Here is a 56,820-nt window from a genome sequence, read left to right as displayed (position 1 = left end):
ACCGCGGGGCGCGGGAGGGCCGTGGACCGGCGACGAAGGCGTCCGCGCAGACCTGGGCGAAGTGCCGCACACCGGGCAGGTCGAGGGCCCAGCCGGTGAGCGCCCACCCCAGGTGGAGGTGCTCCAGGGCCCTGGCGACGGCGGACACTCCGCTCCACCGCGAGCCGTCGGGGGCCTCGTAGGTGAGGCGGTAGAGGACCTCGGCGTGCTCGGCGGCGGGTCGCAGGTCCAGGGCGACGGGCGAGCGGGCGGCGATCCAGGCGCCGACGCCCCGGCACACGGCGCAGTCCGCGGCGACGTAGAGGACACCGGGGGTGCGTTCCGGCCAGGGCCGCCACCGGGGCAGCCAGGGGCGCACGGCCGACCGGTAGTCGGTCCACCGGCGCCCGAACGCCGCGCGCAACTGCCCGTCCTCGTGCCAGTCGGCGAACCCGGCGCCGTAGATCAGCGCGCTCAGGGCCAGCAGGAGCAGCGCGGGTTCGCGCAGCAGCGCGGCGAGGACGACGTAGACGGCGACCATCGAGGTCTGCATGGGGTTGCGCAGGTAGGCGTAGGGGCCGCTGGTGACCAGGTGGACGGGCGGGTCGTAGGGCAGCGGGGTTCCGGCGCCCACGCGCGCGAACTCGCGTGCGGCGGCCAGGCCCGGCAGCCCGGCCAGGGCGACGGCCTGGGCGCCGGCGAACAGGGTCGAGCCGCTGGGGACGGCACCGAGGACGAGCACGGGCAGCACGACCATCAGCCCGAACGCCAGCCCGGCCTGGGCCCACACGCGCGCGTGGACGAGCTGTCCCTCGCGGGTCCAGTACGCGAGCAGCAGCGCGGGGATCAGGCACACGGCCGCTCCGGCGAACTCCCCGATCAGCCACAGCCGGCTCAGGTCCACCACGGGCGCGGCGAGCGGCATGAGGAGGATGTCGACCCAGACCAGCAGGGCGGTGAGCAGGGGGACGGGGAGCACGCGTAGCAGCAGGGCCGGCAGCGGACCCCAGAGGATGACCCACGCGACCATGAGGTCCATGGGCATCCCCAGCCACACGGCACCGTCGGTGTGGAAGGACCACCAGCCCACGCGCAGGGCGAGCAGGTTGAGCGGCACGAGGGTGAGCAGGGCCCAGGCGCCGGAGACGATCATCGCCGCGGTCTCGCGGCGGGACGGCGCCCGCCAGGCGCCCAGGGCCACGAGCGCGGCCAGGGGCACGAACAGGCCCAGGCCGCGGACCAGGGTGGTGTGGAGTTCGGGGTCGGGCATCACCGGGCCTCCTCCGTCGCGGTGGTCTCGAAGGTGGCGGCGAGGTACTCGGCGGCCAGGTCGGTGGCGTAGGCCTGGAGGGGACCGAAGTACCAGGAGGGCTCGTAGGTGCGCTCGTAGTCGATGGCCCAGCCGAGCCGGGTGCCGCCGTCGGCCGCCGACCAGGCCGCCTCGGCGCGGCGCATGTCCATCCAGCCGGAGAACGCGGTGTCCTCGACCACGTCGAAGACCACCCGGCCGCCGTCGGGTCCCACGTTGCTCTCGACCACCACCAGTTCCATGCGGCGCGGGGTGGGCTCGTCCCCGATCGCGAGGGTGGTACGCGGAGTGAAGTGGACGACGCGGGTGTCGCCGACGTCCAGGCCCTCGCCCGTGGCCCGGACGGGTTCGGGGAAGGGGACCGCGCGCAGGAAGAGGGCCTCGAAGGCGCCGTACTCCGGCGGCGCGGCCAGCGCGGCGGCGACCTGGGACGGCGGGGCGTCGATCACGCGCTCACCGGTGCCCTGGTCCTGCCTGGGCAGGATCGTGGTGCCCCCGACGCCCTCCAGCGTCAGGACGAACAGCACGGGCACGAAGAGCAGGGCGTGCCGTGATCCGGAGGCGCCCCGGGCGATGGCGGAGCAGAGCGCGGCGACCAGGGCGACGACCCCGAAGATCAGCGGTGCCGCCAGGAGCAGGCACACCATGCCCTCGGCGAGCAGGGGCCCGGCCATGGCGAGCACGAGCGCGGTGACCGCCATGGCCGCGCCGACGCCGGTCCTGGGTCGGGCGGTGAACACGATCAGCAGCGCGATGGTCGCGGGAAGCCCCAGGTAGAACAGCGCGGTCTGGTCCAGGCCGCCCCAGCTGGTGATGCGCAGGACCACCAGTCCGGCGAACACGAGTCCGACGATCGCGGCGAGGAGCCAGCGCTCCCGCGGACCCACGGGCCGCTCCGGTTCGGGGGATGTCTCCACGGGCGCTCCTTCATCACATGCTTGAACCACCTGGTTTAATCACTTGATTAAACCGTATGATGAACCACGACCGGAGAGCAAGGGGTGGGGATTCGATGGCCAAGGGCGGCGGCGGACGGCGCACGAGTGAGGAGACCAGGGAGCGGCTGCTCGCGGCGGCCACCGCGACGCTGCGCGAGGAGGGGTACTCCGGGGCGTCGGCGCGCGCCATCGCCACGCGCGCGGAGGCCAACTCGGCGCTGGTCTTCTACCACTTCGGCGGCGTCGACCAGCTGCTGCTGGCGGCGCTGGACCGCTCCAGCACCGAACGCCTGGCGATGTACCGGGAGCTCACCGCGAAGGCGCGCACGTTCGAGCAGCTGGTGGAGGCGGCGACCGAGATCTACCGGACCGACCTGGAGCGCGGGTACATGGCGGAGTTCACCGAGCTGGTCGCGGCCGCGGTGTCCAAGCCGGAGCTGCGCCCGGAGATCCGCGACCGCGCCGAGCCGTGGATCGCCTTCATCGAGGGCGAGTGGAACCGCGTCCTGGGCGGTTCGGCGCTCGGGCGGATGCTGCCCGCCCGCGAGGTGGCCTACGGGGCGATCACGTTCTACCTGGGGGTCAACCTGTTCTCCGTCCTGGACGAGGACCACTCGCGGACCGAGGCCGTGTTCGAGCTCGCCCAGGTGCTGTCGCCGCGCGCGAAGCTGATCACCCTCCGGCTGCCCGCGTGGGGGCGGCGCGACGACGCCGTAGGGTGGCCGACGGACGACGAGGAGGAGGACGCATGACGGGCATCACGGTGGCGCCGGGGATCGAGTTCCCGGACACCTCCGACGGCCGCGCCCACGTGGCGGGCGCGATCATCGCCGACCCCGGGGGCCGGATCTTCGCCCAGCGCCGCTCCCCCACCCGCAAGGTGTTCCCGCACTGCTGGGACATCGTCGGCGGGCACGTCGAACCGGGCGAGACCATGCTGGAGGGACTGGCCCGCGAGGTCGCCGAGGAGACCGGCTGGCGACTGGCCGAGGTGGTCGCGGAGCTGTACCGCCTGGACTGGGACCCGGGCGACGGGCTGACCAGGCACGAGGTCGACTACCTGGTCCGCGTCGAGGGCGACCTGTCCGCGCCCCGGCTGGAGCCGGACAAGCACACCGAGTACATGTGGGTGGACGAGTCGCTGGTGGACCGGCTGCACGACCACCGCGACCCGGGCGAGTACTTCATCACCGACATCGTGCGCCTGGGCCTGGCCGCCGCCCGGCCGGCGCCCTCGCCCTGACCGCACCGGCTCGGGTCACAGGGGGCTGAGGAGGTACACCGAGATCCCCAGCCACACCTGCCACAGGCCCGCGTCGGAGCCGGAGTGCGTCGCGGTGTCGCGGTACAACGGCCCCTCGGGGAGAGTGGCGCGAACCTCGTGGGCGAACGCCCGGATCCGCTCGGCCGCCTGCCGTTCGGCTCCGGCCGGCCCTCGGGGCAGCAGGACGGAGCTCTCCCGGCCGTCCACCATCCGCACCCGCACGCCCCGGTCGGCCTCGACCTCGTCGATGAGCTCGACGGGGATCGACAGCCGCTGCCCGCCGCCCTGGACGGTGACGTGCGTGCCGTCCAGCCGGATCCAGGAGAAGAGGCTCGCCCCCAGGACCTGGCCGCCGATCCACGGCAGGGCGACGAGCACGACGAGGATCCCGAGGGCCCTGGCCCCGTCCGCCGCGCTCTCCACGTCGCGGGGGATCTGCGCTCCGAGCCAGAACGTGCACCACAGCAGCACAGCGACGAGCAGGCACCCGGCGATGGTCAGGGGCCGGTTGCGCAGGGTCCGCGGCCGGGGCCGGGGCGCGTCCGGGTGCCGGGGGTCGAAGCGCCGGTCGGGGTCGCGTCCCCTGCGGTGCATGTCGAGCTGCCCGCCCGGCGTCCCCGCCAGCCCCCACACCAGCACGGGAAGGGCCGTGGTGATCTTGGCCAGGGTGACCGCCTCGAACTGGACCACCACCAGCAGAATGCCGCCGGTGGCCAGCCACCAGCGCGCGTAGGACCAGCCCATGGTGGACGCCACCAGGGTCTGGCGCAGCCGACGGGGGACGTCCTCCCGCCAGTCCTCGGCCCGGTCGCGGGCGATGCGGCGGAACTCCAGCCAGAGGGCGAGGGGAAGTGCCAGCAGGGCGGCGACGGCGACCGGGTGGATCGACCAGGGGAAGAGCACGGGGGATGCCTGTCCGAGGGGGGAACGGAGTACCACCCTCCCACGGTCCGGTCACGGCTCCTCGGCCGGACGCACCTCGGCCGGATCGTCCGCCTCCCAGCGGACCTCCAGGGTGTCATCGGCACCGAGGTCACGGAGCTCGCCGGTCCTGGCACGGATGGCGGTCTCATACGCGATCCCGTCGGCCTCGTACCGCAGCACGACGTACGGTTCGCAGGGCCCGCGGAACCTGCATCGGGACTCGGTGCCCGCCACCTGGGCGATGCCCTCCACCGGATCCTCCGGCTCCTGGTGCGCCGAGACGTACCGGAACCCGAAGGACACGACCAGAACGAGCAGCAACGCACCGCCGACCGCCCGTCCCACCCCGTATGGCAGCAGCCGGAATACACGGGGGAACCGCCGCACCGGAGCGGCCTTCGCGTACCGATAAGCGGCTCGGACCAGGACGACGACCGCACTGACCGCGCACGCGCCCGCGGGCATCAGTGCCGGCAACGGCACCGCATCGGCCAGCAGGGCGGTCCGGTCGTGGGCGGCCAGGAGCCACAGGGAGGGGACCACCGCCCCCACCGCCAGGACACCGCCGAGGACCACGAGCGGCCATGCGCGTCGGGGCTGTTCCGGAGGCCCCTTGACGTGCCTGCGGACCCGAAGGAAGAACCATTCCGCGCGCACACCGAGCCGGTGGTGAGCGAGGACCACCCAACAGGACACCAGCCCCAACGGCAGCAGGAGTGCCCACGGGCGCCACTCGTCGTCGATCCCCACCGCGTGCCGGGGCGCGTAGGGCAGGTAGAGCACCTCCACCTCGCGGCCGTCGGCGTGGCTGTAGGCACCCGGAAGGTCCGAGACCACCTCCGCGCCGCCCTCGGCCCGAAAACTCACCCGCGCCTCCCCGTCGACGACGGCGAGGACGGTGGCCTCGGCCCGGACCGCGTCGTGGGCGAAGGCGATCTGCTTCAGGGTGTGCTCGAACGCCTGTCCGGTCAGCATTCCGAGCACGGCGCCGAGGAGCACGGAGAAGAACCCGGTGAGAAGGACAGACGGCCAGGCGAGCCCAGGGGGCGCCTTCCGGGACCTGTCGTCCAGCAGGCGCTCCGTGAACTCGACGACGTCCTGGTCAGGCGCCTCCACGGGGCCCTCCGGCGCACGGGGTCGAACGCAGGAAGAGCCGGTCTGACTGTGGTGGTCGGGGCACGGGGGAGGCCCTTTCGGTGGTGGAACGGGGTTCCACCCTGCCACAGGTGCCGAAACTCCCGGACCGCGTGACGGCCCCCACGACGGCCCGACCCCGCGGACATCAGCGCCTGTCCCCTTCCTCCAGGGGACGGATCCGGGTGGGATCGGTCGCGCTCACACCGATCCGGACGTCATCGACGTCCCGGAGGCGACGGCTGTCGGAGCAGCCGACCCGGTAACCCTGCTCGTACTCCAGCCCGTCGAACGTGTACGCGACCCGGACCACCGCACGGCAACCACGGGAGGAGTTCTGTACTTCGACCACCTCGGCGTCGGTCCCGAGCACCGGGTCCGGAGCGATCATGTCGCTCATCAGCACGATCCCCCGGACGAGTACGACCGAGACGAATCCCACCAGCAGGGTCAGCGTCACCCGGCCGAGCGCCTTGTAGGTCAGGGCCCGGTTCCGGACTCCGGCCGGGCGCTTGCGGCCGCCCCGACGACGGACCTGCCCACGGTCGGCGTGGCGCACGACCGCCCTCCAGGCCGTGCCCAGGGCCAGCGAGAGGACCGCCGTGCCCACACCCGACCACAGGTACACACCCGCCACGTCCACGGCTCCGAACCGGATGGCGACGAACGGCCACAGGAAGCAGCCCGCGGAGGCCCCGAGCATCAGCACGGCCGGAACCGCCCACCTGGCGACCGGCAGGACGGTCTGCCGTTCCCGCTTCCGCCGCCACCTCTGGGCGGGGCTGTTCCTGCGCTCGTGCCACACCACGGCGAGAGCCCAGCCGACGGCCGCGGCGCCCCCCACCGAGAGCACCAGACCCCAGGGCATCAGCCGATGGCCGCTCACCATGGCCGTGTCGGGGTCCGAGGGCAGGTAGCGGACCTCCACCTCGCGAGCGCCGTCGTGCGCGAAGCGCCCCGAAGCAGTGGTTCGCACCGGCTGGTTCCGGTCGGTGACGAACTCGACCAGCGGTTCCTCGTCCACCGCCCCGACCACCACGGCCTCGGCGACCGCCCCGTGCTCGGCTAGGGCCGCGTGGCGGACCCGGGGCTCGGCCAGCTCGCCGAGCAGCAGACCTCCCATGACCGAGAAGAGGGCCAGGGCCAGAACGGCCGCGCCCAGCCCTTGGGCCACGGCACACCACATCCGGGGATCCGGCTCCTGCTTTCGGAGCGGGGACCGTGTGGCGTGTGACCGGTGAGAAGCCGGGAGTGGCGCCGGGGCGGTGCGCTCCCGCATCTTCTTCAGTCGCCACTCCGGCGTCGGCCTGGGCTTGTTGGACCTGCGTTTCCGGGTCACCGGCCACCGCCCGTCCGGAGGCCGGTCGAACGGGAGGTGGTGGCGCACGCCGGGGACGTTGGGGGCATAGGGGATGCCTGTTCGATCAGGGGATGGGGTCCCACCCTTCCACAGGCTCCCGGGCCGGCCTTGGTCAGGCGGCGACGGACCCGCCCACCATGTGGACGAACCTCAGCCCGGACCGAACATCACTTCCCGTAGTGGTAGCGACAGGCGGCGACACGCATCTCGTCCCCCGCGATCTTGTACGCCAGGCGGTGCTCGTCAGTGATCCGGCGGGACCAGTAGCTCTGAAACCCGTAACGCAGTGGTTCGGGCTTCCCCATGCCGTCGTTGCGGTGCCGGTCGATGTCCTTGAGCAGGGCATTGATGCGCTTGAGAATCGTACGATCCTGGCCCTGCCACCAGACGTAGTCCTCCCAGACGGATTCGGCCCACACGATCTTCACTCGACGACGTCCCGTTCCACGCCGTGACCGGCTTCGAGGTGCTCGATGGCGGTCACCAGGCGACGCGCGTTCTCCGGGCTCCTCAGCAGAAAGGCGGTCTCGCGCAGCGACTCGTACTCAGCCAAGGAGACGATGACCACCGGTTCGTGGCCCGCTCGGGTGATCACGACTTCCTCTCGGTCCTCGACCACGGAATCCAGTGTCGCCGCGTAGTTGGCACGTGATTCCGAGTAGGTCATGGTTCTTGAAACCCCTCCGTAGGCGCGTACAAGATATTGAACGTCCCGCGTCGGTGTCGTGGCGCGGCCAGCCTCGCACCGCGTCAGCCCGCTCGGAGAACCTCCGTGACGGCGAGGGGGAGGGCGTCCAGCAGGTCGCTCGCACTGATCGGCGCGCCGTCGCGGGCCAGGTGCGCCGCGCGCCCGTGCAGGTAGGCGCCGCACATGGCGGCCTCGTAGGCGGGCAACCCGGCGGCCAGGAGGGCGCCGACCGCCCCGGAGAGCACGTCGCCCGTCCCCGCGGTGGCCAGCAGGGGCGTTCCCGTGGGGTTGACCGCGAAGGGAACCCCCGGCTGCGCGATCACCGTGGTGGAACCCTTGAGCAGCACCGTGCACCCGAACTCCTCGGCGGCGCGTGCGGCGTACTCGGCCCGCCGAGCCTCGACGCCCCGGCGCTCGACACCGAGCAGCCGGGCGAGCTCCCCGGCGTGCGGCGTCAGCAGGGTGTGCGCGTCGCGCTCGCGCACGGAGTCGGCGAGCGGGCTGCCGCCGCTGCCGCTGAGGAGTGTGAGCCCGTCGGCGTCGACCAGCACCGGCCGGTCGCTCTCCAGCACGGCGCGGAGCTCGTCGGCGTTGGAACGGTGCGTGCCGCGGCCCGGACCGATGACGACCGCCGCGACCCGCCCGGGGGCGAGGTCGGTGGTGCTCTGGGGGTCGTGCACGCTGGCCACGGTCTCCGGCCAGCGGGCGAGCACCTGGTCGACCGCCTCCTGCGCACCGCCGTAGCGGACCATGCCCACACCCGTGCGCAGGGCACCGCCCACGCACAGCACGGCCGCGCCCCGGTACTGGTCGGATCCGGCCCGGACGTCGAGGACCCCGCGGCGGTACTTGTCGGAGTCGAGACCGGGGGTCGGCAGCACGGCGGCGATGTCCACAGCCTGTGGACGGACCGCGGCCGCACCCGGCAGCTCGGGGGCGAGCCCGATGTCCACGAACACCACCCGCCCGGCCCGGCCCGCGCCCGGGTCCACGAACAGTCCCGGCTTGTGCGTGCCGAAGGTGACGGTGACGTCGGCGCGGACGGCGGCACCGCCGACCTCTCCTGTGTCGGCGTCCACCCCGCTGGGCAGGTCCACCGCCACCACGGGGGCCGGGGAGTTCTCCGCCAGCAGCGCCAGGACGGCGTGGGGCTCGCGCAGCCCGCCGCGCCCGCCGATGCCCAGGAGGCCGTCGACGATCAGGTCGGCGTCGAACAGCTCGGTGTCGTCGGCCGTGGCGTCCGTGAAGCGGTGGATCCGGCCTCCGGCCGCCCGCAGGGCCGCGGAGCCGCCCTCGTGGGCGCCGTTCCCGGCGAGCAGGGCACGCACGGCCGCACCGCGCGCGGCGAGGAACGCGCCCGCGTACAGCGCGTCCCCGCCGTTGTCCCCGCTCCCCACCAGCAGGACGACGTTCGCCCCGTACACGCGCGGCAGCAGCCGGGCGCACTGCCCGGCCAGGCCCGTCGCGGCCCGCCGCATCAGCGTCCCCTCGGGCACGCGTGCCATGAGGGCGTGTTCGGCTGTACGGACGACGCTGACGGAGTGCGCGGATTCCATGTGGGACCTCCCGGGGTGGGTGCGCCTCCATCGTGCCGCACACCGGGCGCGCCGGGACGGGCGGACACGGACTCCACAGGTGATTGCCTCAGCGCGCTCGTGGGTCGATGCTGGCGCCAGGCCCGCCCACCGACCGACCGCGAGGACACCGCCATGCCCGATCATCACGCCCGCGCCCTGGCCACCCGTCTCACCCTCCTGCCCGGACGCTGGCAGGACGTCCGCTTCGACCGCCCCGGCGGCGGCGCGACCGGCGTCTCGGCGCTCGTGGAACCGGCCGCGGCCCACGAGGTGCTGTACGACCTCTGCGTGGGCGTGGTCCTGGAAGGCATCACGCCCGGGACCGAAGTCCAGCTCCGGGCGGTCGAGTTCGCCTCCGGCGGCGCGGACGGGGCGCCCGCCCGGAGGGAACGCCCGGCCAACAGCGCCGTGCACGCCACGGGGCACGGGCGGTTCACCCACACGTGGAAGGGGGTGCTCGCGCCCGGGGCGTCGGTGGGCGTGAGCGTGGCCCAGTTCGGGCAGGCCGACGCCCACCTGACGGGCGCCGAGGCCGAAATCCTCGTCTGGCCCCGGCGCCCGGAGGGCTGACGGAAACGGCGGTGGGTCAGGAGACCTCGGCGACGGCGACCGGATCGTTCGAACCGAACACGGGCTGCAGCTCGACCTGGGTGACGTCGACTTCGCCCACCAGGGCGATCTGGCCCGACACGGTGTCGCCGGGGGCGAGGGTGCCGGACTCGATCAGTTCGATGTCCGCGAACAGGGTCTCGCCCCAGTCGTTCACCGACGATCCGTCGTCCAGGGTCGCGGTGATGTAGAGCGGATTGACCTCGACGCCCTCGTCCGAGCCGTTCTCGATCGTGACGTCGATGACGGTGTACACGGCCTCCGGGTCCAGGGTGTCTCCCGTGGTACCGGCGTTCGAGGCGGTCATGGCGACACCGCTGTCGGCGGCCTCGGGCTCCTCCTCGGCCGGTGCGTCGGTGCCCTCCTGCGGGGCCGACGGCTCCGCGGCGGACGGCGGCGCCGAGGGCTCCGGGGAAAGCGCGCTCCGGCCGATCAGGAAGCCGGCGACCACGAGGACCACGAGGATCACCAGGCAACCGCCGCCGACACCGAGACCGACCTTGGCGCCGGTGGACATGCCCTGCTCGGGCGGTGCGCCGTACGGAGAACCGTGCGGATCGCCGCCGGGCGCACCGTAGTACGGGTCACCGCCGGGCGGGCCGTAGGGGGGCTGGCCGCCGGGCGGGCCGTACGGGGTCTGGCCACCGGGCGGGCCGTAGTTCGGGTCACCGCCGGGCGGCCCGTAGGGGGGCTGCCCACCGGGCGCACCGTAGTTCGGGTCACCGCCGGGCGGCCCGTACGGGGGCTGGCCACCGGGCGCACCGTAGTACGGATCGCCGGCAGGGGGACCGAAGTTCGGCTGTCCCCCGGGCGGGCCGTAGGGGGGCTGCCCACCGGGCGGACCGAAGGGTGGTTCCTGGGGACCCGACGGGTTCTGGGGAGAGGACACGGGCGTGCTCCGGGGCTCGGGGACGGGGGGCGTGGGGGACTCGCCGGACCGAACAGACATTACCTGGCGAACCGGACGCTCAACCGATCCTCGCGCTCGGTCGTGCCGCCGGGGGCCGTGGGGCGGCCGGCAGAGGAGATCGCGCCCGCGGCCACGGCTCTGCTCCTGGGCGCGATCAGCCGCACCGCGGGTCTTCCCAGTTCACGGGCATGACCGAAGGCCGGACGATCACGGTTGCAGGTTGTACTACGCTTTGTCGTAGACAGGTGTTCCGCCGCCACGGGCGGGACGTCGCGACTTTCCGGTGGAGGCGGCGTGGTCGACTGGCTGACCATGACGATTCAGATGGCGGCGCTGGGCATGGCCGGCTGGTGCCTGGTCTCGACCTTCCGGAACCAGCCCATGGTCGTCCCGCACCTCGTCGGCATGGCCGTGCTCTGGCTCCTGGTGATCGGCCAGGCCGTCGCCTCCGCGGTCGCGATGGCCGGCGGGGACCGCCCCGACCAGACCGCGATGTTCGTCTCCTACCTCGCCACCGTCGTACTCCTGCCCCCGGCCTGCGCCGTGTGGGGCTTCATGGAGCGCAGCAAGTGGGGCCCCGCCGTCATCGCGTTCGCCTGCCTGGTCCTGCCCGTCCTCATGGTCCGCCTCGAACAGCTCTGGAACCCCGTTGTCTGACCCGTTGTCCGACACCACGGCCCCGGCCGACCGGACCCTGCGCACCGGGCCGGGGCGGCTCCTCGTCGCCGTCTACGCCGTGTTCGCCCTCGCCGCCACCGCACGGGGCGGCTACCAGCTCGCCACCCGCTTCGACGAGGCCCCGCTGGCCTACGGGCTGTCCCTGCTCGCCGGGATCATCTACCTCGTCGCCGCCGTCGGCCTGGCCCGCGCCGGGCGGACCTCGCGCGGCGTCGCGTTCGTCTCGTGCGCCATCGAACTCGTCGGCGTGCTGACGGTGGGCGTGACCAGCGTCCTGGCGCCCGGCGCCTTCCCCGACGACACCGTGTGGTCGAACTTCGGCAGCGGCTACCTGTTCGTCCCCCTCGTCCTGCCGGTCCTCGGCCTGTGGTGGATCATGCGCGTTCACCGCATGGACCACGGCTGACCAGGTCCCACCTCTCCCCGAGCCGCCGCGTCCGGTACTAGGGTGGCGACCATGTCCGAAACCCTGACCCTCCCGGTCGCCGTCTCCGCCGCCTGGCTCCGCGACCACCGCGACCAGGTGGTCCTCGTCGACTCCCGCTGGTACCTCGACGGCCGCTCCGGACGGGACGCCTACCGCGCCGGACACCTGCCCGGCGCCGTGTTCACCGACGTGGACGCCGACCTCGCTGCGCCCGCGAGCCCCGAGGGCGGCCGCCACCCGCTGCCCTCCCCCGAGGGCTTCGCCGCCGCCCTGGGCCGGCTCGGCATCGGCGACGACGCGGAGGTCGTGGTCTACGACGACGCCGGCGGTTCCGTGGCCGCGCGCCTGGTGTGGCTGCTGCGCGTGCTGGGCACTCCCGCGGCCATCCTCGACGGCGGCCTCCAGGCCTGGGACGGCGCGATGGAGGAGGGTGAGGGCGCCGCGACGGCGGTCGAGCGCACTCCCCTGCCGTGGCCGGCCGACCGCTTCGCCGACACCGACACCGTGCGGGCGGCGACCGGCGACCGCGCGGCCCTGCTGCTGGACGCCCGCGTCCACGGCCGCTTCACCGGGGAGCAGCCCGCTCCCGTCGACGCCCGGGCCGGGCACGTGCCCGGTGCCCGCAGCGCCGCCTGGCCCGACAACCTCGACGGTGAGGGCTTCCTGGCCGCCCCGGAGGCCCTGCGCACCCGCTTCGCCGACCTGGGCGCGGACTCCGCCGCGTCCATCACCGCCTACTGCGGCTCGGGCGTCACCGCCTGCCACGACCTCCTGGCCCTGGAGCACGCCGGGTACGCCGGCGCGCGCCTGTACCCGGGGTCCTGGAGCCGTTGGGGCGCCGACACCTCCCTGCCCGTGGAGACCGGCGACCCCGGCCGGGCCTGACCGCCGGGGCCCGTCCACCCCGTTCCCCCACCCCGCCGACCTGGCCGGAACCGGCCCCGCACCGAACCGGGCGGAACCGAAACCCCACACCGAACGTCTCACCGAGCGGCCGCACGCTCGTCGGGCCCCACGCCCCGGGCCGCGACATGTCCAGGTGAGCCCCCGCGAAACGAGGAACATTGGTCACCGTACTCATACTGCTCGGCGCCGTACTCCTCATCGGCGCCCTCGTCGGCATGCTGATCCAGAAGCAGAAGGAGCGGAACGCACGCCAGGCCCCGCCCCCGCCTCCCTCCCCGAAGGACCCCTTCGCCTCCGAGGGGGACACCACCGGCGACCCCCGCACGATCAAGGCCGGCGACATGATCGACTGGGGCACCGAGCGCACCTGGATCCGGGGCACCCTGCGCCTGGCCGAGGGCGGCTACACCTGGTCGGAGCACTTCCTGGAGGTCGACGGCGGCAAGCGCTGGCTGACCGTCGAGGAGGACCCCGACGTCCAGCTGTCCCTGTGGACCGGCCGACCCGACGTGGAGCTCACCCCGCACTCCAAGACCCTGGAGTTCGAGGGCGTCACCTACAAGCTCGACGAGCGGGGTACCGCGGCCTACCGCTCCGAGGGCACCACCGGCCTCAAGGCCGAGGGCGGCTGCGACTACGCCGACTACGAGTCCGCCGACGGCCGGATGCTCTCCTTCGAACGCTTCGACCACGGCGGCTGGGAGGCCAGCACCGGCACGAAGATCCTGCCCGGCAGCTTCACGATCTACCCCGGGAGCTGATCGGTCCGTGCGCGCGAGCATCAGTACGCCCTTCGTCGACACCCGGGCCGCCGACCTGGTCTGGACCCTGGACCACCCGCTGATCGACCCCCTCGCCGTCCGCGCCGTCGAGGTGCCCGGCGCCCGGGTCGAACTGCGGGTTCTCGGGGCCTCGCACCAGGTGGTCGTGCGTCCGGAGTCGGACGGGGGCGCGCTGGTGGAGACGGTGGCCTGCCTGCCGGGGCTGCCCGGCAGGCTCCCCGACAACGCCGACCGCCCGCTGCGCGGCGTCGGCGACTACCGCTTCGACTCCCTCGTGGAGTCGTTGTCGCGCAACGCGCTCACCCGCCGGGTGGAACGGCTCCACCGCGAGGTGGCCGACGCCCCCGGCGGTCTTCTCGTCGCCTTCCCCGGTGACCCGCTCTCGGTCACCGCGCTGCACCTGACCCCCGACAGCGGGGGAAACCTCCACTGGCGCACCTGGCACGCCTATCCGCAGAGTGGAGAACTGGTGACGACCACGGCACACGTGACGTCATGACCCCCAAGGAGGCCGACCATGGCCGACACCGCCCGGCACGGCGCCCTCATCGGCGGCGCTCTCATCCTGGCCCTGTCCCTGACCGCCTGCGGCAACGGCGGCTCCGACTGCGAGCGCTCCAGGGACTCGACCAGCGCGACCGGAGGCACGAGCTCGACCGACGGTACGGGTACCTCGTCGTGGCCGGCGTCACCCTCGCCCACCGACGACGACTGCGATGACCGCCGGAGCGGCGGCGGTGGCGGTTTCTTCTTCTTCGGTGGTGGCGGCGGCTCCAACAGCAACGGGAGCGGCAGCGACAACCGCGGCGGCGGCACCGGCTTCGGAAAGTAGTCTTCCCCGTCGGGGCCCCGATCCCGGCACAGCCCACAGCATCCCTTCCCCCACCAGTGAGAGAACCGAGTGAAAGAGCACGAGGACGCGAGCGAGAGCAGGAAGAAGTGGATCACGGTGGTCGCCATCATCGGCGCCATCCTCCTGGTCCTTGCCCTGCTCAGCGCCTGCGATGATGACAACAATCGCTACTGCCCGGACGACGACTACGTCAGCGACCCGACCTACGACGACGACGAGTGCGAAGGCTCGTCGAGTTCCGGCGGAGGGTTCTTCTTCTTCGGCGGCAGCGGCGGCAGCAACCGCAACTCCGGCTCCGGCAGCGACTACCGCGGCGGCGGCACCGGCTTCGGCAAGTAGCCCCCGCCATCGATTCCCCCGACCCCCGACACCTCGAACTGGACCATGAACGAGATCCTCTTCAACGCACTCGCGGCCCTCGCCTACGGCGGTGTGGGCATCCTCATCCTCGTCCTCGGCTACGTCATCACCGACCTGCTGACCCCCGGTAAAATGCACGAGCTCATCTGGGAGCAGCGCAACCGCAACGCCGTACTGCTCGTGTGCGCCAACACGCTCGGCTCGGCCATCGTCGTCACCAGCGCCATCCTCTCCAGTGACTCCGAGATCGGCCTCGGCGCCGGGCTGCTCTCGACCGGCGTCTACGGCCTGATCGGCCTGGGCGTCATGGCCCTGTCGTTCCTGCTGATCGACCTCCTCTCGCCCGCCAAGATCGCCCACATGATCAGCAGCCCCGAACCGCACCCGGCGAGCTGGGTGAGCGCCGCCGCGCACGTGGCGACCGCCATGGTCGTCGCCGCGGCCCTCACCTGATCGACCGACTCCACCCGAAGGCATCCGAGTTGACTGACAGCACCACCCGGACCCGGCCCGGGACCCGGCTCCCGGTTCCGCCGAGAGCGGCCAGGTTCTTCGTCCTGCTGGCGGTCTTCGTCTGCGCGGCCTGCGGCCTGGTGTACGAGCTCGCGCTCGTGGCCATCGGCAGCTACCTGCTCGGCGACACCATCACCCAGGCCTCCGTGGTCCTGTCGGTGATGGTGTTCGCCATGGGGGTGGGCTCCCTGCTGTCCAAGCGGTTCCAGGCCAGCCCAGCGGTCTCTTTCGCGGTGATCGAGGGCCTGCTGTCCCTGGTCGGCGGGCTGTCCGTGCTGCTGCTGTACGGGGCGTTCGCCTGGTTCTCCGCCTACCAGCCCGCGCTCGTGCTGCTGTCCTTCGTCATCGGCCTGCTCATCGGCATGGAGATCCCCCTGCTGATGACGCTGATCCAGCGGATCCGCAAGCAGGAGGCCTCCGAGGCGGTCGCGGACCTGTTCGCCGCGGACTACGTGGGCGGCCTGATCGGCGGGCTGGCGTTCCCGTTCCTGCTGCTTCCGCTGCTGGGCCTGCCCAAGGGCGCGCTGATGGTGGGCGCGCTCAACGCCGTGGTCGGTGTGGCGGTGGTGCTGTGGCTGTTCCGCACGGAGCTGACCAAACTCGCCTACGCCGGCCTGAGCATCGGTCTGGCGGTCATCGTCGCGGTGCTGGCCCTGGCGTACGTGTACGCCGACCGGTTCGAGGTGGACGCCCGCCAGGCCCTGTACCGGGACCCGATCGTGCACGCCGAGCGCTCCGAGTACCAGGAGATCGTGGTCACCCGCTCGCTCGACGGCCAGGACGTGCGGATGTTCCTCAACGGGTCCCTGCAGTTCTCGACCCTGGACGAGTACCGCTACCACGAGTCGCTCGTCCACCCGGCGATGGCGGGACCGCACGAGAACGTGCTGGTCCTGGGCGGTGGCGACGGTCTGGCGATCCGGGAGATCCTCGCCTACGACGACGTGGCGTCGGTGACGCTGGTGGACCTGGACCCCGCCGTCGTCGAGCTGGCGTCCACGGACCCGGTGATCAGCGCGCTGAACGAGGGCTCGTTCGAGGACCCGCGCGTGGAGGTGGTCAACACCGACGCCTTCCAGTGGCTGCGTACCAACGGCGAGGACTTCGACGTCGTCGTGGCGGACATGCCGGACGGCGAGGACGTGGGGACCTCGAAGCTGTACTCGGTGGAGTTCTACTCGCTCGTGGCCGACGCCATGGCGGACCGGAGCCGCCTGGTCGTGCAGGCCGGGTCGCCGTTCTTCGCGCCGGACGCCTACTGGAGCGTGGGCCACTCCCTGGAGGGGGCCGGGTTCGCCGCCACCCCGTACAACGTGGACGTGCCGTCGTTCGGGAACTGGGGCTTCTACCTGGCCGCCACGGGCGCCGCCCCCGCCCTGGACATTCCCGAGGACGTACCGGACCTGCGCTTCCTCGACGAGGAACTGCTCGCCGCCGCGCAGGTCTTCCCGCGCGACCGCCGCGAGGACGTGGGCGAGGTCGAGGAGTCGACGCTGATGCACCCGCGCATCATCGACTACCACAAGGACGGCTGGCGCGGTTACTAGCGCACGCTCCAGCTGACACCGGCAGGGCCGAACGGCTCCCGTCGAGCGCGCCCCGCCCCCGGGAATCCGGGGACGGGGCCGGGTTGAACACCGCGCGGCCTTGGGAACTTGGGCCGGTGGGCGGCCACGCGGTGGCTCCGTGCGAGGTGGAACGGCCACGGCCCGGCACCCTCGAACCGCCCGTGACCTGGTCCATCCTGACTCAGACCACCCCAACGGCGCGAACGCCACGCCGCTGCCCGTAGGGCGCGGAGATCCCCTTACCGAGACTTTCCGCCCAGGCCGTGTCCGGTGGACGCCGCTCGTCGCCCAGCGGGGCGCGTATCCGCCGGACACGCCCTCGGTCAGCTGTCGAAGCCCAGGCCCACCGCGTCCAGGCCGCGCAGCCACAGGTTGCGCCGACCGCCGTTGCGGTCGGCCGCGGCCGTGGCCCGCAGTGTCAGCTCGATGCCCAGGGACCGGACCGGCTCGGGCGGGAAGGGCAGCGGCTTCTCCCGCACCATCCGCAGCCGGGTGCGCTCGGTGTCCAGCCCGTCGAGGCGGTCCAGCATCACCTGCGCGCCGAACCGGGTCGCCCCCACGCCCAGCCCCGTGTAGCCCGCGGCGTAGGCCAGCCGGCCCTTGTAGCCGGTGCCGAAGAACCCGGAGAACCGGCTGCACGTGTCGATGACCCCGCCCCACGTGTGCGTGAAGCGCAGGCCCTCCAGCTGGGGGAAGGTCTCGAAGAAGTGCTCCGACAGCTTCTGGAAGGTCTCCGGGCGCTGGTCGAACTCCGGGCGCACCTTGCCGCCGTAGTGGTGGACGACGTCGTAGCCGCCCCACAGGATCCGGTTGTCGGAGGTCAGCCGGTAGTAGTGGAAGAAGTTGGCCGCGTCGCCCACGCCCTGGCGGCCCTTCCACCCCAGGGACGCCATCTGCTCGTCGCTCAACGGCTCCGTCATCAGCGCGTAGTCGTAGACCGGGGCGAGGTAGTGCTTGAGCCGGCGCAGCGGGCCGGGGAAGGCCCCCGTCCCCCAGGCGACCTTGGGCGCGTGCAGAGCCCCCTGCCCCGTCTCCAGGCGCAGGCCCACGGGCACCGAGCGGATCGCGCGCACGGGCGAGTTCTCGAAGAACCGCACGCCCAGGCGCTCGCACGCGGCCCGCAGGCCCCAGGCCAGCTTGGCCGGGTGCACCATGGCCACGCCCTCCGGCTCGTAGAGCGCGCCGACGTAGGTGGGCGAGTCGATCTCCCGGCGGACCCGCTCGGCGTCCCACACCTGCGCGGTCGCGCCGTGCTCGGCCATCGACCGGGCGGCCTCCTCGAAGCCCTCCGCCTGCCACGGCTCGGTGGCCACCAGCAGCTCGCCGGTGCGCTCGAACTCGCAGTCGATCCCGTGGCGCTCCACCGCCTCCTGGATGCCGTCGAGGTTGGCCAGGCCCTGGCGCTCCAGCTCGGCGATCTCCTCCGGCCAGCGGTCGAGCCCGTTCTCGTATCCGTGCGTGAGGCTGGCGGCGCAGAACCCGCCGTTGCGGCCCGAGGCCGCCCACCCGGCCGTGCGCGCCTCCACGACCACCACGTCCCGGTCGGGGTCGCGCTCCTTGGCGATCAGGGCCGTCCACAACCCGCTGAACCCGGCTCCGACCACCGCCAGGTCGGTGTGGACGTCGCCGACCAGGGTGGGGGCGGGCTCGGGCACGTCGTGTCCGGGCACGTCGGGGTCCAGCCAGAAGACCTTCGGGCGGGCGCCCTCCAGCGCCTTCTCCGCTCGCGCGGCGGCTCCGTCGGCCATGGGTATCACTCCGTCTCGTCGTGGCCGCGCCCGCCGAGGACCGGCGGGCACGGATGCAGCAGAGCGGGGCGCGGTCCGGCACGGACGGATGTGCCGGACCGCGCCCCAGGGGTCCCTCTTACCTCCGGCGGCGTGCCATGACGATGTTGACCACCGCCAGGATCACACCCACCAGGAAGAGCAGTGTTCCCATCACGTTGACCTGGGGCGGGATGCCCACCCGGGTCGTGCCCCAGATCCACAGCGGGAACGTCGTCACGTCGCCGCTGACGAACGTGGTGATGATGTAGTCGTCGATCGACAGGGCGAAGGCCAGCAGGCCGCCCGCCATGACCGCCGGGAACAGCATCGGCAGCGTCACCAGGCGGAACGTCGTCCAGGGGCCCGCGCCGAGGTCCTGGGCGGCCTCCTCCAGCTGCGGGTCGAGGGTGATGACCCTGGCCCGCACGGTGATCGCCACGAACGACACGCAGAACATCACGTGCGCGACGACGGTCGTCCAGTAGCCGGTGGTGATGCCCATCATCAGGAACGTCGACAGCAGTGCCGCGCCCAGCACCACCTCGGGGGCGCTGATCGCCGCGAACATCACCAGGTTGGTGAGCTGCTTGCCCCGGAAGGTGAACCGGCCCAGGGCCAGACCGAGCAGCGTGCCCAGCCCGCCCGACACGAGCATGGTGAGCAGCGCGATGCTCACCGAGTTGAACATGGCCTCGTTGAGCTCCGGGTACGCGAACGCGTTCTCGTACCAGTGCAGGGTGAAGCCCTGCCAGGTGATGTTGTGCCGCCCGGCCGGGTCGTTGAAGCTGAACGCGACCATGAACAGGATCGGCAGGAACAGCCAGGCGAGGACGGCCCAGGTGTAGTAGCGGCCCCAGTCGATCCGGCGGCGCCCGCGTGCGGCCCGCCGCGGCTCCGCCGGGGTGCCCGGCGCCGCCGCTGGTGTCAGGACGTCGGTGCTCACGCGTGCACCTCCATGACGCGCTCGGTTCCCAGGGCCCGTGCGTAGCTGAAGATGCCGATCAGCAGCAGGCCCATGAGGACGAAGGTGATCGACGACGCGATCGGGTAGTTGTTGTTGATCAGGTACTGCGTCTGGATGATGTTGCCGATCATCGTGTTGTGCGTGCCGCCGAGCACCGACGCGTTGACGTAGTCGGAGCTGGTCGGGATGAAGGTCATCAGCACGCCGGCGAACACACCGGGCAGCGAGACCGGCAGGATCACCCGCACGAACGCCTGGAACCGGCCCGCGTACAGGTCGTGGGCGGCCTCCACCATCCGCGGGTCCATCCGTTCCAGCACCGCGTAGATCGGCAGGACCATGAACGGCAGGAAGTTGTAGGCCAGGCCCAGGATCACCGCGGGCGCGGAGTTGAGCAGCGCGAAGCCCTCCGACAGCAGTCCCATCGACTTCAGCGGGCCCAGGACCACGCCGTTGTCGGAGAGCAGGAACCGCCACGAGATCGTGCGCAGCACGAACGAGACGAAGAAGGGCAGCAGGATCAGGAGCAGGTAGGTGGACTTGTACGGTCCGCCCTTGAACGCGATCCAGTAGGCCATCGGGTAGCCGATGGCGATGCACAGCAGAGTGGCGCAGGCGCCGTAGAACAGGGAGCGCAGGATCTGCTCCCAGTAGGTGCTGACGGCGTCGACGTAGTTGCCGACCGCGAAGCTCTGCTGGAACCCGGTGATGACGTTGCCCGTGGTGAGCGAGAGGGACAGCATCCCGCCGATGGGCACCACGAAGAACAGCGCCAGCCAGGCCCACGCCGGCAGCACCAGCGCGTAGGGCGTGATCTTTCGGTTCCTCATGGGCTCAGCTCTGCGTGATCTCGTGGAAGAGGGAGGCGAACTCCTCCTGGGCGTCGGCCTCCAGGTTCACGTAGTTGTGGAGCTTCTGGTAGTCGCCCTCGGTCGGGAAGACCAGGGAGCTCTCCGCCATCTCGCGGAGCGCCTCGCCGCGCTCGCTGCCGTCCTCGGCGTCGGCCCACTCGGCCATGACCTCCTGGGCGTGCGGGACGGGCGTGATGTAGGCGATGTACTCCGTGAGCCCGGTGGCGATCTCCGGGTCGTACAGGAAGTCCATGAGCTCGATGGCGTCCACCGGCGCCTGCGAGGTGTAGGGGATCATCAGGTTGTCGGTCCACAGCGTGGCGCCCTCGTCGGGCACGATGAACTTCAGGTTCGTGCCCTCCTCGGCGTTCTGCTGGTAGATGTCGCCGGACCAGGCCATGGTCATCCACAGGTCGCCGTTGGTGAGCGGCTGGATGAAGTCCTGGTCGTAGTAGGCGCGCACGATGCCGGCGTCGCGCTGCTCGCGCAGCTTCTCCGCGGCGGCCTCCCAGTCCTCCAGGGTGGAGTCGGCCGGGTTGACGCCGTTGAGCAGGAGGCCGAAGTTGGCGATCTCCTGGGCGTCGCCCATCATGCCGACCTTGCCCTCGAACGCGGGGTCCCACAGGTCGGCGATGCTGGTGATCTCCCGGTCGACGTACTCCGGGTTGTAGGCGATGCCGGTGATACCCGAGGTGTAGGGCACCGTGTACTGGTTCCCGGGGTCGTAGGCGGTGTTCTTGTAGGTCTCGCCCGCGTACTCCGCGTAGTTCGGCAGCTTGGTGTGGTCCAGCTGCACGAGGTAGCCGAGCTCGATGAGCTTGGCGAGCTCGAAGCCGTTGGGCAGCACCATGAGGTCGTAGCCGGTGTCGTCGCCGTTGGCCAGGCGGGGCTGGATCTGCCCGAAGAACGACGCCGCCTCCTGCACGTCCTCCTTGTAGTCGACCTCGATGCCGGTCGCCTCGGTGAACTGCTGGAGCTGTGTGCGCTCGGAGTCCATGTACAGCGGCCAGTTGGCGAACCGCAGGGAACCGGTCCGCTCCTTGTCGGCCCAGTAGTCCCCGCTCGCGGCGGGGTCGCGCTGCTGGCCGCCGACGCCGCACGCGGACAGGGCCAGCGCGGCGGCCGCGGCGCCGCCCGCCTGCAGGGTGCGGCGGCGGGTCATGCCGGGCAGCACCAGCGGTGAGCGCCGGGCCCGCGTGAGGCCTCTGAGGAGGGCAGAGTTGATGTTGGGGCGAGGGCGGTTGCTCATGTCGTCGTTCCCTACGTGGTCTTGGGGGATGCTCAGGAGGACAGTGCGAAGGAGTGCTCGGGCCGCCAGGAGAGCCACACGGACTCGCCGCGCTGGGCGACCAGGGTCGAGCCGGACGCGTTCTGCTGGTAGACGGTGACCTCCTCGCCACCGCCGATGTCCACCTGGTAGTGCGTGGACGAGCCCATGTAGACGGTCTCGGTGACCGTCCCGGGGACCCGGCTGACGTCCCCTCCGGGAGCGTCGGTGCCGATGCGCATCTTCTCGGGCCGCACGGTCAGGTGGATGTGCGCTCCGGTGGTGACGGTGTCGGGGAGCTCTGCGACCAGGGCGGTGGCGCCGTCGGCGACCTCCACCTTCCAGTGGTCGCCCGCCCGGGCCTTCACGACGCCCCGGACCAGGTTGCTGGTACCGATGAAGTCGGCGACGAACCGCGTGGCCGGCCGCTCGTAGATCTCGGCGGGCGTGCCGAGCTGTTCCACCCGGCCCTCGTTCATGACCGCGATGCGGTCCGACATCGTCAGTGCCTCGCCCTGGTCGTGGGTGACGTAGACGAAGGTGATGCCGACCTCGCGCTGGATGCGCTTGAGCTCGACCTGCATGGACTGGCGGAGCTTGAGGTCCAGGGCGCCGAGCGGCTCGTCCAGCAGCAGGGCGCTGGGCTGGTTGACCAGGGCCCGCGCGAGGGCGACCCGCTGCTGCTGGCCGCCGGAGAGCTGCGTGGGCCGGTGCTTGGCACGGTGTCCGAGCTCGACGAGGTCGAGCATCTCCGCGACCCGGACGCGGATCTGGTCCTTGGGGACCCGTCGGCGCCGGAGCCCGAAGGCGACGTTGTCGGCGACGCTCATGTGCGGGAACAGCGCGTAGCTCTGGAAGACCATGTTGACGTCGCGGTGGTTGGCGGCCACCCCGGTGACGTCCTTGCCTTCGAGCAGGACGGTGCCCTCGGTGGGCTCCTCGAACCCGGCGATCATGCGCATCGTGGTGGTCTTGCCGCAGCCGGAGGGGCCGAGCAGGGAGAAGAACTCCCCCGCCTCGATGGCCAGGTCCACGCCGTCGACCGCGCGCACGGTCTCCGGACCGGAGCGGAAGGCCTTGACGACCCCGTTCAGGGTGATGGCGGACCGGCTCACCGCCGGTTCGGTGGCGGGCGGCGCTTCGGACGTGGGACTCGTGGTGCTGGTGGCCATGGCGTCGGAGTTCCTATCAGCTCTCGTTCCTGGTACGGGGGGATGCGGGTCCGGCGGCGGTTCCGGTGCCGACGGCTCAGTCACCGATGTAGCTCATGACGTGCTTGATCCGGGTGTACTCCTCGAAGGAGTACGTCGACAGGTCCTTGCCGTAGCCGGAGTGCTTGAAGCCGCCGTGCGGCATCTCGGCGGTGACGGGGATGTGGGTGTTGATCCACACGCACCCGAAGTCCAGGCGGCGGGAGACGCGCAGCGCGCGGGCATGGTCCTTGGTCCACACGCTGGAGGCCAGGCCGTACTCGACGGAGTTGGCCCAGGATACGGCGGTGTCCTCGTCGGTGAAGCGCTGGACGGTGATGACCGGGCCGAAGATCTCGTCGGTCACCAGCTCGTCGCCCTGGCGCAGGCCCGACACGACGGTGGGCGCGAAGAAGTAGCCCTCGTCGCCGACCCGGTGGCCGCCCGCGAGCACCTCGGCGTGGTCGGGCGTGCGCTCCAGGAACCCGGTGACCCGCGCCAGCTGGTTGGCGTTGTTGACCGGGCCGTAGGCGGCGTCGGGGTTGCTCGGCGGGGCGGTGACGGTGCCGCGCGCCTGCTCGGCGAGCGCGGCGGCCAGGTCGTCGTGGATACCGGGGGCCGCGATGACGCGCGTGGCGGCGGTGCAGTCCTGGCCGGCGTTGAAGTAGCCGGCGTCGGCGATCCCGGCGGCGGCCCTCTCGACGTCGGCGTCGTCGAAGACGATGACGGGGGCCTTGCCGCCCAGCTCCAGGTGGAGGCGCTTGAGGTCCTTGGACCCGGCCTGGGCGACCTCGTACCCGGCGCGCGTGGAGCCGGTGAGCGAGATCAGCGCGGGCGTGGGGTGGTCCACCAGGGCGCGGCCGGTGTCGCGGTCGCCGGTGACCACGTTGAACACGCCGGCCGGGAAGAACTCCGAGGCGATCTCCGCGAGCAGGAGCGTGGACAGCGGCGTGGTGTCGGAGGGCTTGAGGACGATGGTGTCGCCCGCGGCCAGGGCGGGGCCGATCTTCCAGGCGGCCATGGCCATCGGGTAGTTCCACGGGGTGATCTGGCCGACGACGCCGAGGGGCTCGCGCCGGATCCACGAGGTGTGGTCGGCCATGTACTCGCCCGCGGCGCGCCCCTCCAGGTTGCGCGCGGCGCCCGCGAAGAAGCGCAGGGCGTCCAGGACCTGGCCGATCTCCTCGCTCTTGGTCAGGCCCACCGGCTTGCCGCAGTTGCGGACCTCGGCGTCGACGAGTTCGTCGGCCCGCTCCTCGACGGCGTCGGCGAACTTGTTCATGGCGATCTGCCGCTCGGCGGGCGTGGAGTCGCGCCAGCCGCCCTCGAAGGCGTTCCGGGCGGCCTTGAACGCGCGGTCGACGTCCTCGGCGCCGGACACGGCGGCGGTCGCGAAGACCTTGCCGGTCGAGGGGTCCACGAGGTCGGCACGTGCCCCGTCGGCGGCGTCGACGTACTCCCCGTTGACGAAGTTGCGGAGGTGTTCGGTACCTGACTCCTGGGTCACAGTGGCTCCTGCGGGTCGGGCGCGCCGTGGACGCGCTGGTCGGGGCACGGCGGACGTGCTGGCGGTGTGAACTGTCACACTGCCAGGCGCAACGCACGACTTCAAGGGATTCCGTTGTAAAGATTGAGTTTCCCGACGGATACTTGACACTGACGCCAAAGATGCGACTATTTCTGTTGAGAGGACCCCGTTCGGGTCCCCCGGGTCGACCCGACCGAGGTCCCCGCCCCACTCAGCGATCCTGGGAGCACCAAGTGTCAGCGCACCTGAGCCCGGAAGAAGTCCAGCGGGCCGCCAAGGACCATCTGTGGATGCACTTCACGGAGATGGCCGGCTACGACGACGCCGACGTCCCCGTCATCACCCGTGGTGAGGGCGTCCACGTCTACGACTCCGAGGGCAGGAAGTACCTGGACGGCCTGTCCGGACTGTTCGTCTCGCAGGTCGGGCACGGCCGCGAGGAGATCGCGGACGCGATCGCGGAGCAGGCCAAGGAGCTGGCCTACTTCCCGATCTGGACCTACGCCCACCCCAAGGCGGCGGAGCTGGCCGCGCGGCTGGCGGGCCTGGCGCCCGGCGACCTCAACCGGGTCTTCTTCACCACCAGCGGTTCCGAGGCCGTCGAGTCGGCGTGGAAGCTCGCGCGCCAGTACTTCAAGGCGATCGGCGAGCCCACCCGGCACAAGGTGATCAGCCGCAAGATCGCCTACCACGGCAGCAGCCTCGGCGCGCTCTCGATCACCGGCCTCCAGGCGATCAAGACGCCGTTCGAGCCGCTGGTGCCCAGCACCATCCAGGTGCCCAACACCGACTTCTACCGCGCGCCCGTCCACGGCGACGACCATGAGGCCTTCGGCCGCTGGGCCGCGGACCAGATCGAGGACGCGATCCTGCAGAACGACCCGGACACCGTCGCCGCGGTGTTCGTGGAGCCGGTGCAGAACTCCGGGGGCTGCTTCCCGCCGCCGCCCGGGTACCTGCAGCGGGTGCGCGAGATCTGTGACCGCTACGGCGTGCTGATGGTCTCCGACGAGGTCATCTGCGCCTTCGGCCGCCTCGGGGAGTACTTCGGCGCCGCCAAGTACGGCTACCTGCCGGACATGATCACCTTCGCCAAGGGCGCCACCAGCGGTTACGTGCCGCTGGGCGGTGTGATCGCCCGCGAGAAGGTGATGGAGCCGTTCAAGGAGCCCGGCAGCACGTTCCTGCACGGGATCACCTTCGCCGGGCACCCGGTCGCGGCCGCCGCGGCCCTGGCCAACCTCGACCTGTTCGAGAGCGAGGGCATCCTCGACAACGTCCGCGAGAACGCGCCCGTCTTCCGGGCCACCCTGGAGAAGCTGCTGGACCTGCCGATCGTCGGCGACGTCCGCGGTGACGGGTTCTTCTACGGCATCGAGCTGGTGAAGGACAAGGAGACCAAGGAGGTCTTCACGGCCGAGGAGTCCACGAGGCTGCTCAAGGGCTTCCTGTCGCAGGCGCTGTTCGAGGCCGGGCTGGTCTGCCGCGCCGACGACCGCGGTGAGCCGGTCGTGCAGCTCTCGCCGCCGCTGACCTGCGGGCCCGAGCACTTCGACGAGATCGAGCGCATCCTGCGCAAGGTCCTCACCGAGGCCTGGGACCGGCTCTAGAGCCCCCGCCCCCGCCCCCCGGCGCCCCCGTCCCTCTCCTGGACGGGGGCGCCGTCGTTTCCGGGGGGCGGGCACGTCCGGCCGGGTCAGGGGGCGGGCTCGTGATCCGGGACGGCCTCCACGAGGTCGGCGGCCTCCGCCAGGGCCGTGGACAGGTCGGCGTGCCCGCACCGCTCGGCGAGGGTGGACAGCAGCCGCGCCATCGAGGGTTCCAGGGACGTTCGCGTGTAGCCGCCCCGGCGGCCCCACACGGTCACCTCCACCAGGCCCAGCCCCCGTTTCCCCGCCCAGCTGTCCGACCTCGTGAGCCACACGCTCACCCCCTCCTCACCCCGATCACGGACGAGGCGCAGGTGGCGCATGCGCTCGGTGTCGATACCGTGGTCGGCCCCGCACCAGCGCGGGCAGGGGTCCTCGGGGCAGGCGTCCGTCATGGCCGGCACCCCTTGCGGTTCAGGTGGTTGCCCCACTCCCCCAGATCCCCGTGCGAGAGGTGCTCCAACGGGGACTCCCACACCCACACCACCCGGCTCGGGCCCTCCCGCCTGCCCCGGGCGACCCTGGTCACCACTCCGCGCCGGGCGCCGTAGACGGGTTCGTCGCGCAGCGAACGGCCGAGGTACTCGATCGCTACGTGCCTCTCGGCCGCCCACACCTTCAACGCGGCCAGCGAGGGCAGCTCGCGGATATCGCAGATCGTGCGCTTCATCAGGCCACCGCCCCCAGGCCCGGGCCGTGCTGGGACGATCCGCCGTCCGGAGCCGGGATCCCGACCGTCGACATCCACGAGCGCACCGCCAACGCGAGCGGAGCCAGGTCCCCGCCCGGGTGCGAGACGTAGGACCGCACCCGCGACGCCCGACGCCTGCGTGCTCGGACCGGCTCGGCCGTGCGCCTGGCGTGCTTGGGCCGATGCGGCTCGGGCCGTTCCACCCAGTCGCAGGAGCAGGCCCGGAAGGCGGCCACCCGCAGGCCGGGACGCCGCTCCCGGTGCCGGTAGTGCTCGCACAGATCGATGACGGGCGCCAACGGTCGCCGCACCCACCCGTCGTCGGCGCTCGGGCGCCTGCCGGGAGTGTTCGGCAGGGACACCACGACCGACTCAGGGGGTTCGGCCGTCCTCTCCCGGATGGCGAGGGGGTCGGAGGGTTCGGGGGCTCGGGTCAGGTGGAAGGACCGCGCGGCCGCAGAGCGTACGGCCTCCAGGTCCACAGAACGCAGGTAGCGCACAGGGCGCCTCCTCAACGTAGATGCCGTTGGGGGAGGGCGGCTCGGATGCTTGCCTAAGAGCCATCATGCGATACACACTATGGGAATCGCAATATGCAAATCACAAGTGGGTGATATGTCGGGTTTCCCTTTGCTGGCCTATGATCAGGCGAGCCAGGAGGTGACACAGGGTGGCCGACAGCAGGTACAGCCCCAGCGCGAGGCGGAGGCGGCTCTCCGCTCTGCTTCGGCACATGCGCGAGGAGCGCAACCTGAAGATCGAGAGCGTCAACAAGCAGCTCGGATGGGCTTCGGGCAAGCTCAGCCGCATGGAACGCAACGAGTGGAAGCTGCCCTCGGTTCGTGACATGAAGGATCTTGCCGAGCTCTACGAACTCTCCGCCGAGATGCACGAAGCCCTGAATTCTCTCGCCCGCGAGTCCCGGGTCAGAGGTTGGTGGGTGGACTACAAGGACGTGCTTCGAGGCGGCCTGGCCGACTTCGAGAGCGGCGCGTCGATGATCCGAACGTTCGAGGCTCTCCTCGTTCCGGGCTTGTTCCAGACCGCCGACTACGCCGCCGCCGTGCTCCGTGGCAGTCGTGTCATGAGTGACTCGGAGATCGAAAGAAAGGTAGACGGCCGCATGCGCCGCCAGGAGATCCTGGCGTCAAGTGAAGCGCCACATGTCTGGGCCGTGGTCGATGAAGCCGCGTTGCGCAAGCGAGTCGGTGGTCCCGACGTCATGGCTGCTCAGGTTCAACACCTGATTCGCATGGCTGAGCTGCCCAACATCGACATCCAGGTCCTCCGCGACGATGTGGGCGCGCATGCTGCCATGGAGGGGGCGTTCATGATCCTGGACTTCCCAGATCCCGCTGACCTGCCGCTGGTGTACATAGAGACCTCGACGGAGGATCTCTACCTGGAGCAGCCGGAGACGATCCAGAACTACGTCAGCACCTTCAGCCACATTTGCAGTGAAGCGGAGTCCCCGGAAGCATCCGTTCGTTTCCTGGAATCACTCAGCTAGCAAGGAACCACCATGCATTCATCCGCCCACCTGACCTTTCGCACATCGTCGTACAGCGGACGAGGCGACAACTGTGTCGAGATCGCCGACCTGCCCGGTGGCGCCGCGGTGCGCGACACGAAGAACCGGGAGACAGGCCACCTGGAGTTCCGCGCCAGGGAGTGGGCCTCGCTGCTGAGCACCTTGAGGAGTCGGAGAGCCGGACTCGGCTGAGGGGTACGAACGGGTGCAAGGCCCGTACCGGGCGGGCCCGAGTGAAGGAGCACCGTTGGAGCACGTGTCCGCCCACCCACGAGTCCTCGTTCAGCGATCCCTGCCGACACCACCCGCCACTCGCGGCTCCAAGAGCCTGTACCTGACCGAGGCCGCCCAACAGGGCCTCACTCCCGAGCGCAAGATGCTGTTCGTCGGCCAGGAGCCCGCCAACGAACACGTCGCAGCCGGGCTCCGGGTCGAGCCCGGCGAGAACGTCGTCGCACGGCGCAAGATGTTCTGGGCCAACGGCGTTCCCGTGCGCATCTCCACGAGCTACTTCCGCACCGATGTCGCCGAGAACACCCGGCTCGACGGCCAGGGCTTCGTCCTGCCCACCCTCCAGGCCGCGATCGAAGATCTCGGCCACCGGTTCGGCCACGCGACCGAGACCCTGTCGTGCCGCCCCGCCACCCCCTACGAAGCGGACCTGCTCGACATCCCCGGCGAGTGGGTCGTGCAGGTCCTCCGCGTCGGTGTCTCCACCGAAGATGTCCCCGTCCACGCTTTGGAGACGATCTGCGCCGCCACCCGGCACGTCTTCCCGATCGGACAGGCGGTCGGCACCGACCAGTTCTGACCCACGCACCTGCCCATACGTGGCGCAACCATCTGAGGTACGCAGCGCAGGGAGCACCGGTCGGCTCTTCCCCGAACAGGGGGGCCTACGCGCCCTGGTCCACTTCCGGCCATCCCAGTGACGGAAGGACTCCGCACGGTTACTGTCGTCGTAACGACGGCCCCGGCCCTGAGGAGAACAGAGTGGGCAGCCACGGAAAGCCGGACAGCGAGGACCAGAAGGACGATCCGAAGTGGCAGCAGGATGGGCAACAGCCCAGCCCGCACGGCGGCAAGTCGGGTGACGACAAGTAGTGGTTCCCCCCGACTTCGACGCCGATGAGCGCCTCACCGCTCTGGTCGATCATCTCCAGCGGGTAGGGGCGCTCATGGACGACCGGTGGCGGGACGCCTTTCTCCGGACGCCCCGCCACCTGTTCGTACCCGACCCCATCTGGGTCCGGGACGGAGCGCGTGGCGACGGATGGATGATCCCCGTCGGTCGCAGTGATCCGTACTGGTGGGAGAACGCCTACGCCGACTTCGCACTCCCCACACAGGTGGACGACGGCGCTCCGGCCGGCGACGACGGCCGGGGCCGCTACCCGACCAGTTCCATCTCCCAGCCATCTCTCGTCGCGCGGATGCTGGAAGCCCTGGAAGTCACCGCCGGAACCCGGGTGCTGGAGATCGGCACCGCCACCGGGTACAACGCTGCGCTGTTGTGCGCCCGGCTCGGGGCCGAGTACGTGACCACTGTCGAGGTGGACGCGGTCCTGGCCGAACAGGGCCGCACCTCCTTGCGCGCGGCCGGGTGGAAGCCGACCGTCGTATGCGGAGACGGAGCACGGGGCGTCCCCTCGGAGGCTCCCTTCGACAGGGTGCTGGCGACCGTCGCAGCCAAACAGATCCCCTACGCCTGGGTGGACCAGACCCGGCCTGGCGGGATGATCGTCGCCCCTTGGGGCAACGACTTCATGACCACCGTGCTGCTGCGCCTGGAGGTGCGGCAAGACGGCGTGGCGACCGGACGACCCACCGGAGACGCCCCGTTCATGTGGCTGCGCGACCAGCGCACCGCGAAGGGCCTGTGGTCGGATTTCATTGACTTCGACGCCCCCGTGCGGACATCCCGGACCGGCGTGGATCCGCACGTGGTGGTCGAGCGCGGCAGCGGCGTCGAGTTCACCGTCGGTGCGACGGTGCCACGTCTGTGCAGGGCATGGTTCGACGCTGAAGATGACTCCGGCGAGGCCACGCTGTGGCTGTACGACACGAAGGGTTCGTGGGCGTCAGTCGATTACGCGCCGCGCGTCGACGGGCACCGGGTCGAGCAGGCGGGCCCTCGCAGCCTGTGGGATGAGGTCGAAGTCGCGGTGGCCTGGTGGTTTCGGGCGGGTCGTCCCGACCGTGAGCGGTTCGGGTTGACGGTCGCTCCGAGCGGCCAACAGGTGTGGCTGGACGAGCCCGGGAACGCCGTGAGGTCCTGAGCGGGGACGGCGACGCACCGCACGCGGTCGCCCCCGGCGGGGGCCGCCGGAGGCGTGGAGTGACGACGGGGTCGGACGTCATTCCCGGACCGAACGCTCCTCGGCGTGCTCCAGCGCCGCGAGGGCCGTGACCGCGCCCAGCTCCCAGCAGGCCTCGCGATCGGCGTTGCCCGGCCGCCCGGTCACCGCCACCGGTGGCCGGTGCCGCCGCCAGCCCATCCCCTTGGTGATCGACTCCACGGCGCGCACGGCACCGGAGGTGTCGTTGTCACCGTGAACGTAGAGCGAATACGGCATTCCGTTCGTATCACCCATCGCGGGATAGTAGACAGAGTCGAAGAAGTGCTTCAGGGCGCCGGACATGTACCCGATGTTGGCGGGCGTCCCCAGAAGGACGGCGTCGGCCGCGAGCAGATCGCCCACGGTCGCGGCCAGGGCCGCCTTGGCCTGGACCTCCACCCCTTCGATATCGTCGGTTCCGGCACCGTCCATCACCGCCACCAGCATCTCCTGGGTGGCGGGCGAGACAGTGTGGTGAACGATGAGCAGTCGTGCCATACCCCCACACTAGGCAGTACGTCGCCGGAACCTGTGCGGCTCCGTCGGCGTCAGAACCACCAGAGACCAACAGCCGCTGTTCGCGGGCGACTCGGCCGGACCAGTCCCCGAGCACCTCCCCCAGCGCACGGGGGCAGGCCCGCCCAGCTCGCAGCAGAAAGCCAAGGACCACCATGAGTCAGCCTCCCAACGGCCCCTACGGGGGTCCTCCGTCCGGAATGCCCCCACAGGGCCCGCCCACCGGCGGACAGCCCCCGATGGGCCCTCCGGGCGGCATGCCGCCCGGAGGCGACCCGTACGGCCCCGGTCCGGGTGGTCCCGGTGACCCGTACGGCCAGGGACCCGGCGGCCCCGGCGGCCCCGGTGACCCGTACGGCCAGGGCTACGGCGGTCCCGGCGGCCCCGGTGACCCGTACGGCCAGGGCTACGGCGGTCCCGGCGGCCCCGGCGGGCCGGGCGGGCCGGGCGATCCCTACGGCTACGGCACGGGCGAAATGCCGCCGGGAGGTATGCCCCCCGGCGGCGACCCCTACGGCGCCCCGTACCCGGGCGGCCCACAGCCCGCCCAGCCCAAGAAGACCTCGCCATGGCTGTTCGTGGGCCTCGGCTGCGGTGGCCTGTTCATCATCGGCATCGTCCTGGTCGTCATCATCGTCTTCGTCGCCAACAGCAACGACGCGCCGAGCAGCTCCACCGGTGACTCCGGAACCTCCAGCGGCCCCGACACGGACACAGACACCGACGGCACCACCCCCAGCGGCCCCAGCGGTGGCACGCTCGGCGAGTCCGTCGAGCACGAGGGCATCATCTTCACCCCGCTGGAGATCGAGGGCCCCTACACCGAACTCGACATCGCCGGCGAGACCTTCACCCCCCGCGGGGAGTACATCGTCCTGTGGCTCGAGGTCGAGGCCGCGGACTCCTCCGAGTCGTTCTGGCGCGACGAGCAGCACGTGTACACCAGCAGCGGCGAGGCGATCGAGGAGGACTACGACGCCACGGGCGCGATGGACACCATGAGCAAGACGCTGACTCCGGGCAGCCCGCTCGAAACCGCCATCGTCTTCGACGTGCCCGACGCCGACGACCTGGTCTCCATCGGCCTGAGCGCCGAGACCTACGGCGGCAACGAGGTCGAGTTCGACCTGAACTGACCCGTCACCCGACGGAAGCAGCAGCCCCCGAGGGCCGCCGGGACGCCCGGCGGCCCTCCACTTGCGAGAAAGACGACATGCACAATCCCGGGCCCGTCCCCCAGCCTCCCCGCAAGAAGTCCCCCTGGCTCTGGATCGGCCTGGGGTGCGGATTCCTGAGCGTGCTCACGGTCGTGGCGGTGGTCGTCGCCTTCGTCCTCGTGGTGATCGACGACGACCGCGGCGGCACGTTCGACGTGGGCGAGTCCTTCGAGATCCAGAACGTGCACTACACGATCAGGGCCGTCCACACCGGCGTCCCCGCGATCGGCGACGCCCTCCAGTACGCCCGGCCGGACCAGCACGGCGCCTTCGTGCTCGTCGTCCTCAGGGTCATCAACGAAATCCCTGTCGAACTCGCCGTGGACACGCCCGAATTCCTCCTGTACAGCGGCGGCACGGCGTACACACCCTCGGCCGAAGCCGGGGCGGCCGCCCTGATCGACTCCGACTTCCGCTTCGACGACAGCACCGAGTACGGCACCGTCAACGCGCGTGAGCTCCGGGACATGCCGCTCGTCTACGACGCACCGGACACCGACATCACCCACATGACGATCACCCCCGGGCCGACCCCGACCTCACGGTGACCGTCGACCTCGAACCGTGACGCCGCGTGGGCGCCCCGTCCGCGCCCGTACAGGCACGGACGGGCCGAAATCAGGCCGGCGACCTGTGCGGATACATGAAATTCAGCACGGATGAGGGCCTCAAACCTGTCGTTTCCTCTGAATTCCACCTGCCCCACAAGGGACATTGCGTCACTCTTCGGCACGATCACGAAATTGGGTAACCCGGTTGTAGCACGGACGCGGGAACGCCGGTCATTGACCCGCCATTCCTCCCTTCCCTAGTGTTCCGGGACGCGCACCACCTACTCGCACGACCAGTGCGAACAGGCGCTCACCGAGGAGCGAGGGAACCATGCCGCACACCGTCCGTGCCGCGCTCGTCCAGACCGAGTGGACCGGCGACACCGAATCCATGATCGCGGCGCACGAGAAATACGCTCGCGACGCCGCCGCGCAGGGCGCGAAAGTGATCGGATTCCAGGAAGTCTTCAACGCGCCCTACTTCTGCCAGGTACAGGAGGCCGAGCACTACCGCTGGGCCGAGTCGGTCCCCGACGGCCCCACCATCACCCGTTTCAGCGCGCTGGCCCGCGAACTGGGCATGGTGATGGTCCTGCCGGTCTTCGAGATCGAGAAGCCGGGCTTCTACTACAACACCGCCGCCGTCATCGACGCCGACGGCACCTATCTCGGCAAGTACCGCAAGCACCACATCCCGCAGGTCAAGGGCTTCTGGGAGAAGTTCTACTTCCGCCCCGGCAACCTCGGCTGGCCGGTCTTCGACACGGCCGTCGGCCGGATCGGCGTCTACATCTGCTACGACCGCCACTTCCCCGAGGGGTGGCGCGCGCTCGGCCTGGCCGGGGCCCAGCTCGTGTACAACCCCTCCGCCACCCACCGCGGCCTGTCCCGCTACCTCTGGCAGCTCGAACAGCCCGCCTCCGCGGTCGCCAACGCCTACTACGTCGCCGCCATCAACCGCGTGGGCGTGGAGGAGTACGGCGACAACGACTTCTACGGCACCAGCTACTTCGTCGACCCGCGCGGGCAGTTCGTCGGCGAGGTCGCCTCGGACACCGCCGCCGAACTCGTGGTCCGCGACCTCGACTTCGACCTGATCGACGAGGTACGCCAGCAGTGGGCGTTCTACCGCGACCGCCGCCCGGACGCCTACGGGCCGCTGGTCGAGGGATAGGGGGCACGCACATGGCACGAACCGTCATCAGCGGCGGCCTGGTCGTCACCGCGGCGGAGGAGGTCGAGGCCGACGTCCTGGTCGAGGACGGCAAGGTCGCGGCCCTGGCCCTGCGCGGCAGCGAGACCGCGCGCACCTGGGCCGACAGCGGCGCCGACGTCATCGACGCCGCCGGGCACTACGTCATCCCCGGCGGGGTGGACGCGCACACGCACATGGAGATGCCCTTCGGAGGCACCCACTCCGCCGACACCTTCGAGACCGGCACCCGTGCCGCCGCGTGGGGCGGCACCACCACGATCGTCGACTTCGCCATCCAGCGCCCCGGCCAGGCCGTGCGGGACGGCGTGAACGCGTGGATGGCCAAGGCCGACGGGAAGTGCGCCGTCGACTACTCCTTCCACGCCATCCTCAGCGACGTCAACGAGTCCTCGCTCAAGGAGATGGACGTCCTGGTGGACGAGGGCATCACCTCGTTCAAGCTGTTCATGGCCTATCCGGGTGTCTTCTACAGCGACGACGGCCAGATCCTGCGGGCCATGCAGCGCGGCGCCGCCAACGGCGCGCTGACCATGATGCACGCGGAGAACGGCATCGCCATCGACGTGCTGGTCGAACAGGCCCTGGCCGAGGGCCGCACCGACCCCCGGTACCACGGCGAGGTCCGCAAGGCCCTGCTGGAGTCCGAGGCCACCCACCGCGCCATCCAGCTCGCGCGCGTGGCGGGCGCCCCGCTCTACGTCGTGCACGTGTCGGCGAACGAGGCGGTGGAGGAGCTGTCGCGGGCCCGCGACAAGGGGCTCAACGTCTTCGGTGAGACCTGTCCCCAGTACCTGTTCCTGTCGACCGACAACCTGGCCGAGCCGGACTTCGAGGGCGCCAAGTACGTGTGCTCCACGCCGCTGCGCCCCAAGGAGCACCAGGAACACCTCTGGCGTGCGCTGCGCACCAACGACCTGTCCGTGGTCTCCACTGACCACTGCCCGTTCTGCTTCAGCGGCCAGAAGGAGATGGGCCGGGGCGACTTCTCCAAGATCCCCAACGGCATGCCCGGCGTGGAGAACCGGATGGACCTGCTGCACCAGGCCGTGGTGGACGGGCACATCAGCCGGCGGCGGTGGATCGAGATCGCCTGCGCCACCCCGGCGCGCATGTTCGGCCTCTACCCGAGGAAGGGCACCGTCGCACCGGGCGCCGACGCCGACCTGGTCGTCTACGACCCCGCGGCCGAGCAGGTCGTCTCGGCCGAGACGCACCACATGAACGTGGACTACTCCGCCTACGAGGGCAAGCGCCTCACCGGCCGCGCGCGCACGGTGCTCTCGCGCGGACGGGTCGTCGTGGACGACGGCGCCTACCTGGGCGAGGCCGGACACGGCCGGTTCGTGCCCAGGTCCACCTGCCAGTACCTGGTCTGAGGAGGAAGCACAGCGTGGACATCGGACTCGTCCTACAGACCGACCCGCCCGCCGACCTGCTGGTGGAGCGGATGGAGCGCGCCGACCGGCTCGGGTTCACCCACGGGTGGACGTTCGACTCGGTCGTGCTCTGGCAGGAGCCCTTCGTCATCTACAGCCGCGTCCTGGAGCGCACCCGCGACCTGGTCGTCGGCCCCATGGTGACCAACCCGAGCACGCGCACCTGGGAGGTCACGGCCTCCCTGTTCGCCACGCTCAACGACATGTACGGCAACCGGACGGTGTGCGGCATCGGCCGCGGCGACTCGGCGATGCGCGTGGCGGGCCGCAAGCCCGCCACCCTGGACCGGCTGAGCAGGGCCATGCACGCCATCAAGGACCTCGCGGAGGGCCGGGAGGCGGACGTCGACGGCGCCGCCATGCGCATCCCCTGGGTGAAGGACGGCGCCCTGCCGGTGTGGATGGGCGCCTACGGGCCCAAGGCGCTGGCCCTGGTGGGCCGCCAGGCCGACGGGTTCATCCTGCAGCTGGCCGACCCGTACCTGACCGAGTGGATGGTCAAGGCGGTGCGCGCGGCGGCGGCCGACGCGGGCCGCGACCCCGACGAGGTGAAGGTGTGCGTGGCGGCGCCCGCGTACGTCACCGACGGGTCGCCGGAGGCACTGGCGCACGCCCGCGACCAGTGCCGGTGGTTCGGCGGGATGGTGGGCAACCACGTGGCCGACCTGGTGTCGCGCTACGGGGAGCACTCCGGCGCCGTCCCGGAGGAGCTGACGGACTACATCCGCGCCCGCGAGGGGTACGACTACAGCCACCACGGCCGGGCCGACAACCCGGACACCGCGTTCGTGCCCGACCCCATCGTCGACCGGTTCTGCCTGCTGGGCACGGTGGACGAGCACAGGAAGAAGCTGGAGCGGCTGCGCGAGGCCGGAGTCGACCAGTTCGCCGTCTACGCCATGCACGACGACGTCGACGGGGTCATCGACGCCTACGGCAGCGAGATCATCCCGGGCCTCACCTGAAACACCGAGTCAACAACGGGCGCGCACACTGTCCTGGTCAGGGCCGGGCAGGTGCGCGCCCGGCCGATCCCCCATCAGCACCACCGAAACCAGGTGTCACGTGACTCACGCCCCTCCCTCCCCCGAACCCGGTACAGCGCCCGTCACACACCCCGACGGTCGGGTCTCCCTCCCCGAGGGCGCCACCCTGCCGCCCGGCCCCTACGTCAACTCCGACCTGCACCCGGTGCCGATGTCCCAGCGCACCTGGGGCACGGGCAGCTTCACCGCCCTGTGGATCAGCATGTCGGTCAACATCCCGGCCTGGACGCTGGCCGGCGGCCTGGTCGCGGTGGGGATGGACTGGCGCCAGGCGGTCCTGACCATCGCCCTGGGCAACCTCATCGTGCTGGTGCCGATGGTCCTGACCGGTCACGCCGGCGCGCGGTACGGCATCCCGTATCCGATCTTCGCCCGGGCGTCCTTCGGGCTGCGGGGCGCGAACCTGCCCGCGCTGCTGCGCGGCGCGGTCGCGTGCGGCTGGTACGGCATCCAGACGTGGATCGGCGGCCAGGGCGTGTTCATCCTGCTCGGGCGCGTATTCGGCACGGGCTGGAGCGAGGCGGCCGTGGTCGGCGGGCAGCCGTGGACCATGTGGCTGTCGTTCGGCCTGTTCTGGCTGGCCCAGCTGGCGATCATCCTGTGGGGCATGGAGGGCGTCCGCAAGGTGCAGGTGTGGGCCGCCCCGCTCATGCTGGTGGGCGGCGTCGCCCTGCTGGCGTGGATGGTGGTCCAGGCGGGCGGCTTCGCGCCGCTGTTCGCGGTCAACTCGGACCTGGGCTGGGGCCCGGAGTTCTGGGCGCTGTTCTTCCCGTCCCTGATGGCGATGATCGGCTTCTGGGCGACCCTGAGCCTGAACATCAGCGACTTCACGCGCTTCGCGTCCACGCAGCGCGCGCAGGTGCTGGGCCAGACGTTCGGCCTGCCGACCACGATGGCGGCGTTCGCGCTGCTGGCGGTCATGGTGAGCGCGGGGACGCAGGCGGTGTACGGCGAGACGCTGTGGGACCCGGTGGAGATCGTCGCGCAGATGGACAACGGGATCGCGCTGCTGTTCGCGACCTTCGTGGTGCTGCTGGCGACGGTGTCCACGAACATCGCCGCGAACCTGGTGGGCCCGGCCTACGACCTGGCCAACCTGAAGCCGAGGCTGATCAGCTTCCGGACCGGCGCGATCATCACGAGCCTGGTGAGCGTCGCGATCTTCCCGTGGCGGCTGATCTCGGACCCGAACATCTACATCTTCACGTGGCTGGGCACCGTGGGCGGGATCCTGGGAACCGTCGGCGGCATCCTCATCGCGGACTACTGGCTGCTGCGCCGCACCCGGATGGACCTGAACGCGCTGTACACGCGCGACGCGGCGTACTGGTACACGGGCGGCTGGAACTGGCGGGCCCTGGCGGCGTTCGCGGTGGGCGCGATCCTGGCGGTGGGCGGCTCGCACTCCGCCCCGGGCGCCGGGCCCTTCCCGGAGGCGGGTCTCATCCCGTTCCTGTCCCCGCTGGCCGACTACGGCTGGGCGGTGGGCTTCCTGTCGGCGCTGGTCGTCTACTGGGCCCTGAGCCTGGCCCTCCCCGACCGGCGACGGCAGCGCGTCTGACCCGACCCACCCGAGCCCCGGCCGATCGCCCCGATCGGCCGGGGCTCCTGTGCGCGCGACCGGCCGGAGCCCACTGGCCGCCCGTCATGTGCCGTGAGCGGCCCGGGCACGCAGCAGCAGGCCGTACAGGCACACCGCGCCGAGCACGAGGACGAACGCCTGGTACCCCACCGCGAACCACGAGGGGCCCGCCGGCACCACCGGTGGTTTCCGCACCCCGGAGAGCACCATCACCAGGCAGATGGCCGCGAGGCCCGCCATGACCACAGCCAGCGCGAGCTGGAACCCCAGCCCGGAGCCGGCATAGGAGCCGTGCGGGTGGGCGGCGAGCGTGGCGTACACCGCCAAGCCGCAGAGCGCGTCGAGTCTCAACCGAACACTCCGAGGATCATCAGGAAGTCAACGACGAGAAGGCCCACGAGTAGGACGGCGAGCGCGCCCGTGACCGCGCGCCGCGGTGCCCTCCCTCTGCGTTGGGCGACCACGTGCAGCAGGAACGCCACCATGACCACGGTGACCAGGACGTAGAAAGCGCTCTCCACTCCTCAGCCTCCCGACGGCCGGTACCCGGTGGAGGTTCTTCGCGCGCCGAGGATCGACAAGGATCCGTTCGCACGGCGTGCGACGGCATCAGGACGGTACCCAGCCCCAGAGGCCCGCACAAGGCGTGCCCCGCGCGCTGTCGCCCCTGTGGCCGGTACCGGCCACAGGGGCGACAGCGCGCGGGGCGGCGTCCTCGCGAACCGTCCGGGGCTTCTTCGCAGCGTAGAGGCGTTATCGGTAGCGACCTTAGAACAATCTTTATCCGTTTCATACAACGCATCGAGCTTATGCAGATTTTATGAATGCACACACGCATGAACTAAGGACATATACGTGAACACACAAGGTCACCGAGAATCCGCGTGTCCGCTGCGCGCCGACCTGATGTGACGCGCGTGACCAGGGTGAATAACGTCACTCCACACGCTCCGAAGAGCGCGAGCAAAGCGCACACTCGGAATGAGGATCGGCCAACGGGTCCTGAACATCGGGTAAACCAGATAAGTAACAGATGCGTCATACGGACACGGACAGGGCCATTAGGCGAATTCGCCGGAGACGCCGACGCATCCGCGCGGGAGTGCCCCACGCCCCGCCCGTCCCACCATCCATACCCGTCCGGGACGTTCATGCCCCGGCCCCGCACGAGGTCTTCTCTGGGCCCGTCGCGATCAGGAGACGAACTTGCCTGTGAAAAACCAGCGTCCGGCTACACAGCCGTCGACCCGCAACGTCGCGGTCGTCCTCGCCGGAGGAAGCGGCCAGCGCATCGGGCTCGCGACACCCAAGCAACTGCTCAAGATCGCCGGAAAGACGATCCTGGAACACACGCTGGCCATCTTCGAGCACGCCCCCGGCGTGGACGAGGTCCTGGTGATGATGAACCCGGGCTTCGTCTCCGACGCCGAGGCCGTCGTGAAGAAGGCCGGACTCGCGAAGGTGACGCGTGTCCTGCCCGGCGGCACCTCACGCAACGCCACCACCCAACTGGCCCTCGACGCCCTCGGACACCTGCCCGCGGAGACGACCAACGTCCTCTTCCACGACGCGGTCCGGCCGATGCTCTCGCAGCGGGTCGTCGCCGACTGCATCACCGCGCTGGAGACCTACGGCGCCGTCGACGTGGCCATCCCGTCCTCGGACACCATCATCGAGGTCGACGCGGACGTCATCACCGACGTCCCCGACCGGTCCCGGCTGCGCCGCGGCCAGACGCCGCAGGCCTTCCGGCTCTCGACCATCCGCGACGCCTACGCCAAGGCCTGGAACGACCCGGACTTCCAGGCGACCGACGACTGCAGCGTGGTCCTGCGCTACTCCCCCGACGTCCCCATCCACGTGGTGGCCGGCGAGGAGCAGAACATGAAGGTCACCCAGCCGGTCGACATCTTCATCGCGGACAAGCTCTTCCAGCTCTCCTCGGCGGGCACCCCGGAGTTCACCGACGAGGACTACACCGCGCGGCTCTCCGGCGCGACCGTGGTCGTCTTCGGCGGCAGCTACGGCATCGGCGCGGGCGTGGCCGACCTCGCGGAGAAGCACGGCGCCCGCGTCTTCCGCTACTCGCGCAGCGCCACCCGCACCAACGTCGCCAACCCCGCGGACGTGGCCGCCGCCCTGGAGCAGGCGCACTCCGCCACCGGCCGCATCGACTTCGTCGTCAACACCGCCGGCGTGCTGCGCATCGGCCGCCTGGACCAGACCGACGACGCCACGGTCGAGGAGACCCTGCGCGTCAACTACCTGGCCCCGGTCAACATCGCCCGCGCCGCCTTCCCCTACCTCGCGCAGAGCAAGGGCCAGCTACTGCTGTACACCTCCAGCTCCTACACGCGCGGACGCGGCGAGTACAGCCTCTACTCGTCCACCAAGGCCGCGACGGTCAACCTCACGCAGGCCCTGGCCGACGAGTGGTCCGAGGACGGCGTCCGGATCAACTGCATCAACCCCGAGCGCACCCAGACACCGATGCGCAGCAAGGCCTTCGGCGAGGAGCCCGCCGGCAGTCTGCTCAGCGCCGACAAGGTCGCCCGCACCTCCGTGGACGTCCTGTTGTCCGACCTCACCGGCCACGTCGTGGACGTCCGCCGCGAGGAGATGCCCGCCCCCGCGACCGAGAGCGCCCGTTCGGTGAGGGAGCCCGCCCAGTGACACTGCGTGAACACGCCAACCGCGAGACCGTCATCGGCACTGGCCTGCTCGCCCTGTCCTATCTCGTGATGCTCGCCGGTGTGATCACCGGCCTGTGGTGGATCTTCCTTGTGGGCGCCTTCGGCAGCTACGCGATGGACGCGCTGCTCCTGCACCGCTTCCCGAACCTGTCCAAGCTCATCCAGCAGATCCGCCTGGGCATCACGCCGCGCACCCTCCTACGCCAGCTCATGGCGCTGGGCCTGCTGATCACCACGCCGACCGTGACCTCCACGGGCATCGGCCTGGTGCTGCTGGTCTTCCTCGCGCTCTTCGGCCTCCAGCTCGTCTGCGGTGTCGCCGCGCGCCTGCTGCGCACCCGGCGCAAGCTGCCGGTCGTCACCCGCAACATCGACCTGACGCCACTGCGCATCCCCGACAGCCCGCCCATGCCGCTCGTCCGCGAGCCCATGACCCGCCTGCTGCCGCTGGACATCTTCCTGGTGGTGGGCGCCGTCGCCCACGTGGCCACGGGCCGGCTGTGGCCCGTCACCACGGGTGCCGCCGTGTCGCTGCTCGTCACGGTCCTGGCGCTGGTCCTGGTCGGCTGGCACCTGCGCCGAGCGCTCGCCATCCCCGGGCAGGCGGAGGTGATGCGCTTCGCGCAGTCCTGGCTGGACGCCTACCGGCCCGAGGTCGTGCTCTACTTCTCCGGCTCGGCCGACTCCGCCTACCAGGTGAACATGTGGCTGGACGTGCTCGACCGCCTGGAGCGGCGCGTCGTGATCGTGCTGCGCGAGCGCACCATCGCCGCCCAGCTCGCGCCGACCCGGCTCCCCGTGCTGTGCGTGCCGGCCGCCACGGACCTGATGGCGCTGGACTTCGGACCCGCCCGCGTGGCCCTGTACCCGGCCAACACCGGCAAGAACATCCACATGCTGCGCAATCCGATGATGCGGCACGTGTTCGTCGGGCACGGCGACAGCGACAAGGTCGCCAGCATCAACCCGTTCAGCAAGGCCTACGACGAGGTCTGGACCGCCGGCCGCGCCGGCCGGGACCGCTACGACCGCGCCCAGGTCGGCGTCCGCCTCGACGAGATCGTGGAGGTCGGCCGACCCCAGTTGGACGAGATCCGCACCGACACCGCGCCGGGCTCCGTGCGCACGGTGCTCTACGCGCCCACCTGGGAGGGATGGACCGACGAGCCCGGCAACACGTCGCTGATCGACGCCGGACCCGCGCTCGTCGCCCGGCTGCTGGCCGCCGACCCGCCCGTGCGGGTCCTGTACAAGCCCCACCCCTTCACCGGCATGCGCTCGGCCGCGGCCCGCGGGGCGCACAAGCGGATCGTGGACATGATCGAGGCCGCCAACCGCGGTGCGGCGCGCACCGCGCCGGACCCGCGCCCGCTGGCGGAGCTGGAGCGGCGCCTGGCCGACTTCGACACCGACAACGGTTCGACGGACGAGGCGCACAACTCGCGGGAGGAGGGGAGGTCGGCCCCCACCGCGGTGGCCGACCTCCAGGCGCTGTCCACCGAGTGGCACCGCGTGTACTGGGACGGCCGGGCCGACGAGGAGCACCTGGTCATCCAGGGACCCCGGCCGACGCTGTACTCCTGCTTCAACCAGGCGGACCTGCTGATCAGCGACATCTCCAGCGTCGTCGCGGACTTCGTCGCCACCGAGAAGCCCTACGCCATCGCCAACTGCGAGGGGATCCCGCACGACGAGTTCCAGACCCGGCACCCGACCTCGGCGGCGGCCTACATGCTCCTGCCGGACGGCGAGGGCCTGGACACCGCTCTGGCCGCCGTCCGCGACGCGGGGCCCGACCCCCTGTCGGACGAGCGCGTGGAGCTCAGAACCTACCTGCTCGGCCCGAGCACGGAGCCCTCCCAGGTGCGCTTCGCCGCGGCCGTCGACGACCTGTACGCGAGGGCCGACGCCCAGGTCCGCGCGGTCCACGCGGTCACCTCCGAGACCGGCACCGCCACCGTCTGATCCCGTTCTCGCACTCATTCCGGAAGGACACCCGCACGACATGCCCGCAGCCAAGCGCACGGTGCCAGACGACCTCCAGCGCCTCATGCGCTACCTGCCCGAGTCGGAGGCCGACGAACGCGAGGCCTTCCTCGCCGCGGCGGACGACCTCCTGGGCTCGTCGGCACCCGGTGACCTGTCGGGGTTCGAACCGCTGGCCAGGGTCAAGCTCTGGTTGGCCAAGGAGCACCGGTTGGAGGAGCTGCAGGCGGTCATCCGCTACGAGCGGGACAACCCGCAGGCGCACCTGGTGCGCGGCCGGCTGTCCCCGCGCATCGAGGTGCCCGGTGTGGCCACCTCCTCCCTGCCCAGGGAGATCCACCGGCTCCAGCAGCGGGAGCTGCCGCTGGACGCGCGGCTGACGGACCTGACGTGGGTGGAGGGGCGCCTGCGCGTGCGCGGATACGCCTACGTCCGCAACGTCCCCGTGGAGTCGCGGCCGAGGGTGCCCGGGCTGGCCTGGCTCACGCACACGGAATCGCGGCGGCGGATCGCGGTCCGCCTGACCCCGCGACGGGAACCGCGCGCCACGTCCGAGTCCAAGCAGGCCCTGCACTGCTACGACTGGTCCGGGTTCGAGTTCTTCGTCGATCCGGACAAGCTGCGCTCCGGCGCGTCCTGGGAACCCGGGACCTGGTCCCTCACCCTGGGCGTGTGGGGCGCGGGCCGGCTGCGCCGCGACGGCCTGCCCCCGGGCGAGGTGGGCACGAGCGGGCACGCGCACGCCCGCCGCCTGGACGAGTCCACCCGCTGGGTGAGCGCGTTCCGCAGGAAGCGGCTGGAGTTCTCGATCGAGCCGGTCACCGCCGAGCTGACCGGGCACGCGTTGCGTGACGGGATCCTGTCCCTGGAGCTGCGCGCGCCGGGCGCGGACCGGCTGGTGGTCGAGCACGGCAAGGGCGACGCGACCGTGGAGCGCGAGTACCCGTTGGAGGGCACTGGAGCCGGGGTGCGCTCGGTGTCAGTGCCGCTGGCGGACCTGGCGGTGGCCGATTCCGACGACACGCGTGAGCTGCGCGTGCACGCGGTCTCCGGTGAGTCCCGGACCGAGATCGTCGTCGCCCCGGGCGTCCTCGCCCGGGCGTACCCGTTCGGGGAGGCCAGGGAGATAGCCGTGGGCGTCAGTGCCACGCAGACCCTGGTCGCGCACGACCGGCTGCGCCAGCCCGTCGTGGACGGCCTGGAGTGGCGGGACGGCACCCTGGTCCTGACCGGCGCCTACACCGGCCCCGACGGCGAGCGCGTGCTGGTCCTGCGGCACGGCGAGCGGTTCGAGGAGGCCACCGTCCCCGTCACGATCGCCGACGGCCGGTTCCGCGCCGAGATCGACCCGGAGGGGATCGACTTCTACGGCGACCCGCTTCCGCTGCGCAAGGGCCGCTGGTACCTCACCCTGCGCGGCGCGCGGGAGTGGGACAACGCCGCCGACATCCCGGTGAAGCTGAGGCCGGACCTGGTGGAGCGGCTCCCGCTCAAGCACGACGGCGGCGGACGGACGTTCACCGTGGACCGCCGCTTCCACGACCGCGTGTTCCTGCGGTCGGGCAACCCGCTGGCCGAGGACGAGCGGGGCGCCTACCGGCAGCGGCGGATCCGTGAGGAGTTCCTGGAGGAGCAGCGGGCCCTGCCCCTGCGCGAGGCCGTCTTCTACAACAGCTTCGGGGGCAAGCAGTACTCGGACTCGCCCCGCGCCATCCACGAGGAGCTCGTGCGCCGAGGTCTGGACGTCGAGCACCTGTGGTCGGTGAACGACCAGCAGGTGCCTCTGCCGCCGGGGGTCACGCCGGTGGAGTGGCGCAGCCGCGAGTGGTACGCCGCGCTCGCCCGGAGCCGGTACGTGGTGACCAACGTGGGGATCGGCGACTGGTTCGTGCGGCGGGAGGGCCAGGTGATCGCCCAGACCTGGCACGGAACCCCGCTCAAGAAGATCGGCGCGGACCTGCTGGGCACGCCCAAGGCCAACCGCGCCTACATCGCCAGCCTGCCGGAGCGGTCCCGGCAGTGGGACTTCTTCGTGTCGCCGAACGCGTTCACCACGCCGATCATGCGCCGGGCCTTCCGCTGCGAATCGGAGATCCTAGAGTCGGGCTACCCCCGCAACGACGTGTTCCACGCGCCGGACCGCGAGGAGCGGGCGCGGAGGACCCGCGAGCTGTTGGGCATCCCGGAGGGCAGGAAGGTGGTGCTGTACGCGCCCACCTGGCGCGACGACCAGCGCTATGACGGCAGCCGGTTCAAGCTGGACCTGCGGATCGACCTGGAGGCCGCGCGGCGGGAACTCGCCGAGGACCACGTGCTGCTGTTCCGCAAGCACCCCAAGGTGGTGGACAGCATCCCGGGCGCGGGCCAGGGCTTCGTCTGGGACGTGTCGAAGTACCCCGACATCGCCGACCTGTATCTGATCACGGACGTGCTGATCACGGACTACTCGTCGGTGTTCTTCGACTTCGCCCACTCGGGCCGGCCCATGCTGTTCTTCACCTACGACCTGGAGCACTACCGGGACACCCTGCGCGGGTTCTACTTCGATCTGTCCTCGCGCGCGCCCGGACCGCTGATCAAGACCTCCGAGGAACTGGTCAAGGCGATCCGGGACGCCGACGACGTGCACGAGCGCTACCGCGACCAGTATGAGGCGTTCGTCCGGGACTTCTGCTCGCCCTCGGACGGTCTGGCCACCAAGCGGGTCGTCGACCGCATGCTCGGCACACCGGAGTGACGGGGACGCCCCCGTCGTCCGTCCATCCCCTCCCAGTCAGCGAGATTGGCCGCCCCATGCCCCGTATTCTCCTCAGATCCGGCCGGAGCCCGTTCGACCCGGTTCCGCCGGAGCAGGTCATTCAGCAGAACCTGATCGCCACGAACACCGGGAACCTGCTGTTCAGCGACGCCGTGCACAAGATGCTGGCGACGCCGGGCACGGAGATCGTCCCGAACCGCTACCGGGTCGACCCCTCCGACGCGGACCGGATCAACGACGAGTACGACGCGTTCGTCGTGCCACTGGCCAACGCCTTCCGCCCCTCGTTCACCCGGCACCTGGACGACCTGAGCGCGCTGATCGAGAAGCTGCGCGTGCCCGTGGTCGTCTTCGGGGTCGGCGGGCAGGCCGGAACGGACTACGGCACCGACCATCTCGCCCCGATCGAGGCGCAGGTGCGGCGGTTCTGCTCGGCGGTTCTGGAGCGCTCCCCCTCCATCGGGGTGCGCGGCGAGTTCACCGAGCAGTACCTCAAGGGGCTGGGCTACTCCGACGTGGAGGTCATCGGCTGCCCGTCGATGTTCATGCACGGGCGCGAGCTGCGCGTGGACCGGGGCACGGACACCCTGGAGGCGTCCGCCAGGCTCGCCGTCAACGTCTCCTACGACTCCGGCAACATCCCCGGCAGCGTGATCGGCGAGGGCCTGATCAACCGGCTGGTGGACGCCGCTCTGGAGCGGCACCCCGACCTGCTCTACATGGCGCAGGAGCTCCAGGACCTGGAGCTGCTGTACTGGGGCGACGTGTCGGAGGCGGCCGGGACCTCGTCCGAGGCCCCGCTGACGCGGACCCATCCGCTGCTGCGCCAGGAGCTGACGCGGCTGTACTACGACTCCTCGACGTGGATCGACGCCCTGCGGGAGCGCGACTTCGCCTTCGGCACGCGCATCCACGGCAACATCGCCGCGCTGCTGGCGGGAACGCCCGCCGTCGTGCTCTGCCACGACTCGCGCACCCTGGAGCTGTGCCGCTACTTCGAGATCCCCCATCGCCTGGTCTCCGACCTGGCCGACGAGACCGACCTGGCCGGGCTGCCCGCCCGGCTGTACGAGGAGGCGGACTTCTCCGCCATGTCCGCCGGGCACGGTGAGCGCTTCGACCGCCTGGTGTCCTTCATGGACCGGCACGGCCTCGACCACGTGCACCGACCCGGGGGCGACGGCGGCGAGGCCTTCGAGAGCGAGCTCAAGCGGGTGGACCTCCACGCGGGCGTGGGCTCCTGGCGGGGGGATGACGACGGCGGCCTGGGGTACCGGCTGGCGTGGCTCCGGCAGGCCAACGCACAGGCCAAGGCCAGGCAGGCGGCTTCGGACAAGCGCGTGCGGGAGCTGTCCTCGAAGGTGAGCGCACTGGAGAAGAAGGCGAAGGAGACGGCCGGGCTCGTGAAGTCCGTGGAGCGCACCGCCAAGCGTCTGGAGAGACTGGAGGCGCAGGTGCGGTCGACGCCCTACCTGCGGCTGCGCCGACTCGCGGGACGCGTGTTGCGCCGCCTCGGCCTGCGTCGCTGACCCGGGCCGGGGAGCCGGGCGAAGACAGCACGGGTGAGGGGCGCGCCGGGGCCTGCAGGAGGAGACGGGGCCGCAGCGAGCTTGCGAACAAGGCACGTCGACGACGAAGGCCCCGGCGTCACGCACCCCGACGTGCTCACCGGGACCACCGGGGGGTTGATCGGGCCAAAGCGAGGAACGAGCGGAGGCCCAAGGAAAGTACGAGTGAGGGGCGCGCCGGGGCCTGCAGGAGGAGACGGGGCCGCAGCGAGCTTGCGAGCAAGGCAAGTCGACGACGAAGGCCCCGGCGTCAAGCGCCCCGAGCACTGTGACCCGTCACACTCCGTCTTCCTCCACCCGGATACGCGTTAACACAGATTCCATCTCGACTCGACAACAGGAGCTCCAGACACACAGGTCACGGGTACAAGCCGCCGATACTGGACAAGCAGGGGCACTCCCGGGCGCCGATCATCCCCCGGCCCCCTTTCCCGCCGCCACCACGCCGGCCCACCCTGCCCTCTCACCGTCGCCGAGCCCGAGGCTGATCTGTGTCCGTACCCGCCCTGAACCATGCCCGCGAGGACGTGCGCGGCGCGTCCGCGGCGCCACGCACCGCGAAGCGCACCGACATCGAGGGGCTGCGCGCCGTCGCCGCCCTGTTGATCGCCGTCTACCACATCTGGTTCGGCACGGTCTCCGGCGGCGTCGACGTCTTCCTGGTCCTGACCGGGTTCCTCATCACCGGCTCGCTCGTGCGCGCCATGGAGCGCGACGGGCGCCTCGCGTTCGGCGCGTTCTGGAGCAAGCTCGCCAGGCGGCTCTTCCCGTCCGGGGCGGTCGTGCTCGCCGCGGTCCTGGTCGGCGCCTACCTGCTGCTGCCGCGCTCGCGGTGGACCGACGTCATCGCCGACGTCCAGGCGGCCGCGCTCTACTACGGGAACTGGCACCTGTCCCTGGGCTCGGTCGACTACATGGCGGACAACTCCGCCGCGGGACCGGTCCAGCACTTCTGGTCGCTGGGCGTCCAGGGGCAGTTCTACCTGGTGTGGCCGCTCCTGATCACTCTGGCCGGGCTGGTCGCGGTCCGCTGCGGGGTGCGCGTGCGCACCGCCGCCCTGACCGCCGTGGGTACCGTCCTGGCGGTCTCGTTCGGGTACTCGCTGTGGATCACCGCCGCCGACCCGGTGTGGGCCTACTTCGACACCGGCGCCCGCCTGTGGGAGCTCGCGCTGGGCGGCGTCCTGGCGCTGGTCATCGCCCGCGTACGGCTGTCGGGCCCGGTGCGCCTGGTGCTCGGGTGGACCGGCCTGGCCGCGCTGGTGCTGTGCGGGCTGGTGGTCGGCGACGCCCTGCCCTACCCGGGTCTCGCGTCGCTGTGGCCCACCCTGGCCGCCGTGGCCGTCCTCCTCGCGGGCGCGGGCGGCGACGGGCCCGGCCGCCTGTCGGCCACCCGCCTGCTGGGGACCCGGCCGCTGGTGTGGCTGGGCGGGCGGGCCTACACGCTGTTCCTGTGGCACTGGCCGATCCTGGTCTTCTACCTGGAGGTGACCGGCCTGGACCGCCCGACCCTGGGCGGCGGCCTGTTCGTGCTGGGCTCCGCGTTCGCCGCGGCACTGCTCACCAGCCGACTGGTGGACGCCAATCTCACCCGCCTCACCCGCACCCTGCGGGCCCCCTCCTGGTCGCTCGCGGCCGGGGTCCTGTTCGTCGTCCCCGTGCTGCTCGCGGGTCTGGTGTGGGGCCACGCCATCGAGCGCGACCGCCAGTTGCGCATGGAGCTGAGCTCGGACCCGATGTCCTACCCGGGCGCGGCCGTCACCCTCAACCCCGTGCTCGCGGAGAACCTGCCCGCGCTGCCGGTCTACCCCGACACCGCGACGGTGGCCACGGACACCGTGGACCAGACCCGCGAGTGCAACGCCCTCACGGACGCCACCGAGGTCGTCACCTGCGAGTTCGGCGATCCCGAGGCCGCGTTCACGCTGGTGCTGGCGGGCAGCTCGCACGCCCGGCACTGGTTCCAGGCCCTGCGGACGATCACCGAACAGCACGACTGGCGCCTGGTCATGATGACCAAGAACGCCTGCCAGTTCAGCGCCGACGAACAGGTCTACCGGGGCGACCCCTACACCGAGTGCACGAGCTGGAACGCCGACGTCATGGAGCGGATCGCCGAGATCGGCCCCGACGCGCTGTTCACGACCGCGACCCGCACCACGACCGGCGGCGAGGAGGGCGAGGCGCCGGAGCGCACGCCCGAGGGCTACGTCGAGCGCTGGCGGCAGCTGGAGGAACTGGGGGTGGCGGTCCTGGCCGTGCGGGACACCCCGCGCTTCGGCTTCAACGTGGCCGAGTGCGTGGACCGCGAGGGCGCGGGCGCCTGCGTCGAGGAGCAGTCCTTCTCGATGGCCGAGCGGCCTCCCTACGAGGAACTGGCCGACGTCCCCGGCAACACCCGCTTCCTGGACCTGACCGAGCACCTGTGCGGTGACGGCGTGTGCCGCGGAGTCATCGGCAACCAGCTGGCCTACTACGACACCAACCACTTCTCGCACGCGTTCTCGCGGTCGCTCGCGGTCGTCCTGGAGCCGTACCTGCTGGAGTCGCTCCCCGGGGCGCCGGTGGCCGAGACGAGTCTGGCGGAGGCCGCGGGCCCCCTGCTGGGCGCGGCGGAGTCCACCGAACCGAACGCTTCGTGAACCCGGCCCGCCATCCCTCGCGGACCGCGGGGTCCGGCCGGGCCCCGGCGGTGGCCACTTCCCGGCGCGGGTCGGCCGGTTCCGCCGGTTCGGCCGCGAGCGCGACCGCGGCGGTGTCATGTGCGGTCATCCCGTCACTGACGGCCCGGTGCGGTGGACACGGCCCCGGGGCGCGCACGTAAGGTGATCAACTGGAGACCCTGTGCTCCCGAGGGCCGGGAAGTGCCAGGTCCTGCCTCTTTCTCCACGTGATCAGAACCGATCACCGGCGAGGTCGCGTTCACCATCACGAGGCCCGTCGTTCCGCCCGGACCAGTCCACGACCCTGGTCCGGGCGGACGGCGACACGGCCCTCCGAGGCGGGGCTACTCGCCCTTCCACTGCGGAGCGCGCTTCTCGGCGAAGGCCGCGGCGCCCTCCATGGCGTCCTGGCTGACGAACACCGGGCCCGCCAGTTCGTTCTGCCGGTCCCACATCTCCTCGGTGGACCAGTCGTCCGAGGCGGCGATGATCTCCTTGGACACCCGCAGGGCCAGCGGCCCGTTGGGCGTGATGCGGGCGGCGAGCGCGCGGGCGCCCTCCAGGGCACCCCCGGAGGCGGTCACCTGGTTGACCAGGCCCAGCTCCGCCAGGCGCGGAGCCCCCACGAAGTCGCCGGTCAGGGCGAACTCCATGGCGATGTTGCGCGGGATGCGGTGCTGCAGGCGCAGCAGGCCGCCCGCCCCGGCCACCAGGCCGCGCTTGACCTCGGGGATGCCGAACTCGGCGTCCTCGGCGGCCACCACGAGGTCGCAGGCGAGCACGGCCTCGAACCCGCCCGCCAGGGCGTAGCCCTCCACGGCCGCGATCAGGGGCTTGCGGGGCCCGCGCTGGGCGAACCCGCCGAACCCGCGCCCCTCCACGACCGGGACCTCGCCCTTCATGAACGCCTTGAGGTCCATGCCGGCGCAGAAGGTGCCGCCCGCGCCGGTGATGATGCCGACGCTCAGGTCCTTGCGGGCGTCGAGGTCGTCGAGCGCCTCCGCGACCTGCGCGGCGACCGCCGCGTTGACCGCGTTCTTGGCCTTGGGACGGTTGATGGTGATGACGGCGATGCCGTCCTCGGCTGTGTAGAGAACCTCGTCGGACACGGTGGACCCCCTACTTCGGCGGCATGCGCAGCGCGCCGTCGATGCGGACGACCTCGCCGTTGACGTAGCTGATCTCCATCAGCGCGCGGGCGAGCTTGCCGAACTCGGCGGCGGTGCCCATGCGCTTGGGGAAGGGGATCGGCGCGGCCAGGCGCTTCTTGAACTCCTCGGCCCCCTCGCCCTCGCCGTAGATCGGCGTCTCCAGGATGCCGGGGGCGATGGTGTTGACGGAGATGCCGACGGCCGCGAGGTCGCGCGCCGCGGGCAGGGTCATACCGATCACGCCGCCCTTGGAGGAGGAGTAGGCGATCTGGCCGATCTGGCCCTCGATGCCCGCGAGCGAGGCGGTGTTGACGATGGAGCCGCGCTCGCCGTCCTCGTTGAGCGGCTCGGTCTTGGCGATCTCGGCCGCGGCCAGGCGCAGCACGTTGAAGGTGCCGATGAGGTTGACCTGGATGACCTTCTGGTAGCTGTCCAGGTCGTGCGGGTTGCCCTGGCGGTCGACCGTGCGGGTCGCCCAGGCGATGCCGGCGCACGAGACGGCCGCCCGGAAGGGCTTGCCGGTGTCCGCGGCGGCCTGGACCGCGGCCTTGACCTGGTCCTCCTGCGAGACGTCGGTGGAGACGAAGACGCCACCGATCTCCTTGGCGATCGCCTCACCGCGCTCGGCGTTGAGGTCGGCGATGACGACGGTGGCGCCGGCTGCGGCGAGTTCCCTGGCGGTGGCCTCACCCAGGCCACTCGCGCCGCCCGAGACGAGGGCGGAGATTCCGTTCAGATCCATGGCCCGCACTCTACAGAGGAAAGACCGCCCAGACTAGAACCGGGTTCGGTCGAATGACGCGAGACCCGTCGGAGGCGGGGGCCACCGCCTGGGGGCGCTTCTCGGCGACGGCCCCGCCTCCGGGTTCCGGGTCAGTTCCAGGGCCACCAGGGCAGCGGGTCGGGTTCCTCCGCCGGGCCCTCGCCCTCCTCCGGCGGAGGGTCGTCCTCCCCCGGCCGCTCCGGGGCGGGTTCGGGCCGTTCGGGTGCGGGCTCCGGCTCGGGGGCGGGTTCGGGGGGCTCCGGCTCGGACGCCTCCTCGGTCGGCTCCGCGCTCGCCTCCTCCGACTCGTCGTCCGCCTCCTCCTCGCTCTCCTCGTCGGAGGGGGACGGGGAGGGCGAGGCGTCCGTGTCCGAGGTCGCCGAGGCCGTGGGCGTGGGCGAGGGCGACGGGGAGGGCTCACCGGTCGGCACATCCGCCCGGTGGCCGCCGGGCTCGGCGTCGGCGCCCGGCTCCGGGTGTGCGGGCTCCTGGACCATCAGGACCGCGAGCAGTACTCCGATCATCGCGACGACGCCGATCGTGCAGGCGAGCGCGGCCGTCAGCAGTCGCCGACGGCGCCGCTCCAGTCGGCGGGCCTCGCTTCGTCGGAGTCGCGGCGGATGAGACGTGCGGGTCATCGCGTGCGACTTCTCTTCGGGGGAGGGGGCGGGCCGGGGTGCCGTCGGGCCGTGAGCCCGGAACCACCCGCGGTAGTTCGGCCACCCTACAAAAGGCACACGCGAACCCGCACGTTTCCGGCCGGTAGCGGAACCGATGGGACCTTCGTCACCGAAGCTCCGGCACGGGCCGCTATGGCCCCTCCGCACACGGCGAGGGGCGCCGCGGCCGGACAGTGGTGTCCGGTCGCGGCGCCCGGCCGGGGTCGTCACGCCCCTCGGTCGCGTCAGCGGCCGACCTGACGCCCCGGCGTCCTGGTCAGGCCGCCAGTTCCCTGGTGACCCGGTCGAGCATGAACTCCGAGGACGCGCGCGCCCGCTCCTCCCAGGCGAACACGCAGACCGTGGCCACCCCGTCGAAGTCCAGGTCGCGCAGGGTCCGGAAGAACACGTCCCAGTCCACCTCCCCCTGGCCGATGTCCAGGTGCTGGTGGATCCGCGCGGGCGTCCCGGGAGGGTTGAGGATGTACCGCAGCCCGGACGACCCCTTGTGGTCGAAGGAGTCGGCGATGTGGACGTGCCGCAGCCGGTCCCCGGCGTACTCCATCATCCGGCGGATGTCCGCGCCGGGCTCCGCTCCCGACAGGTGGAAGGTGTGCGGGGCGCAGTAGAGGTAGTTCACCCACGGCCGGTTGATCGCGCGGACCAGGTCCACCGCGGGGTCGTTCTCCTCGCAGAAGTCGTCCGGGTGGGCCTCGAGGTTGAGGGCGATGCCCTCGCGCTCGAAGACGGGCAGCAGCTCCTCCATGGACCGCCAGAAGGCGCCCTCGCTCTCGGCCGCCCGCTCCGGACGGCCGTTGAACTCGGAGTTCATCAGGGTGACGCCCAGCTCGACGGCCACCTCGATCATCCGCTTCCAGTAGCGGACGGCGTTCTGCCGCTCGGCCTCGTCGGGGCTGGACCACTTGTACAGCGGCAGGATCGAGGACAGCTCCACCCCGGTCTCGCGCAGCACCGAGCGCAGTTCGGCCACCCGCGCGTCGTCCGCCCGGGGATGCAGGAAGAACGGCATGAACTCGGCGCGGGGCGACAGCTCGATGTAGGAGTAGCCCATGTCCGCCACGGTCCGGACCATCTCGGCCATGGGCAGGCCGCGGAACATGTACGGGTCGATCGCGATCTTCATCGGCGGCTCACCCTCCTCTCAGGCGTAGAAGGCCGGACGTGCCTTGATGCCGGTCTCGACGACCCCGCCCGAGTGCAGGGCGCGCACGGCCGCGTCGGTGACGACCGCCGCGGCGTAGCCGTCCCAGGCGTTCGGGCCGGTGGTCGGCGTGCCCGCGGCCACCTCGTCGGCCCAGGTCTGGAACTCGGTGTCGAAGGCGGCGGCGAACCGCTGGACCCAGTCCTGGAGGACGGGCGTGCTCCGGCGCCCCGCCGAGCGCACGACCGCGCCCGGGATCTCCGGCAGCCGGACCGTGCCCTCCTCGCCGACGACCTCGCAGCCGATCTCGTAGCCGTACTGGCAGTTGACGAACACCTCCAGGTCCACGCGCGCGCCGCCGGCCATCTCGAAGAGCATGAACTGCGGATCGCGCAGGTGCTCGAAGCGGTGGGAGGTCCGGCGCGGGGTGAGGACCTGGACCGAGGAGATCTCGTCGTCCAGGAGCCAGCGCATCACGTCGATCTCGTGGACGGCGGTGTCCTGCGCCGCCATCTCCGAGTGGTAGCTCTCGGGCACCGTCGGGTTGCGGTGGACGCAGTGCGCCATCAGCGGCGTTCCCACACCGCCCCCGGCGATGACGTCCTTCATCTGCGCGTACCCGGGGTCGAAGCGCCGCATGAAGCCGACCTGGACCAGGCGCGATCCGTGCCGCGCCTCCGCGTCGAGGACGCGCTGGGCGTCCTCGGCCGTGGTGGCCAGCGGCTTCTCACAGAAGACCGGCTTGCCGGCCTCCACCGCGGCGACCACCGACTCGGCGTGCGCGGGCCCCCAGGAGGTGACCACGACCGCGTCGACGTCGTCGGCCGCGACCACCTCCTCGCTTCCGGCCAGGACACGCGCGCCCGTCCCCGCGACCGCCCGGGCGGCCCGATCGGCGTCGATGTCGGTCGCCGCGACGACCTCCGCGCCGCCGACGCGATCGGTGATCCTCCGAATGTGCTCGGATCCGATCCATCCGGTGCCGATCACACCGACCCTGACGGCCATCGTCTCCACCTGCTCTCTGACTCGTTTCGTGTGCCGCTGTGCTCTCAGAGCTTCTGGACCTCGGGGCCCTCGTCCCGGGCGCCGCGCAGGGGCGCGACCTCGGGGGTCCCCTCCTCCCGCTTCAGCTCGTGCTGGAGGGCGTCCAGCTCGACCCCGCCCGCCATGTGGTGGGTGAGGTCGTCCAGGGTCAGCTCCGAGCGCGGCTGGTCGAGTTCCATCTCGCCGAGCTTGATCACCGCGAAGTGGTCGCCGACCAGGTACGCGTGGTGCGGGTTGTGCGTGATGAAGATGACGCCCAGCCCCGCGTCCCGGGCCGCCTTGATGTACTTCAGGACCACGCCGGACTGCTTGACGCCCAGCGCCGCCGTCGGCTCGTCCAGGATCAGGACGCGCGCGCCGAAGTACACCGCGCGGGCGATGGCCACGACCTGGCGCTGGCCGCCGGACAGGTTGCCGACCGGCGCCTCGATGTCGGGCAGGTCGATGCCCATCTTCTTGAGTTCCTCGTCGGCGATGCGGCGCATCCGGGCGGCGTCGAGCATCCGGAAGGGCCCCACCCCCACGCGCAGCTCCGAGCCGAGGAAGAAGTTGCGCCACACCGGCATGAGCGGCACCATCGCCAGGTCCTGGTAGACGGTGGCGATGCCCCGGTCCAGGGCCTGGCGCGGGGAGGAGAAGTCCACCTCGCCGCCGTCGACCAGGTAGCGGCCCGACGTGGGCTTGTACAGCCCGGCGATGATCTTGATCAGCGTGGACTTGCCCGCACCGTTGTCGCCGAGGATGCAGGTGACCTCGCCGGCGCCGACCCTGAGACTGATCCCGTCCAGGGCGCGGATGTTGCCGAAGGACTTGCCGACCGCGTCCAGTTCGAGCAGCGGGGCCGCCTGCGGTCCCGCGTCGGCGTCCGCGCGGGACGTCGTCCCGGTCCTCGTCATCGTGCTCACCTCGCTCACCTCTTGTTCGCCTGTGTACGGACCCAGCCGTTGACCACGACGGCCAGCAGCAGCATCGCGCCGACGAAGAAGAACACCCAGTTGTTGTCCCAGCCGGCGTAGACGATGCCCTGGCGGGTCATGCCGTAGATGAACGCGCCGATCGCGGCGCCGACGACGGTCCCGTAGCCGCCGGTGAGCAGGCACCCTCCGACGACCGCGGCCATGATGTACAGCAGCTCGTTGCCGACGCCCTCACCCGACTGCACGGTGTTGAACATGAAGAGCAGGTGCATGCCCGAGAACCAGGCCGTGAAGCCGACCGTCATGAACAGGCCGATCTTGACCCTGGCGACCGGAACGCCGACCGCCCTGGCGCTCTCCTGGTTGCCGCCGACCGCGTAGATCCAGTTGCCGACCTTGGTCCGCATCAGCACCCACGTGGCCACTGCGACGAACACCAGCCACCACAGGACGGTGATGCGGACGTCGATCCCCAGGACGGAGAAGCTGGAGGCGAACACCGCCCGCGCGGAGTCGAAGCCGTCCATGTTCGCGATGTTGGTCGTGGACACCTGGCCCGTGACCAGCTTCGTGATGGCGATGTTGAGCCCCTGGAGCATCAGGAACATCGACAGTGTCACCAGGAAGCTGGGGAGCCTGGTCCGCACCAGGATCCACCCGTTGAGGAACCCGATGGCCAGCGAGACGGCCAGGGCGAACGCCGCTCCCACCCACACGTTCACCGCGAAGTACCAGGCGAACATGGAGGCGGCCAGGCCGGAGGTGATCACCGCGACGCCGGCGGACAGGTCGAACTCGCCGCCGATCATCAGCAGTGCCACGCCCACGGCCATGATGCCGATGGTGGAGCTCGCGTACAGGATCGTCGCGATCGCGCCGCCGGTGCGGAACGGGTCGGCGATGCTGAAGAAGAGGCTGAAGACGATGACCGCGCCGACCAGGGAGCCGACTTCGGGCCGTGTCATGAACCTGCGCAGCGCCGACCTCCGGGTCACCCGGAGCGTCTTCTCGGAGCCGCCCCCCGAGGGGGGCGGCGCCTTCGGAGTCAGGAGCTGACTCATGGTCTATCGGGTTCCTTCCTCGGCGAACACGGCGATCTCGTCGACGTTGGTCTCGTCGACGAACGCCGGACCGGTCAGGACCGGCTCGGTGCCGCCACCGGAGGTGTTGCCGTTGGTGTTGTAGAGCCACAGGGAGTCGACGGCCAGGTAGCCCTGCAGGTAGGGCTGCTGGTCGACGGCCCACTGGACGATGCCCTCCTGGATGGCGCCGACCAGTTCGCTGTTGGTGTCGAAGGTGGCGACCGCGGCGTCACTGCCCGCGTCGTCGAT

General features: G+C 71.1%; 57 protein-coding genes (2 of these 57 only partly in view). 28 read left to right on the top strand and 29 right to left on the bottom strand.

The annotated features are described in order from the left end of the window. Both M1P99_RS15915 and M1P99_RS15910 read right to left on the bottom strand, forming a co-directional pair. Positions 1-1,249: the 5' portion of an isoprenylcysteine carboxylmethyltransferase family protein gene (locus tag M1P99_RS15915; RefSeq protein ID WP_304453411.1), read on the bottom strand. 38 nt of this gene lie to the left of the window's left edge; 1,249 of the gene's 1,287 nt are visible here — the first part of the coding sequence; the start codon lies at positions 1,247-1,249; its stop codon lies beyond the left edge, outside the window. Then, complete coding sequence (locus M1P99_RS15910; RefSeq protein WP_304453410.1) at positions 1,249-2,205, bottom strand: hypothetical protein; 957 nt, start codon at positions 2,203-2,205, stop codon at positions 1,249-1,251. The genes M1P99_RS15915 and M1P99_RS15910 overlap by 1 nt, the downstream gene beginning before the upstream one ends. A 95-nt stretch (positions 2,206-2,300) precedes the next feature. Between M1P99_RS15910 and M1P99_RS15905 the strand changes: the two genes are divergently transcribed. After that, on the top strand, positions 2,301-2,978 hold the full coding sequence (locus M1P99_RS15905) for a TetR/AcrR family transcriptional regulator (RefSeq protein WP_304453409.1): 678 nt from the start codon (positions 2,301-2,303) through the stop codon (positions 2,976-2,978). Further along, complete coding sequence (locus M1P99_RS15900) at positions 2,975-3,469, top strand: NUDIX hydrolase (RefSeq protein WP_304453408.1); 495 nt, start codon at positions 2,975-2,977, stop codon at positions 3,467-3,469. The genes M1P99_RS15905 and M1P99_RS15900 overlap by 4 nt, the downstream gene beginning before the upstream one ends. Before the next feature lie 15 nt (positions 3,470-3,484). Here the strand turns inward: M1P99_RS15900 and M1P99_RS15895 are convergent, their stop codons facing one another. From M1P99_RS15895 to M1P99_RS15870, 6 genes are all read right to left on the bottom strand, one after another. Next, a complete protein-coding gene (locus M1P99_RS15895) occupies positions 3,485-4,429 on the bottom strand; it encodes a hypothetical protein (protein WP_304453407.1) in 945 nt (314 codons plus the stop codon). Between the two features lie 15 nt (positions 4,430-4,444). Beyond that, the gene (locus tag M1P99_RS15890; RefSeq protein WP_304453406.1) at positions 4,445-5,530 is read right to left on the bottom strand and encodes a DUF3592 domain-containing protein; all 1,086 of its coding nucleotides are present in this window, start codon (positions 5,528-5,530) and stop codon (positions 4,445-4,447) included. A gap of 166 nt (positions 5,531-5,696) precedes the next feature. Next, positions 5,697-6,722: a DUF3592 domain-containing protein gene (locus M1P99_RS15885; RefSeq protein WP_304453405.1), complete on the bottom strand. Its 1,026-nt coding sequence runs from the start codon at positions 6,720-6,722 to the stop codon at positions 5,697-5,699. A gap of 353 nt (positions 6,723-7,075) precedes the next feature. Beyond that, positions 7,076-7,336, bottom strand: coding sequence for a Txe/YoeB family addiction module toxin (locus tag M1P99_RS15880; RefSeq protein WP_304453404.1), 261 nt, complete (start codon positions 7,334-7,336; stop codon positions 7,076-7,078). Continuing rightward, the gene (locus tag M1P99_RS15875) at positions 7,333-7,575 is read right to left on the bottom strand and encodes a type II toxin-antitoxin system prevent-host-death family antitoxin (RefSeq protein ID WP_304453403.1); all 243 of its coding nucleotides are present in this window, start codon (positions 7,573-7,575) and stop codon (positions 7,333-7,335) included. Before M1P99_RS15875 ends, M1P99_RS15880 begins: the two co-directional genes overlap by 4 nt. 83 nt (positions 7,576-7,658) lie before the next feature. Continuing rightward, positions 7,659-9,152 carry an NAD(P)H-hydrate dehydratase gene (locus M1P99_RS15870; RefSeq protein WP_304453402.1) on the bottom strand — a complete coding sequence of 498 codons (1,494 nt, stop codon included), beginning with the start codon at positions 9,150-9,152 and terminating at the stop codon, positions 7,659-7,661. Positions 9,153-9,305: 153 nt separating this feature from the next. Here M1P99_RS15870 and M1P99_RS15865 point away from each other — a divergent pair, with 153 nt between their 5' ends. Further along, on the top strand, positions 9,306-9,743 hold the full coding sequence (locus tag M1P99_RS15865; protein WP_304453401.1) for a hypothetical protein: 438 nt from the start codon (positions 9,306-9,308) through the stop codon (positions 9,741-9,743). 16 nt (positions 9,744-9,759) lie between these two features. Here the strand turns inward: M1P99_RS15865 and M1P99_RS15860 are convergent, their stop codons facing one another. Next, positions 9,760-10,671, bottom strand: coding sequence for a DUF4352 domain-containing protein (locus M1P99_RS15860; protein WP_304453400.1), 912 nt, complete (start codon positions 10,669-10,671; stop codon positions 9,760-9,762). A 315-nt stretch (positions 10,672-10,986) separates the two neighbouring features. Between M1P99_RS15860 and M1P99_RS15855 the strand changes: the two genes are divergently transcribed. The 9 genes from M1P99_RS15855 to M1P99_RS15815 all read left to right on the top strand — a co-directional run bounded on the left by M1P99_RS15855 (position 10,987) and on the right by M1P99_RS15815 (position 16,758). Beyond that, positions 10,987-11,349, top strand: coding sequence for a hypothetical protein (locus M1P99_RS15855; RefSeq protein ID WP_304453399.1), 363 nt, complete (start codon positions 10,987-10,989; stop codon positions 11,347-11,349). 4 nt (positions 11,350-11,353) lie between these two features. Next, the gene (locus M1P99_RS15850; RefSeq protein ID WP_304453398.1) at positions 11,354-11,776 is read left to right on the top strand and encodes a hypothetical protein; all 423 of its coding nucleotides are present in this window, start codon (positions 11,354-11,356) and stop codon (positions 11,774-11,776) included. A gap of 51 nt (positions 11,777-11,827) precedes the next feature. Continuing rightward, positions 11,828-12,682, top strand: coding sequence for a sulfurtransferase (locus M1P99_RS15845; protein ID WP_304453397.1), 855 nt, complete (start codon positions 11,828-11,830; stop codon positions 12,680-12,682). 179 nt (positions 12,683-12,861) lie between these two features. After that, positions 12,862-13,464 carry a DUF4178 domain-containing protein gene (locus tag M1P99_RS15840; protein ID WP_304453396.1) on the top strand — a complete coding sequence of 201 codons (603 nt, stop codon included), beginning with the start codon at positions 12,862-12,864 and terminating at the stop codon, positions 13,462-13,464. A 7-nt stretch (positions 13,465-13,471) separates the two neighbouring features. Beyond that, positions 13,472-13,984, top strand: coding sequence for a DUF2617 family protein (locus tag M1P99_RS15835; RefSeq protein WP_304453395.1), 513 nt, complete (start codon positions 13,472-13,474; stop codon positions 13,982-13,984). 18 nt (positions 13,985-14,002) lie between these two features. Further along, complete coding sequence (locus tag M1P99_RS15830; RefSeq protein ID WP_304453394.1) at positions 14,003-14,317, top strand: hypothetical protein; 315 nt, start codon at positions 14,003-14,005, stop codon at positions 14,315-14,317. 69 nt (positions 14,318-14,386) lie between these two features. Beyond that, positions 14,387-14,677, top strand: a complete 291-nt coding sequence (locus M1P99_RS15825) for a hypothetical protein (protein WP_304453393.1) — start codon at positions 14,387-14,389, stop codon at positions 14,675-14,677. Positions 14,678-14,722: 45 nt separating this feature from the next. Beyond that, complete coding sequence (locus M1P99_RS15820) at positions 14,723-15,151, top strand: DUF350 domain-containing protein (RefSeq protein WP_304453392.1); 429 nt, start codon at positions 14,723-14,725, stop codon at positions 15,149-15,151. Between the two features lie 29 nt (positions 15,152-15,180). Beyond that, positions 15,181-16,758 carry a polyamine aminopropyltransferase gene (locus M1P99_RS15815; RefSeq protein WP_304453391.1) on the top strand — a complete coding sequence of 526 codons (1,578 nt, stop codon included), beginning with the start codon at positions 15,181-15,183 and terminating at the stop codon, positions 16,756-16,758. A 344-nt stretch (positions 16,759-17,102) separates the two neighbouring features. Here M1P99_RS15815 and M1P99_RS15810 read toward each other — a convergent pair whose 3' ends face one another. The 6 genes from M1P99_RS15810 to M1P99_RS15785 form a co-directional block, all read right to left on the bottom strand. Then, positions 17,103-18,527 carry an FAD-binding oxidoreductase gene (locus M1P99_RS15810; protein WP_304453390.1) on the bottom strand — a complete coding sequence of 475 codons (1,425 nt, stop codon included), beginning with the start codon at positions 18,525-18,527 and terminating at the stop codon, positions 17,103-17,105. Between the two features lie 118 nt (positions 18,528-18,645). Continuing rightward, positions 18,646-19,491, bottom strand: coding sequence for an ABC transporter permease (locus M1P99_RS15805; protein WP_304453389.1), 846 nt, complete (start codon positions 19,489-19,491; stop codon positions 18,646-18,648). Beyond that, complete coding sequence (locus M1P99_RS15800) at positions 19,488-20,342, bottom strand: ABC transporter permease (RefSeq protein WP_304453388.1); 855 nt, start codon at positions 20,340-20,342, stop codon at positions 19,488-19,490. The genes M1P99_RS15805 and M1P99_RS15800 overlap by 4 nt, the downstream gene beginning before the upstream one ends. Before the next feature lie 4 nt (positions 20,343-20,346). Next, positions 20,347-21,612 carry a PotD/PotF family extracellular solute-binding protein gene (locus tag M1P99_RS15795; protein ID WP_304453387.1) on the bottom strand — a complete coding sequence of 422 codons (1,266 nt, stop codon included), beginning with the start codon at positions 21,610-21,612 and terminating at the stop codon, positions 20,347-20,349. Positions 21,613-21,644: 32 nt separating this feature from the next. Continuing rightward, a complete protein-coding gene (locus M1P99_RS15790) occupies positions 21,645-22,802 on the bottom strand; it encodes an ABC transporter ATP-binding protein (protein WP_304453386.1) in 1,158 nt (385 codons plus the stop codon). A gap of 76 nt (positions 22,803-22,878) precedes the next feature. Continuing rightward, positions 22,879-24,327: a gamma-aminobutyraldehyde dehydrogenase gene (locus M1P99_RS15785; protein WP_304453385.1), complete on the bottom strand. Its 1,449-nt coding sequence runs from the start codon at positions 24,325-24,327 to the stop codon at positions 22,879-22,881. Between the two features lie 254 nt (positions 24,328-24,581). Between M1P99_RS15785 and M1P99_RS15780 the strand changes: the two genes are divergently transcribed. Beyond that, positions 24,582-25,958 (top strand): aspartate aminotransferase family protein, encoded by a 1,377-nt coding sequence (locus M1P99_RS15780; protein ID WP_304453384.1) that lies wholly within the window; start codon positions 24,582-24,584, stop codon positions 25,956-25,958. An 86-nt stretch (positions 25,959-26,044) separates the two neighbouring features. On the opposite strand, the gene M1P99_RS15775 is transcribed toward M1P99_RS15780, so the two are convergent. Genes M1P99_RS15775 through M1P99_RS15765 form a run of 3 tightly spaced genes read right to left on the bottom strand, consistent with a single transcriptional unit; the run spans position 26,045 to position 27,188 of the window. Then, on the bottom strand, positions 26,045-26,392 hold the full coding sequence (locus M1P99_RS15775) for a hypothetical protein (protein ID WP_304453383.1): 348 nt from the start codon (positions 26,390-26,392) through the stop codon (positions 26,045-26,047). Next, a complete protein-coding gene (locus M1P99_RS15770; RefSeq protein ID WP_304453382.1) occupies positions 26,389-26,667 on the bottom strand; it encodes a hypothetical protein in 279 nt (92 codons plus the stop codon). The genes M1P99_RS15775 and M1P99_RS15770 overlap by 4 nt, the downstream gene beginning before the upstream one ends. Next, positions 26,667-27,188 (bottom strand): hypothetical protein, encoded by a 522-nt coding sequence (locus M1P99_RS15765; protein ID WP_304453381.1) that lies wholly within the window; start codon positions 27,186-27,188, stop codon positions 26,667-26,669. The genes M1P99_RS15770 and M1P99_RS15765 overlap by 1 nt, the downstream gene beginning before the upstream one ends. A 170-nt stretch (positions 27,189-27,358) precedes the next feature. On the opposite strand from M1P99_RS15765, the gene M1P99_RS15760 reads away from it, so the two are divergent. From M1P99_RS15760 to M1P99_RS15745, 4 genes are all read left to right on the top strand, one after another. Then, positions 27,359-28,198, top strand: coding sequence for a helix-turn-helix transcriptional regulator (locus tag M1P99_RS15760; RefSeq protein WP_304453380.1), 840 nt, complete (start codon positions 27,359-27,361; stop codon positions 28,196-28,198). A gap of 12 nt (positions 28,199-28,210) precedes the next feature. After that, a complete protein-coding gene (locus M1P99_RS15755) occupies positions 28,211-28,411 on the top strand; it encodes a DUF397 domain-containing protein (protein WP_304453379.1) in 201 nt (66 codons plus the stop codon). Between the two features lie 64 nt (positions 28,412-28,475). Further along, positions 28,476-29,030 (top strand): GntR family transcriptional regulator, encoded by a 555-nt coding sequence (locus M1P99_RS15750; RefSeq protein WP_304455707.1) that lies wholly within the window; start codon positions 28,476-28,478, stop codon positions 29,028-29,030. Between the two features lie 292 nt (positions 29,031-29,322). Then, a complete protein-coding gene (locus tag M1P99_RS15745; RefSeq protein WP_304453378.1) occupies positions 29,323-30,498 on the top strand; it encodes a methyltransferase domain-containing protein in 1,176 nt (391 codons plus the stop codon). Positions 30,499-30,576: 78 nt separating this feature from the next. Here M1P99_RS15745 and M1P99_RS15740 read toward each other — a convergent pair whose 3' ends face one another. Continuing rightward, positions 30,577-31,056, bottom strand: a complete 480-nt coding sequence (locus M1P99_RS15740) for a flavodoxin family protein (RefSeq protein WP_304453377.1) — start codon at positions 31,054-31,056, stop codon at positions 30,577-30,579. A gap of 173 nt (positions 31,057-31,229) precedes the next feature. Here M1P99_RS15740 and M1P99_RS15735 point away from each other — a divergent pair, with 173 nt between their 5' ends. The 6 genes from M1P99_RS15735 (at position 31,230) to M1P99_RS15710 (ending at position 38,101) form a co-directional block, all read left to right on the top strand. Further along, a complete protein-coding gene (locus M1P99_RS15735) occupies positions 31,230-32,210 on the top strand; it encodes a hypothetical protein (RefSeq protein WP_304453376.1) in 981 nt (326 codons plus the stop codon). A 77-nt stretch (positions 32,211-32,287) separates the two neighbouring features. Further along, positions 32,288-32,839 carry a hypothetical protein gene (locus M1P99_RS15730; RefSeq protein WP_304453375.1) on the top strand — a complete coding sequence of 184 codons (552 nt, stop codon included), beginning with the start codon at positions 32,288-32,290 and terminating at the stop codon, positions 32,837-32,839. Between the two features lie 334 nt (positions 32,840-33,173). Next, complete coding sequence (locus M1P99_RS15725; RefSeq protein ID WP_304453374.1) at positions 33,174-34,016, top strand: nitrilase-related carbon-nitrogen hydrolase; 843 nt, start codon at positions 33,174-33,176, stop codon at positions 34,014-34,016. A gap of 11 nt (positions 34,017-34,027) precedes the next feature. Next, positions 34,028-35,434: a dihydropyrimidinase gene (gene hydA, locus M1P99_RS15720; protein WP_304453373.1), complete on the top strand. Its 1,407-nt coding sequence runs from the start codon at positions 34,028-34,030 to the stop codon at positions 35,432-35,434. Positions 35,435-35,448: 14 nt separating this feature from the next. Next, positions 35,449-36,459 (top strand): TIGR03842 family LLM class F420-dependent oxidoreductase, encoded by a 1,011-nt coding sequence (locus M1P99_RS15715; RefSeq protein ID WP_304453372.1) that lies wholly within the window; start codon positions 35,449-35,451, stop codon positions 36,457-36,459. A gap of 100 nt (positions 36,460-36,559) precedes the next feature. Continuing rightward, the gene (locus M1P99_RS15710; RefSeq protein ID WP_304453371.1) at positions 36,560-38,101 is read left to right on the top strand and encodes an NCS1 family nucleobase:cation symporter-1; all 1,542 of its coding nucleotides are present in this window, start codon (positions 36,560-36,562) and stop codon (positions 38,099-38,101) included. Positions 38,102-38,185: 84 nt separating this feature from the next. On the opposite strand, the gene M1P99_RS15705 is transcribed toward M1P99_RS15710, so the two are convergent. Together M1P99_RS15705 and M1P99_RS15700 are read right to left on the bottom strand one after the other, a co-directional pair. Beyond that, positions 38,186-38,473 (bottom strand): hypothetical protein, encoded by a 288-nt coding sequence (locus M1P99_RS15705; protein WP_304453370.1) that lies wholly within the window; start codon positions 38,471-38,473, stop codon positions 38,186-38,188. Further along, positions 38,470-38,643, bottom strand: a complete 174-nt coding sequence (locus M1P99_RS15700; protein ID WP_304453369.1) for a hypothetical protein — start codon at positions 38,641-38,643, stop codon at positions 38,470-38,472. The genes M1P99_RS15705 and M1P99_RS15700 overlap by 4 nt, the downstream gene beginning before the upstream one ends. A gap of 691 nt (positions 38,644-39,334) precedes the next feature. Here M1P99_RS15700 and M1P99_RS15695 point away from each other — a divergent pair. The 5 genes from M1P99_RS15695 to M1P99_RS15675 all read left to right on the top strand — a co-directional run bounded on the left by M1P99_RS15695 (position 39,335) and on the right by M1P99_RS15675 (position 49,769). Beyond that, positions 39,335-40,795 (top strand): bifunctional cytidylyltransferase/SDR family oxidoreductase, encoded by a 1,461-nt coding sequence (locus M1P99_RS15695; protein WP_304455706.1) that lies wholly within the window; start codon positions 39,335-39,337, stop codon positions 40,793-40,795. Next, positions 40,792-42,780 carry a glycerophosphotransferase gene (locus tag M1P99_RS15690; RefSeq protein ID WP_304453368.1) on the top strand — a complete coding sequence of 663 codons (1,989 nt, stop codon included), beginning with the start codon at positions 40,792-40,794 and terminating at the stop codon, positions 42,778-42,780. Before M1P99_RS15695 ends, M1P99_RS15690 begins: the two co-directional genes overlap by 4 nt. Before the next feature lie 40 nt (positions 42,781-42,820). Further along, complete coding sequence (locus tag M1P99_RS15685) at positions 42,821-45,538, top strand: CDP-glycerol glycerophosphotransferase family protein (RefSeq protein ID WP_304453367.1); 2,718 nt, start codon at positions 42,821-42,823, stop codon at positions 45,536-45,538. Positions 45,539-45,594: 56 nt separating this feature from the next. Further along, positions 45,595-47,088, top strand: a complete 1,494-nt coding sequence (locus M1P99_RS15680; RefSeq protein WP_304453366.1) for a polysaccharide pyruvyl transferase family protein — start codon at positions 45,595-45,597, stop codon at positions 47,086-47,088. Positions 47,089-47,654: 566 nt separating this feature from the next. After that, positions 47,655-49,769 (top strand): acyltransferase family protein, encoded by a 2,115-nt coding sequence (locus tag M1P99_RS15675; protein ID WP_304455705.1) that lies wholly within the window; start codon positions 47,655-47,657, stop codon positions 49,767-49,769. Between the two features lie 365 nt (positions 49,770-50,134). On the opposite strand, the gene M1P99_RS15670 is transcribed toward M1P99_RS15675, so the two are convergent. From M1P99_RS15670 to M1P99_RS15635, 8 genes are all read right to left on the bottom strand, one after another. After that, a complete protein-coding gene (locus M1P99_RS15670) occupies positions 50,135-50,899 on the bottom strand; it encodes a crotonase/enoyl-CoA hydratase family protein (RefSeq protein ID WP_304453365.1) in 765 nt (254 codons plus the stop codon). A gap of 10 nt (positions 50,900-50,909) precedes the next feature. Next, positions 50,910-51,683, bottom strand: a complete 774-nt coding sequence (locus M1P99_RS15665; RefSeq protein ID WP_304453364.1) for an SDR family NAD(P)-dependent oxidoreductase — start codon at positions 51,681-51,683, stop codon at positions 50,910-50,912. A gap of 131 nt (positions 51,684-51,814) precedes the next feature. Further along, a complete protein-coding gene (locus tag M1P99_RS15660) occupies positions 51,815-52,342 on the bottom strand; it encodes a hypothetical protein (protein ID WP_304453363.1) in 528 nt (175 codons plus the stop codon). Between the two features lie 298 nt (positions 52,343-52,640). Continuing rightward, complete coding sequence (locus M1P99_RS15655) at positions 52,641-53,507, bottom strand: sugar phosphate isomerase/epimerase (RefSeq protein ID WP_304453362.1); 867 nt, start codon at positions 53,505-53,507, stop codon at positions 52,641-52,643. An 18-nt stretch (positions 53,508-53,525) separates the two neighbouring features. Then, positions 53,526-54,533 carry a Gfo/Idh/MocA family protein gene (locus M1P99_RS15650; protein WP_304453361.1) on the bottom strand — a complete coding sequence of 336 codons (1,008 nt, stop codon included), beginning with the start codon at positions 54,531-54,533 and terminating at the stop codon, positions 53,526-53,528. Positions 54,534-54,577: 44 nt separating this feature from the next. After that, complete coding sequence (locus M1P99_RS15645; protein ID WP_304455704.1) at positions 54,578-55,468, bottom strand: ATP-binding cassette domain-containing protein; 891 nt, start codon at positions 55,466-55,468, stop codon at positions 54,578-54,580. 14 nt (positions 55,469-55,482) lie between these two features. Next, positions 55,483-56,550, bottom strand: a complete 1,068-nt coding sequence (locus tag M1P99_RS15640; protein WP_304453360.1) for an ABC transporter permease — start codon at positions 56,548-56,550, stop codon at positions 55,483-55,485. A gap of 3 nt (positions 56,551-56,553) precedes the next feature. Further along, positions 56,554-56,820, bottom strand: partial view of a substrate-binding domain-containing protein gene (locus M1P99_RS15635; protein WP_304453359.1) — the end only. The gene runs 717 nt beyond the window's last position; only the last 267 of its 984 coding nucleotides appear in the window; the start codon falls outside the window, past its right edge — the gene reads right to left on this strand; its stop codon occupies positions 56,554-56,556.

The sequence above is a fragment of the Nocardiopsis sp. YSL2 genome (assembly GCF_030555055.1).
GTDB lineage: Bacteria > Actinomycetota > Actinomycetes > Streptosporangiales > Streptosporangiaceae > Nocardiopsis.
Note: the sequence above shows the minus strand (reverse complement) of the source record. Positions and strands in the feature narration are given on the sequence as shown.

Bases quoted from the DNA above. Each gene is read 5' to 3' on its own strand.
- M1P99_RS15905 (WP_304453409.1), top strand. From the start codon at position 2,301: ATGGCCAAGGGCGGCGGCGGACGGCGCACGAGTGAGGAGACCAGGGAG.
- M1P99_RS15900 (WP_304453408.1), top strand. From the start codon at position 2,975: ATGACGGGCATCACGGTGGCGCCGGGGATCGAGTTCCCGGACACCTCC.
- M1P99_RS15875 (WP_304453403.1), bottom strand. From the start codon at position 7,575: ATGACCTACTCGGAATCACGTGCCAACTACGCGGCGACACTGGATTCC.
- M1P99_RS15870 (WP_304453402.1), bottom strand. From the start codon at position 9,152: ATGGAATCCGCGCACTCCGTCAGCGTCGTCCGTACAGCCGAACACGCC.
- M1P99_RS15865 (WP_304453401.1), top strand. From the start codon at position 9,306: ATGCCCGATCATCACGCCCGCGCCCTGGCCACCCGTCTCACCCTCCTG.
- M1P99_RS15845 (WP_304453397.1), top strand. From the start codon at position 11,828: ATGTCCGAAACCCTGACCCTCCCGGTCGCCGTCTCCGCCGCCTGGCTC.
- M1P99_RS15830 (WP_304453394.1), top strand. From the start codon at position 14,003: ATGGCCGACACCGCCCGGCACGGCGCCCTCATCGGCGGCGCTCTCATC.
- M1P99_RS15820 (WP_304453392.1), top strand. From the start codon at position 14,723: ATGAACGAGATCCTCTTCAACGCACTCGCGGCCCTCGCCTACGGCGGT.
- M1P99_RS15810 (WP_304453390.1), bottom strand. From the start codon at position 18,527: ATGGCCGACGGAGCCGCCGCGCGAGCGGAGAAGGCGCTGGAGGGCGCC.
- M1P99_RS15800 (WP_304453388.1), bottom strand. From the start codon at position 20,342: ATGAGGAACCGAAAGATCACGCCCTACGCGCTGGTGCTGCCGGCGTGG.
- M1P99_RS15795 (WP_304453387.1), bottom strand. From the start codon at position 21,612: ATGAGCAACCGCCCTCGCCCCAACATCAACTCTGCCCTCCTCAGAGGC.
- M1P99_RS15790 (WP_304453386.1), bottom strand. From the start codon at position 22,802: ATGGCCACCAGCACCACGAGTCCCACGTCCGAAGCGCCGCCCGCCACC.
- M1P99_RS15775 (WP_304453383.1), bottom strand. From the start codon at position 26,392: ATGACGGACGCCTGCCCCGAGGACCCCTGCCCGCGCTGGTGCGGGGCC.
- M1P99_RS15770 (WP_304453382.1), bottom strand. From the start codon at position 26,667: ATGAAGCGCACGATCTGCGATATCCGCGAGCTGCCCTCGCTGGCCGCG.
- M1P99_RS15755 (WP_304453379.1), top strand. From the start codon at position 28,211: ATGCATTCATCCGCCCACCTGACCTTTCGCACATCGTCGTACAGCGGA.
- M1P99_RS15740 (WP_304453377.1), bottom strand. From the start codon at position 31,056: ATGGCACGACTGCTCATCGTTCACCACACTGTCTCGCCCGCCACCCAG.
- M1P99_RS15735 (WP_304453376.1), top strand. From the start codon at position 31,230: ATGAGTCAGCCTCCCAACGGCCCCTACGGGGGTCCTCCGTCCGGAATG.
- M1P99_RS15730 (WP_304453375.1), top strand. From the start codon at position 32,288: ATGCACAATCCCGGGCCCGTCCCCCAGCCTCCCCGCAAGAAGTCCCCC.
- M1P99_RS15725 (WP_304453374.1), top strand. From the start codon at position 33,174: ATGCCGCACACCGTCCGTGCCGCGCTCGTCCAGACCGAGTGGACCGGC.
- hydA (WP_304453373.1), top strand. From the start codon at position 34,028: ATGGCACGAACCGTCATCAGCGGCGGCCTGGTCGTCACCGCGGCGGAG.
- M1P99_RS15685 (WP_304453367.1), top strand. From the start codon at position 42,821: ATGCCCGCAGCCAAGCGCACGGTGCCAGACGACCTCCAGCGCCTCATG.
- M1P99_RS15680 (WP_304453366.1), top strand. From the start codon at position 45,595: ATGCCCCGTATTCTCCTCAGATCCGGCCGGAGCCCGTTCGACCCGGTT.
- M1P99_RS15665 (WP_304453364.1), bottom strand. From the start codon at position 51,683: ATGGATCTGAACGGAATCTCCGCCCTCGTCTCGGGCGGCGCGAGTGGC.
- M1P99_RS15660 (WP_304453363.1), bottom strand. From the start codon at position 52,342: ATGACCCGCACGTCTCATCCGCCGCGACTCCGACGAAGCGAGGCCCGC.
- M1P99_RS15655 (WP_304453362.1), bottom strand. From the start codon at position 53,507: ATGAAGATCGCGATCGACCCGTACATGTTCCGCGGCCTGCCCATGGCC.
- M1P99_RS15650 (WP_304453361.1), bottom strand. From the start codon at position 54,533: ATGGCCGTCAGGGTCGGTGTGATCGGCACCGGATGGATCGGATCCGAG.
- M1P99_RS15645 (WP_304455704.1), bottom strand. From the start codon at position 55,468: ATGACGAGGACCGGGACGACGTCCCGCGCGGACGCCGACGCGGGACCG.
- M1P99_RS15640 (WP_304453360.1), bottom strand. From the start codon at position 56,550: ATGAGTCAGCTCCTGACTCCGAAGGCGCCGCCCCCCTCGGGGGGCGGC.